This is a genomic window from Hyphomicrobiales bacterium, assembly GCA_016710435.1.
GTDB lineage: Bacteria > Pseudomonadota > Alphaproteobacteria > Rhizobiales > Aestuariivirgaceae > Aestuariivirga.
This window is the reverse complement of sequence record JADJVV010000001.1, coordinates 3,050,013-3,105,714: the sequence shown is the minus strand read 5'-3', so window position 1 is coordinate 3,105,714 and position 55,702 is coordinate 3,050,013. Positions and strand designations below refer to the sequence as shown.

Genomic DNA, 55,702 nt, shown 5'->3' with positions numbered 1-55,702 from the left:
GCTTGAGATCGGCGCAGTGGCCACGAGCAATGTCGGCGGCGCGTCCAGCGGTGCGAAGCCTGATGTCGGCCTGCGGCTCAAGCCTGGCCTCACTGTCGTGAGCGACTGGCCGCGCCATGCCTTCACCGCCACGGCAAGCGGCGAGATCGTGCGCTACCTCGGTGAGAGCGATCTGTCGACGGCATCGGCCGATGCGCAGATGGCGTTGCGGCTCGACGTGCGGCACGGCACATGGATTGACCTTGAAGACGGCTACACGCTCACTTCAACGGGAGCGGCCAACAGCGAAGTGCCCGATACCGCCATCGGCAACCGTCTGTCCCACGAGTTCCGCAGCAGCGCAGCGGTAACACACGAAGCCGGTTTCGTGGATGCGCAGGTGGAGGCGGGGCTGCGGCGCAACCTGTTCGAGGATGTCGATCTCTCCGGTGGGGGCAGCGAGGACAACAGCGACCGCAATTACGTGCAGGCCGATCTCTCCTTGCGCGGCACGTTCAATCGCGGCGCCGTGCTGCGGCCGTTCGCGGAAGTTTCCTACACGCCGCGTTTCCACGACAAGAGTGTTGACCGCAACGGCCTGCGCCGTGACTCGCAAGGCTATGGTGCGGTGCTGGGCCTGAAGATCGACGATGATCCGGTGTGGAGCGGGGAGGCGGGGCTTGCCTATCTCGTCCGCGACTATGAAGACCCGAGCCTGAAGACTGTTCAGGCGCCCGGGCTCCTGGCGAATATCCAGTGGCGCCCGACGGAACTCACGCAGGTGGACCTCACGGCCACCCTGGGTCTTGCGGAAACAGCAAGCGCCACCGATTCCGCAACGAAATCGTGGTCGGCAGGGGCACGGGTCAGGCACGCACTGCATGACAATCTCAACCTGATCGCCGGCGCCGATATCTCGGTCGCGAAGAGCACGGGTGGCAGCGACACGACCTATGGCATCGAGACTGGGCTGGAGTGGAAGCTCAATCCCTACATGGCCATGGGTGCCACGTATGACGGCACATGGTTCGACAGCGCCAGTGCGAGCGGTGACTACGACGAGCACCGCCTCATCGGCAGCCTCATCCTGAAACGTTAGCTGAAACGCCAGGCGCCCGGTTTCACGTCCACGAAATCTTGCCGCCGTGGGCTTGCAGGATCTTGTCCAATTCGTCGCGGAAGGCGGGGGCGATGTCTTCACGCTCGAGGGCGTGGGCCACGTTGGCCGCGAGGAAGCCCACCTTGTCGCCGCAGTCGTAGGTGGTGCCTTCATATTTGAGGCCGTGAAAGGGCTGGACGTCCATCAGGCGCTTCATGGCGTCGGTGATCTGGATTTCACCGCCCGCACCCGCCTCCTTGCGGTCAAGGATTTCGAAGATCTCGGGCTGGAGGATGTAGCGTCCGGAAATGATGAGGTTGGAGGGTGCGTCCTCGCGTTTCGGCTTTTCGACCATCTGGTTGATGGTGAAATGGTTGTCCTGCCAGTCCTTCGCGCCGACGACGCCGTAGCGGTGCACATGTTCCCATCGGGTTTCCTCGACGGCGATGATGTTGCCGCCGTTCCGGGCCTCGTAGACCTGCACCATCTGGGCAAGGCAGCCGGGGCTGGCCTTCATGACCATGTCGGGTAGCACCACGGCGAAGGGTTCGTTGCCGACGAGTTGGCGCGCGCACCAGACGGCATGGCCAAGTCCCAGCGGTTCCTGCTGCCGGGTGAAACTTGTCTCGCCAGCACCCGGAAGGTCAAGTTCCAGCAGATCGAGTTCCGCCGACTTGCCGCGCTTGCGAAGCGTCGACTCCAGTTCGTACTGCTTGTCGAAGTGGTCCTCGATCACGGCCTTGTTGCGGCCGGTGACGAAGATGAAGTGCTCGATGCCCGCTTCGCGCGCCTCATCGACCACAACCTGGATCAACGGGCGGTCCACAACTGTCAACATCTCCTTGGGCATGGCCTTCGTGGCGGGAAGGAAGCGCGTTCCGAGACCGGCGACGGGGAACACGGCTTTGCGGATGGGCTTTGGCATTCAGATACTCTTAACTGTGAATCGGGCTGACGCAACGCTTCTTAACTTCTGGCGTTGAAGATTGGCTTAAATTCGACGCCACATCGAAGCAATGGGGATCATCATGGCAGTACTCGTCACAGGCGGAGCAGGTTACATCGGGAGCCACATGGTGCTGGCACTCACCGATGCCGGTGAAGAAACCGTGGTGCTGGACAACCTCTCGACGGGTTTTGCCTGGGCAGTCTCGCCGCAGGCGAAGCTGGTGCGCGGCGACATCGGCGATGAAGAGCTGGTGATGACGCTGGTGAAGACGCACAAGATCGATTCCATCGTTCACTTTGCCGGTTCCATCGTGGTTCCGGAGTCGGTCAGCGATCCGCTCGGCTACTATCTCAACAACACGGTGAAATCGCGCGCGCTCATGCATGCTGCGGTGAAGTCGCACGTCAAGAATTTCATCTTCTCGTCGACTGCGGCGGTGTACGGCAACCCGAAGAGCCTCCCCGTGTTCGAAACCGATGAGCCCGCGCCCATCTCGCCCTACGGAACTTCCAAGCTCATGACGGAGATGATGCTGCGCGACAGTCACATCGCCTATGGGCTGAACTATATAGCGCTGCGCTACTTCAACGTGGCGGGGGCGGATCCCAAGGGCCGCACGGGGCAATCAACGCCGCGCGCCACGCATCTCATCAAGGTGGCCTGCCAGACGGCGCTGGGCCAGCGTGCGGGCATGGACGTCTTCGGCACGGATTATGATACCCCGGATGGAACCTGCATCCGCGACTACATTCACGTGAGCGACCTGATCGCGGCGCACATGGATGCGCTCTCGCATCTCCGCCGGGGCGGCGACTCCGGCATCTTCAACTGCGGCTACGGCAAGGGTTATTCCGTGCTGGATGTGATCGGTGCGGTTGAACGGGCCAATGGCGCGCCGGTGAAGCATACGCTTGGACCACGGCGCGCGGGCGATCCTGCGGGGATTGTGGCCGGGGCCGAAAAGGTGCGGAAGATTCTCGGCTGGCAACCGCAGTACAACGATCTTGATGTGATCGTGAAATCGGCGCTCTCCTGGGAGCGCCACCTGGAACGGCGAAACGCCAACTGACCTTCGCCTAAATCCTTGTTCTGCCGCATTTTGTGACTGAGCTTTCCTCCTGTAGGTTTTTCAGGCGGGCGAATCGCGCCCACGGGATGGATCAGCGACATGCGCAAAGTGCTAGCGACGGCAGTGACGGTTTTTCTCCTGGCGGGTACGCCAGCCCTCGCAGATGCAAAGTTCGAGGCCTTCGTGCAATCGCTGTGGCCGCGCGTGAAGGCCGCCGGGTTTTCGCGTGACCTGTTCAACCGCGCCTTTGATGGTGTGACGGAACCGGACGCAGCGGTATTGAAGCTGGCGCAGACGCAGCCTGAATTCACCTCCACCACATCAGAATACCTGGCGAAGGCGGTGACGCCAATCCGCATCGAGTCAGGTCAGACGGCGAAGGTGCAGGATGGCAAGCTGCTTTCGGCCATCGAGAAGAAGTACGGCGTCGACCGCCACATCCTGCTCGGCATCTGGGGGATGGAATCCAACTTCGGCCGGGACAAGGGCTCCATGGGCGTGATGCGCTCCCTCGCAACGCTCATGTATGCAGGGCGAAAGAAGCAATACGCGCAGGAGCAGTTGATCGCCGCCTTCCGCATCCTCAAGTCGGGCATCCGCACACCAGATGATTTTACCGGCTCCTGGGCGGCGGCGATGGGGCACACGCAGTTCATCCCCACGTCCTACATCTCCTATGCGGTGGATTGGACGGGCGACGGCAAGAGGGACATCTGGGGATCGAAGGAGGACGCGCTGGCGTCCACGGCCAACTATCTGGCCAAGTCCGGCTGGAAGAATGACCGGCCGTGGGGCTGGGAGGTGTCGCTGCCCGATGGCTTCAACCGCGTGAACATCGGCCGTACCCATTGGAAGACGGTGGCGGATTGGTCGAAGATGGGCATCAAGCGGGCGGATGGCCAGCGCTTTGGCGTGGCTGACGCGAAGGCCTTCGTGATGATCCCGCAGGGGATCGACGGCCCGGCTTTCCTGGTCACGCAGAATTTCCTCGCCATCATGAACTACAACCTCTCCCATTCCTACGCGCTTGCGGTTGGCCATCTGGGCGACCGTATCCGCGGGCAGGGGCCGTTTCTTGGAACCTGGCCCGCTGTCAACGTGGACCTCAACTTCAAGGAGCGGGTGGAGATGCAGCGGCGTTTGACGCAACTCGGCTTCGAAACGGGGGGCGACGACGGGCGCTTCGGGGCGCGGACCTATGAAGCCGTGATTGCCTTCCAGAAGCGGGTGGGCCTGCCGCTGGACGGGCGACCGAGCCGCAAGGTGCTTGAGCGCCTGCGCCAAGGGCTCTAGGCTGGCGCGATGTTCACCCGTGTCATTCTCCTTGTGCTTTTGCTGACTGGCTTTTCCGGTCTCACCCTGGCGCAGGAGCCGGGTGCCATTCCTGAACCCAACGAGGTGCTGGAACAACAGCCGGCGCCGCCCATGCCTGAAGCAGTTCTCGTGGCGCCGGCAGCGCCGCCCGCAGCCGATGCGCGATTTGGCGGCGACGATGGCGTGTTCCGTTTTGTCGTCGTGGGTGATGGCCTCGCGACGGGCCTCGGAGCGGGGCTTGAACGCCTCACCGATCTCGATCCGCGATTCGAAGTGGTCAACCGTGCCAATGAAGCCTCCGGCGTGGCGCGGCCCGAGGTTTATGACTGGGCTGCGGCCATTCCGAAAATCCTCAAGTCCAGTCCGTTTGATGCGGTTGTCGTGATGATGGGCATCAATGACTACCGGCCGATCAAGGTGGGCGAGTTGCGCTTCGAGCCTGGCACACCGGAATGGAGCAACGCCTACAAGGCCAACATGGACGCCATCCTCGCCAGTATCACGGGGAATGGTGCGCGCGTGTACTGGGTGACATTGCCGCCCATGCAAAGCGAGGAATTCGAGACGCAGATGAAGATGGTCTCCAGCCTGCAGCGCGAACGCATCGTGACGGGCGGCCATGCCTTGCTCGACGTGCGGCCAGCACTGGTGACGCCCGAGGGAGCCTTCATGCTCGGTGATCTCGATGCCAACGGCAAGGCGCGGCGCCTGCGCGCCAAGGACGGCATCAAGTTTTCACGGCAGGGCAATGACTATCTTGCGGCGCTTGTGATGGGGGCATTGCGCCGGGCCGAACGGGTGCCCGAATTGCAGTCAGCCAAGGATGAACCGTCGCCGCTCGATGTCCAGGTTGCCGTCGCGGTGCCACAAACGACGTCGCCACTGTTCGGGCAACAGGGCGTGGATGGCGCCGACGTGAGCTATGAGGCAGACGCGCTGGCCAAGGAAGTGCCGCAGAAGATCACGCCGGACCTTTCCAACGCGGGCAAGCTCGGCCTCAAGATCGCGCGCAATTCCCTGGCTCAGCGGTTCTACCGCACGGGCGAGGCATTGGGCGTGCCGTATGGCCGGTTTGACGATTTCAGCGTAAGTGGTGCGGCGCCCTGAGGGACCTGCGCGCGTTACGGCACCTTGCCTCCCAACTCGTCGTCAACATGCGCCTGGATGATCTCGTCGAAAGACGTCTCGGCTGAAAACCCGAGCTTGCGGGCGCGCGCGGCATCGAAGTTCTGCGGCCAGCCCGAGACGATGCGGCGAATGGTTTCGTCAGGTTCGCGGCGGATAAGGCGGGTCGCCCTGGGTCCGGCGATGCGTTCCAGCGCTGCAATCTGCTCGGCCACGGTGCAACTCAATCCCGGCAACGTGAGGGCACGGCGGTTGCCCAGGGCGGCGCCTCCCATTTCAGCGGCCTGAACCAGGAAACCCACGGCGGCGCGCGGGCTTGCATGCCAGTGGCGCACGCTCTCATCCACCGGCAGCACGGCCTCGATGCCATTCAGTGGTTCGCGGATGATGTTTGAGAAGAAACCCGACGCCGCCTTGTTGGGCCTGCCGGGGCGCACACAGACCGTGGGCATGCGCAGCGCCATGCCATCCACAAAGCCCTTGCGGGAGTAGTCCGAGATCAGGAGTTCGCAGATGGCCTTCTGCGTGCCGTAGGAGGTGAGTGGAGCAGTGAGGAATTCATCGCCGATGGCATCGGGGAAGGGCGATCCGAATACGGCAATGGACGAAGTGAAAATCAGGCGCGGAACGGTTGCCGGCGCGGCAAGGCGAATTGCTTCCAGCAGATGGCGCGTGCCATCGAGGTTCACGCGATAGCCTTTCTCGAAATCCGCCTCCGCTTCGCCCGAGACGATGGCTGCGAGGTGAAAGATGAGATCGGGCTTCCACGCCACAAGGGTTTGCGCCTGTCCCTCTTCCGAGAGATCGCCGAGATGCGTTTCGATGGCGAATGGTGCCGCGGGTGGCGGCGGTGCGAGCACGACATCGTGGCGCATGATGGCCGAGATGGCCTTGCCGCCGATTTTTCCGTCTCGGGCCAGCCGGTGCACCAGCTTGTGTCCCAGCATCCCCGCCGCACCGATGATCGCAATCCGCATGTCTCAATCTCCCTGTGCCACCATCAAACAGCAGCATCCGGCGCAGGGCAAGGTCAGCGACGCAGATCGTCCGTGCAGGGAAGGAGTTACACGAATCAATGACTTGCGTTAGTTGGGTTGCAGGATCCCGGCATTTTGCAGCGGGGCAACCCGGAGACGGGGCTGCAGGCCGGGAGGGGCAAGACGGGAAGGGCATATGCAACAGGCTTCAGGCGACGATCGTCCGATCGACCTCATCGGGACGGCCTTGATGCGTGCAACCGGTGTGCTTGCGGCGCTGACGGCGTGCCAGGATGCCGACCGCGGCAAGTTCGTGCTGAGCGACCCGTTCATCATGCAGGCGGTCTCAGCAGTTGAAGGATTCATTCACGAGGCACGCAATGCCTACCTCGTACTCTGCGCTGAAGCGGACATGGCGGGAGAAGTGCCTCCCGAAGCACGCGCCGAACGGATGGCCCCGTCGGTGGGAGTGGCAGAAGGGGATGCCCTCTTTGAAAGCGCCGAAACGGCCATGCCGGAGGGGAATGGACAGGCGTCTTCGATGTTACCCGGCTTTTATGAACTTCGCCGCCGTGCAGATTTTGCCGACCGTCAAGTTGAGCACGAGAATTACGAACCAGAAGAATTCGCTGTGTCCTACGATGGGCTTCTGCGCAAGCTGACGGCGGCCGAGGTGTTTGCGGCCGAACGCAGCATGACGGATGAGGAGGCCAACAGCCCCCTGCTGCCGTTGCTCAAGAGCCTGCGCCATGATCTGGAGCGCCTGCGTGCGGTAGCTTGACGGCGCGAAGATGTACGGCCCCGGAACCCTCAAGGGCGCCAGGGCCGGTTTCAGTGGCGACTACTCGTCCTTGCTCGAATACTTTTCGTAGTCACACCGGTGCTCCATGTACTGAGGAACGTGCGGGTCGAACTGGTTGCCGGCGTCGGCGACGGGGCAGGTGTCCTGCGAGCCGTTCTGCCAGTTCTGGACGGCATGGTTGCAGCCGGGCTCCAGGGCGAAGGACGCTGACGAGGACAGGGCGATAAACGAGGCGGCGAACAAGACGCGCTTCATGGTGTGTCTCCATACTCACAAGTTTGGTTGTGCCCCCAAACCATCGCGAGCAACCTGCATGCCATCCGGAGGCCTCTGGCGAGGCGCGGGTGGGCGTGCGGGAGGTATTCAAGTCACGGCCGCAGGATCGCCCCCTGTCGAAACCGTAATCCCTTCATAATGCGAGCAATCCATCATGCCGTGGCCTGTCGCAACGCATGTGAGTATGGTTACTTTTCTGTTAACGAGCAACAGAAATTTGTTGACATGACGGATTTGTTATCGCCCGGAGATCGATTCGCACCGAGAGCGACCTGGGCACCTTGTCTCTTCTTGGAACAATTGCAGGCGCTCACCCGCCAACCCGGGTGAAACTGGCACGATACTGGAAGCAGGCGGCAACTCATTTCTGGGAACCGAGGGTGAGGCCGCGCACCAGATGACGCTGGAAGATGAGGATGAAGATGAATCCTGGAATGATGGCTGACATGGATGCAGCCGCGAGCTCTCCCATGTCACCCCATGGCAGGAAACTCAGCGTGACGGGCAGGGTTCGAAAGGACACCGTGAGGAAGAGCGCCATCGTGAATTCGATGATGGAGAAGATGAAACACAATACGGCGGTAGCTGCCATGCCTCCCCGAATGACGGGTGCGACAACCAACGTTAGAACCTGAAATTCGCTCGCTCCGTCAATCCTGGCGGCATCGAAAACCTCCCGCGGCACATCATCCAGGAACGAGGTGAGCATGAGAATTGCGAGCGGCAAATTCATCGTCGCGTGCATGAGGATCACACTCGCGTGGGTGTCGAACAGGCCCACGTCCCGGAATATGAGGGAGGCTGGAACGATGATGGCGACGGGCGGGAGAAAGCGGAGGAGCAGGACTGCGGTTGTGTAGCTGCGCCTCCGGCCGGTGACGATGCGGGTCAGGCCAAAAGCCGCCAGCAGCCCTAGGCTGACAGCAAGCGCCGTTGAGCCCAGCGCAATGATCATGGAATGGACGAAGGCTGCGCGCGCACTGAATGCTTCAGGTCCATCCTGAAAGTAAGCGCTCTTGTAGTTGTCGAGGCTTGGCGAAAAATTGAAGAGCGGCAGCTGGTCCTTGTTGAAGATTGCGGAATAGGGTTGGATGGATGTGAATGCCCACCAGATGACGGGAAACATGAAAATGCCGACAACGGCGACTGCGGACACATCGCGGAGATGAAACCTGATTCGTAAACCAGTTGTCACAATCGGCTCCTGTCCCGTGCCGCGGACTGTCTCCTTCAGCTTGCGCTTCTGGAACCCGTAATGAAACTGGATTTTTGAAGGCGGCGCTGATCACGCAGCCTGGGCTCAGCAGGGCAAAGAGAGCGCCATGACTGGCGTATTGTTTCGGCGTGGCGGAGGGGGAGGGATTCGAACCCCCGGGAGGCTTTCACCCCCAACGGTTTTCAAGACCGCCGCGATCGACCACTCTGCCACCCCTCCGCGCCGATGCCTCCGCGATATGGCGGAGGCCGTGAGCGGGGTCAAGCACCTGCCGTCATTCGGCGTAGCTGGCGTCCTGGCGGTCGAGGATGCGTTTCATCTCGCTGAAGTGGGAAAGGAACTGCTCGCGGTCGGCTTCCCATTCGAGGGCTGTTTTTTCCGCCACCGCATCCGACATCACATGCAGGGGCTGGCCAGACTGGTAGGCCAGCATCAAGTTGCGGCAGGCGCGTTCCAGATAATAGGTGAGGTCGAAGGCTTCCGCGACCGTTGAGGCGCAGATGAGGACGCCGTGGTTGCCCATCATCATGATGGAGCGGTTGCCGAGGAGGGTGGCGAGGCGCTCTCCTTCCGCATCGGTATTGGCCATGCCGCCGTAACCCATGTCCACAGCCACGCGGTTGAAGAAGCGCGCCGTGTTCTGGTCGATGGGCTTGATTTCCGGATTGGCCAGCGAGGCCAGCGCCGTCGCATAAGGTGGATGGAGATGGATGATGCAGCGGGCGTGGGGCAGAAGCGCATGGAGGCGCCCATGGAGGCTCCACGCCGTCAGATCAGGTGCATCGGGGCGGTCCATGGTTGACTTGTCCTCGGCGTTGAGGAGAAGCAGGTCGGAGGCGCGGATGCGGGAAAAGTGCATCCAGCGCGGGTTCATCAGGAACTGCTTGCCATCAGGCGAGACGGCGAGGCTGAAATGATTGGCGACGGCTTCATGCCAGTCGAAGTGGGCGGAGAGGCGGAAGGCGGCCGCGAGGTCCACGCGCAGTTGCTTCTCGGCGGTGTTTGTGGTGGGTTTGCGCGTGAAGGCAGTGACATCAGCCATGGCGTTCTCCTCGGAAAAGCCGGAGGCTAACGGAGCTTCCCTTCTTTGGCAAACGTTTCACCGGGTGGTTCTGAGGACGAAGCAGATGGCTTTCAGGCAAACAGCGTTGCGGGGTCTGGCGGCCGCCGCTTTCTCTCTTCTTCTGACGGCGGGTTCAGCCTCCGCTGATTCGGTGCCACAGGGCACGTGGCGCATGTCCAACGGCAAGGTGACGGTGCGCGTTTCATCGTGTGGCGGGCAAAAGCTCTGCGCCACCATCGTCGGGCTGGCGCGGCCGACAGGCAAGGATGGCAAGCCGAAGGTCGATCACGAGAATCCGAATCCCGCGCTGCGCCATCGCCGCGTCATCGGCCTGCAAGTGGTGAGCGGAATGGCACCATCGGGACCCAATGTGTGGCGTGGATACATCTATAACGCGGATGATGGCGGCACGTACCGCTCTGAGATGCGGCTGTCGGGAAATTCGATGGTTTTGAATGGCTGCTGGGGGCCTTTCTGCAAAAAGAACCGTTTCATTCGCATCAAGTGATGCTATAGTGTCGCACACGGCGGGGCATTGAATCATTGGTGAGAAATCATGTCGTTTGGCCCGTTCGCCCGCGTTGCAACTTATGCTGTCGTGATGGTGTTGGGAGTGACCCTTGCGCTTGCGCAGGAGGTCATGCCGCTTGGCGGTTTGTCCTTTGCAAAGAAGATGAAACTCGCCAAGGCGGGTGACGACACCGCGCAGTTGGCGGTGGCCATGCACTATGAACAGGGCATCGAGGCCAAGAAGGACGCGCAGCAGGCAGCACGGTGGTATCGCGAGGCCACGCTGAAAGGCAACATCGAGGCGCAGTATCGCCTGGCGCGGCTCATCAGCCGGGGCGCCAAGGGCCTGACGCCGGACAAGATCGCAGCAGCGACGCTGTTGCAGGCCGGGGCCGAGAAGGGCCATGCGCCCTCCCAGAATGAATTCGGTCTCCGCCTGCAGAACGGCGATGGCATTGATGCCGATGCCGAGAAGGCAGCGCAGTGGTTCCAGAAGGCCTCCGACCAGGATTTCGCGCCGGCCAAAGTCAATCTCGGGCTGCTGTATGTGCGCGGGCAGGGTGTCACTCGCGACTACGCAACGGCGCTGAAACTGTTCACCCAGGCTGCGGACAAGGGCGATGCCTGGGCGCTGAACAATCTGGGTAGCCTCTATGAAATGGGCTGGGGCACCACGAAGGACGTGGTGAAGGCGCGGGAATTCTACCGGGCTGCCATCGCCAAGGGAAACCAGATGGCGCAGGCCAACCTGTCGCGGCTCGATGGACTGCAGGCGTCGGCCACGCAGGCAGGCGCCGGCGTTCCGGCACAGACCCAGGGCAACTGAGTCCGCAGGCGCGCGGCGCGGGACAGCGCCTCGTCAGCATCTTATTAACCATGTTTCTCAACCGGGAATTCAGCCTGTTGGCGGCACAGTGCGTGGCGTGGCTGGGGAGCCACACGCATTATGCCTCCAAGGGACGGGAGGCCGGTTGGGAGTTTCGCCATGCGGCGTCTTGGGTGGTATCTCGTTGTCTTGGGCATGGTGGCCCTTGGTCTTGTTGGCTGTGCGTCCGACCGCGGCAAGACGAAGCTCGATCCCTTCGCGGGGAAGGGCAGCGCCTATTACAAGGGCAAGGGGCCGTTGCCGGAAGGTGGCGGTCGCTATTTCGTGGGCAAGCCCTATCAGGTGGCGGGCCGCTGGTTCACGCCGAAGGAACAGCCGGGTTACGACAAGGAAGGCATTGCATCGTGGTATGGCGAGGCCTTCCACGCGCGGCGCACCTCCAACGGCGAATATTTCGACATGGCAGATCTTACGGCGGCCCATCCCACCTTGCCGCTGCCGAGCTATGCCAAGGTGACCAATCTCGACAATGGCCGCGCCATCGTCGTGCGCATCAATGACCGTGGTCCGTTCGTCGGAACCCGCATCATCGACCTCTCCAAGCGCAGTGCCGACGCACTGGGCTACCGCAACAAGGGCAAGACGCACGTGCGGGTGCAATGGATTGCCAATGCGCCGCTCAACGACAAGGGCTACCGCCATCTCGCCATGATGAACAGCGAGATGCAGGACGGCGCTGGCATCCGCCAGCTTGCCGCCGCCTCGCAAGGCAAGCCGCGCAATACCGCCGTTGCCGCCGCGGAACCACCGCAGCGCGAAGAACAGCCGGAGACGACCACGATTGCCTATACGCCGCCGCCAGCACCGCCAGTCCAGACTGCTGCCGCCGACAGCGACTATGTGACGGCGGGCTTCGTCGTCCACGTCGCGACGTTCGGCAATCGCGACAACGCGGATGCGGCCTATGAGGAACTTTCGCAATCGATGGACCTGCAGATGTTCCAGTTCGAGAGCGACAATGGTCCGTTGTACCGGTTGCAGACGCGGCCGGTTCCCGACGAATCGGGCGCCGCCCAGCTTCTCTACAAGTTGCAGGATGCGGGCTTCACCGGCGCCAAGATCCGCCGCGTGCGGGTGCAGCAGGTCGCCGCGCGCATTGCCGGTTGAGGCGAAAAAAGCCTCGCGCCGAATTGCATTTCCACCGCAGCGGACCTACAACACAGGGCCGATCAATGCCCTGGTGCGAAGTAGCTTTTGATGCGATTTTCCCTGCGTTTCCTTGCCAATCTGCTGGCCTGTCTCGTGCTGTGGCTTGCAGCGGCCGCCGTTTCCGGCAGTGCCCAGACCCTGGGTGATGAGCCCTATGTCTCTGCGGCCCGCAATGCCATCCTGATGGATGCCAAGTCCGGGCAGGTCTACTACGAGAAGGACCCGGACACCGCCATTCCGCCCGCCAGCATGAGCAAGCTGATGACGCAGGCGATCGTGTTCGACCTGCTGAAATCCGGCGACCTGAAGCCGGACCAGATGTTCACCGTCAGCACCAATGCCTGGAAGAAGGGCGGGGCCTCGGCCAAGGGCTCCACCATGTATGCGAAGGCGAAGTCCGAGATCAGCATCATCAACCTGTTGCGCGGCTCGATCATCCATTCCGGCAACGATGCCTGCATCACGCTGGCGGAAGGCATCGACGGCAAGGAACAGACCTTCGTCAACCGCATGAATGCAAAGGCCGACGAGATCGGCCTCAAGCACAGCACCTTCCGCAACTCCACGGGCCTGCCGGACCCGAACCACAAGATGAGTGTGCGCGACATCGCCATGCTGGCCCGCTACATCATCATCAATCATCCCGACTATTTCCCGATCTATGGCGAGAAGTCATTCACCTGGAATGAAATCACGCAGCCCAACCGCAATCCGCTTCTGGTGGATTATCCGGGTGCGGATGGCATGAAGACGGGGTTCACCAAGGAAGCAGGCTACGGCCTCGTGGGCACGGTGCAGCGCGATGGCCGCCGCCTCATCATGGTGATTGCGGGGCTACCCTCGATCGACGAGCGCAAGTCGGAAGCGGAAAAGATGTTCGACTGGGGCCTCTCCAAGTTCCGCGCCATCGAAGTGTATTCCGATGGCGACCGGGTGGGGCAGGCTCGCGTCTGGGGCGGCAAGGCGGATTGGGTCGATCTCGTCACCAAGGGATCGTTCAGCGTTGCGCTCACCAAGGAGGAACGCAAGACCGCCGAAGTGAAGCTCAGCTACAAGGGGCCGTTGCTGGCGCCGGTGCGCGCGGGCGACCAGGTCGGCACGGTGAAGGTCTTCATCGAGGGGCGCGCCATTGCCGAACTGCCTGTGATGACGTCCGAGTCCGTCGAAGCGGTGGACTCGATGTGGCAGAAGGCGCTGGACAGCGCCATGATCATGGCGTTCGGCGGTTGACGCCGGGGTTCTTCATCACGCTGGAAGGCGGGGAGGGCGGCGGCAAGTCCACCCAGGGCAAGCGGCTGGCTGCGCATTTGCAGGAGCGGGGCGCCGAGGTGTTGCTGACGCGCGAGCCCGGGGGAACGCCCCAGGGCGAGGCGCTGCGGGCGCTGCTTGTTTCGGGCGATACCGGGACATGGTCTCCGGCCTCGGAGGCGATGCTGATGTCGGCGGCGCGGGAAGTGCATGTCCGCACGGTGATCGGCCCGGCCCTGGCGCGCGGGGCGACCGTCGTCTGCGACCGCTTCATGGATTCAACGCGTGTCTACCAGGGTCATGCGGGCGGCGTGCCGCATGATGTGATTTCGGCTCTGGAGCAGGCCGCCGTCGGCACCTGCGTGCCGCACCTGACCCTGATCTTTGATCTTCCGGCGGCGGTCGGGCTGGAGCGGGCGCGGACGCGCGGCACCGGTACCGAGGACCGTTTCGAGCGCAAGGGCCTCGCCTTTCACGACAGGCTGCGCGACGGCTTCCGGGCCATCGCCGAGAGCGAGCCATGGCGCTGTGTGCTCATCGACGCGGCACCCGGACCCGATGAGGTCTTCGCGCAGGTGCTGCAGGCCGTGGACCGTCATCGCCATGGCTGAAGACAATGAAGACCCGCGTGAAGTCTCCTGGCACCCGCGTTTTGCCACGGAAGTCGTAGGCCACGTAAGCGAAGCGGCGCGTTTCCGCGAGGCTGTTGCCAGTGGCCGTCCACACCATGCCTGGCTGATCACCGGCCCGCGCGGAATCGGCAAGGCCACGCTCGCCTACAAACTGGCGGGGGAGGTGCTGGCGCTTGCCAACGCGGTCCAGACTCCCCGGTGGATCGCCGCACGCTCGCACCCGGACCTGTTTGTGCTGGAACGCGGTCTCAATGATTCCAAGCCCCGGCGACTGCGGCAGGAGATCGTGGTGGATGATGCGCGGCGCATGTCGGAATTCTTTGCCCGCACCTCAGGGGGCGGCGGCTGGCGGATTGCCATTGTCGACAGCGCTGACGAACTGAACACCGAGGCGGCCAACGCGCTTCTCAAACTGGTTGAGGAACCGCCTGACAAGGCATTGATATTGCTCCTGTCTCATCGGCCCGGGCGGCTGCTGCGGACGCTCAAGTCGCGCTGCCGGCGCCTGCCGGTTTCGCCGCTGGCGGAAGCCGATGTGCTGACCGTACTGAACCAGTTGCCGGTGCCTGTGCAGGGCGAGCCGCCGGCGCTTGCGGCTGCTGCGCGGCTCTCCGGCGGTTCGCCAGGGCGGGCGCTTGAACTGCGCGACAGTCTGGGAGCCAAGGCATTCGACGCCTTCCTGCGGGCCAAGTCCCTGACAGCGGGCGTCAAGATGGCGGTGGCCGGGCACTTCGCCCAGCGTCAGGCGGCGGTGCAGGACTTTGAGACCTTTGCCGATCTGGTGCTGGATTGGCTGGCCCGGGAGGCAGTGTCGGCGCCAGAGGCACCGCGCAGCGCCGCCCTGGCACGGGCCCACCAGGAGATCGCCGCCAGTCGCGGGGTGGTCGCGGGCTACAACCTCGACCGGCGCACTGCGGCACTGAACGCGCTGACCGCCATCGAAGATGCCTTGAAGGCAACCTGATTCCGGGGCAAGAGCCCCGTACCATGAGCGAGAAATACCTGATTTCCACGGCCATTCCCTATGCGAATGGCGCCCCCCACATCGGCCATGCCTACGAACGCATCGCCACCGATGTCATGGCGCGGTTCAAGCGCCTGGACGGCGCGGACGTGCTGTTCATCACCGGCATGGATGAGCACGGCCAGAAGATGCAGCAGACGGCGGCACGGGAAGGCCTGACGCCACAGGGTCTGGCGGACCGGACTGCCACCCAGTTCGAAGCCATGGGCGAATTGCTGAATGCCCGCGCCGACGACATCGTGCGCACCACCTCGCAGCGCCACAAGGATGCGGTCACCGAAATCTGGAAACGCATGGAAGCGGCGGGCGACATCTATCTGTCGAAATACGCTGGATGGTATTCGGTGCGCGACGAGGCTTACTACGGCGAGGACGAAATCGAAGAGCGCGAGGGCCGTCGCTTTTCGCTGAAGACCAACACGCTTGTGGAATGGGTGGAGGAGGAGAGCTACTTCTTCAAGCTCTCGGCCTATGCCAAGCCGCTGCTCGATCACTACAAGAACAACCCGGACTTCATCGTTCCCGAACAGTATCGCAACGAGATTATCTCGTTCGTGGAGCGCGGCCTCAACGACCTGTCCATGAGCCGCACGACATTCGACTGGGGTATTCCCGTTCCGGGCAATCCCAAGCATGTGATGTATGTGTGGGTGGACGCGCTCACCAATTACATCACCGCCACGGGCTTTCCCGATGCCGCCGCGGCAAAGGCCGCATTCTGGCCCGCATCGGCTCACGTGATCGGCAAGGATATCACGCGCTTCCATGCGATCTACTGGCCTGCCTTCCTCATGTCGGCGAAACTGCCGGTGCCGAAGCAGATCGTCGTGCATGGCTTTCTGTTCAACAGGGGCGAGAAGATGTCGAAGTCCACCGGCAACGTGGTGTCTCCCGCCGACCTGGTGAGCGCCTATGGCGTCGATCCGGTGCGCTACTTCTTCATGCGCGAAGTGCCCTATGGCTCCGATGGCTCCTACAGCCATGAGGCCATCGTGGGCCGCATGAACGCCGATCTCGCCAATGACCTTGGCAATCTCGCCCAGCGCTCGCTCTCGATGATCGGGAAGAACTGTGGCGCGCAGGTTCCGGTGTGTGGTGCGTTGAGCGAAGCCGATACGGTGATGCTCGATGCTGCAAAGGCACTGCTTGGCGAATGCCGCGCCCAGCACAAGGCTTACGCGATTTCCAAATCCATGGATGCGGTCTGGAAGGTGGTGGCCGATGCCAACCGCTACTTCGCAGGGCAGGAGCCATGGGCGTTGAAGAAGACGGATCCGGCGCGCATGGAGACGGTCTTGTACGTCACGGCCGAAGTGTTGCGCCGCGTGGGCTTGCTGATCCAGCCTTACGTGCCTGCATCGTCGGCCAAATTGCTGGACCTTCTGGCTGTGCCGGCAACGGCCCGGCGCTTTGCCGATTTCGATTCCGCACTGGTCTCCGGTACGGCCTTGCCCGCGCCTTCGCCGGTGTTCCCGCGCTTTGTCGATCCCGAGGCAGAAGCAGCGAAATCATGATGCGGGTTGTCGATAGCCACTGCCACCTGGATTTCCCCGGCATGCAGGAGAACCTCCCCGCCGTATTGGCTCGGGCCGAGGCGGCGGGTGTGGGCCTGATGCTGTCGATCAGTTCGCGCGTTGCGAAGTTTCCCAACCTGCTACGGATCGCGGAGGAGAACGCCAACGTGTTCTGCACGGTCGGCACGCATCCGCACAATGCCCACGAAGAACTGGACGTGCCGCTGGCCGAATATGTGCGGCTGGCGCAGCACCCGAAAGTGGTCGGCATCGGCGAGGCAGGGCTGGATTATCACTACGACCTGTCGCCCCGCGAGGCGCAGATGAGCGGCTTCCGCACCCAGATCGCGGCGGCACGTGAGACCGGCCTGCCACTCGTCATCCATACCCGCGAGGCTGAGGACGATACCGCCCGGGTGCTGGAAGAGGAGATGGCGAAGGGCACCTTCAAGGCCGTGCTGCACTGCTTCACGTCGCAGGATTGGCTGGCGAAGAAGGGCGTGGAGTTGGGGCTCATGGTGTCGTTCAGCGGCATCCTCACCTACAAGTCGGCGGAGAACCTGCGGCAGACGGCCATGGGCCTGCCAGAGGATCGCATTCTCGTCGAAACCGATGCACCTTATCTCGCGCCAGTGCCGCACCGTGGCAAGGACAACGAACCCGCTTTCGTGGTGAACACGCTGAACCATCTCGCCACGGCGCGGGGTGCTGATGCGGGCCACATGGCGCGCGTGACCAGCGACAACTTCTTCCGGCACTTCAGCAAGGTGCCGAAGCCGGAGGCCTATAGGTGAGCCTCCGCATCACGATCCTCGGATGCGGTTCCTCGGGCGGCGTGCCGCGCGTGGGCGGCGACTGGGGTCTGTGTGATCCGGCCAACGCGAAGAACCGCCGCCGCCGCTGCTCGATCATGTTGGAACAGACAGACACGAGCGGCACCACGCGGGTGCTCATCGATACATCGCCCGATCTTCGTGAGCAGATGCTGTCAGCCCATGTCTCCGAGATCGATGGTGTCTGGTACACTCACGAACATGCTGACCACACGCATGGCATTGACGAGTTGCGTGGTTTTTTCCTGCGCATGAGGCGCAAGGTGCCGATCTGGGCCGACGCACCCACGTCCTCGATGCTCATGTCGCGCTTTGCCTATTGCTTCGCCGCGCCGGAGGGCAGCGACTACCCGCCCGTGCTGCGCCATCATGCCATCGTGGCGGGAACGCCGTTTGCCACGGAGGGAGCAGGGGGCGCGCTTGCCGCACTGCCCTTCAACATGCAGCACGGCAACATCAACGCGCTTGGCTTCCGCATGGGCAACGTTGCCTATTCGCCAGACGTCAACGATCTGGACGACAGCGCCGTGGCTGCGCTGCAGGGCCTCGACCTGTGGATCGTCGACGCCCTGAAACGGACGCCGCACCCCAGTCATTTTTCCCTGCCGCAAACGCTGGCGTGGATTGACCGCCTGAAACCGCGGCGGGCCATCCTCACCAACATGCATATTGATATGGACTACGCGACCCTGTGCGCGGAATTGCCGTCCCATGTTATACCGGCCCATGACGGGCTGGTGATCGAAGCCTGAACGCCCGTCCCTTGGAGGATTTCATGAAGAGCCGCCGCCTTGCCAGCTTTATGCTGGCACTTTCGCTTACGCCGCTTGCCGCTGCCGCCCCGGCCCTGGCGCAAGCCGCCTGCACGCCGGAAAAGCTGAATGCCGCCATGGATGGTTTCGCCAAGGCTCCGTTCGGGGCCGCAAGCTGGCGGAAGCTCAACGGTCTTGGCGCACCTGACGTGGCCGCCGACAGCCCGTTCTACAGCGGATACGCCGCGACCGAAGCGTGGAAGAAGCGTGCGGCCGAACTGGCGCCCGACATGCCGGACCTGCAGAACGTTCCCTATGAGTGCCGCATGTCCTATCCGCTGGAAGTGCTGGAGGCGCGGATTGCAAAGCTGGGGCCTACAGACCCCTACATCAAGCAATGGCTGAAATCGCAGGCGCGGGTGATGAAGGCTTGCGACGGCACAGACACAGGCCAGGTGGCATTGCCTGATCCGCTCGAGGTGAAGCCTGAATTGGCCCAGATGCAACAGGATGACCGTGCCTACCAGGAGGCTTCCGTTGCTTTCTATGGTGCGGACAAGACGAAGGCCGTGCAGATGTTCAAGGCGATCGGCGCCAGTGCTTCGCCGCACAAGGCCGCGGCGCGCTACAACGTGGCAAACCTGCTGGCCAACGCCAAGAACCTCACCGAAGCCCGGGCCGAGGCAGCAGCCATTCTGGCTGATCCCTCGCTTGCCTCGGTGCATGTCATCACCAAGGACCTGCAAGGCTACATCGCCAACCTGGAGGACACGCCAGCGGGATGGAGCACGCTGATCGACAACACGGTGGCGACCTTGAGCCAGCCTGCATCCGCCATCTCGGCGGATCCCAAGGCGCAGGGAGAATATTCCTCGGCCCTCTACGACATCGACTTTGTCGGGGTGCGCGACAAGCAGGACGACTGGTGGGTGAACGGCACGTTGCCGGCCAACGCCACCGTGTCGAAGGCGCTGATGGACGCCAGCCGCAAGCACCCGATGGTGCTGTGGATGATGACAGGCCATTCTGTCGCCAAGATGCAGGACCGTGCGCCGTGGACCTTGATCGGCCCGAAGTGGAATGCCTGGAGCACCTCCTATGTGGATCGGGCCATGGGCCTGCAACCGGCTGCGGCGGGTATCACCGGTTCGGCCCGCGACATGATCGACGCCCTGAAGGCCGGCCCGGATGATGCGACCCGGGCGGCGCTATGGGCCAAGGCCAAGGATGCGGCCACCAAGGCGCAGTCGTCCTGTGGCGATGCGCCGGACACGGCGGCGGTAATCGAGCTTGCCCGCGAGGCCACGCGCCTTTCGGTCCTCGCAGGCAAATATGATGAGGCCTATGCGGGGCTGAAGGGCCTGCCCACGGGCTACACCAGCGGAATGATCGACATCATTCTGCCGCGCCTGATGAATGCAATACTGGCGAGCGGCAACGCGGAGGAGGGACGGCGCCTGCGCGATGCCCTCATCACGCCCACACTGCTGGAGGCGATCGGCAAACGCGAACAATATGAGCGCGAAGGCACCTCCGCCATCTACAGCAACTTCATGGGCTGGGTTGCCGAGGACCAGGCGAAGTTTGCTGAAGCGCTGACGCTCAGCAACGCCAAGCTGGGCAATCCGGTGCTCAACCTGCTTGCCGCCAAGACGCTGCGGGAACTTGCCGGCAACGCTGCATTTGCTCCGGAACAGAAAGCGCTGCTGCTGCGCGCGGCGTGGACGCGGGATTATGCCCGCGGCCGCATGCCCAAGGCTGCGGATACGGACGCCATGCTCACCGCCAATCCGGAGCTGAAATCAGCGTTCGAAGCGGTAAAGTCGGCTTATCCCAAACTGCGCGCCGAACGGCAGTGGCTGTTAACCATCCTGCGCAACCCGCGTTTTGGCATTCTGCTGAATTCGGCCGACTGGACAGATGCCATCGAGGCCAAGCGCGATTCCTTCGCGGCGGTGGACTCATATGACCACAATGACAAGAACTGGTGGTGTCCGCTGGAGACCGACCGGCAGCTTGGCGCCTTGCGCAAGCGCTTCGACGATGACTCCGGCGTCACCGCCGCAGCAGACTACAATGCCGACGAACTGAAGCCCGTCCTTGAAGACGGTGCCGTGGCGCAGGCCCAGGCCGCGCGCGACGGACTGCTGAAGGCGCATCCCATGGTCAAGGCCGTGGACTGGTCCGAGGTGTCACGGCTGGCCAAGGCGCCATCAGCGCCGCGGTTGCTGACGCAGGCGGCGATCCGCTGGGGCAAGGCCAGCAAGGGCAATGACGGCGCGCCGGAAGCGCTGGCGCTCGCCAACCAGGTCGTGCGCTATGGCTGCAACTGGCATGGCGGCCACAAGGCGTATTCCAAGCCGGCGCAGGAACTGCTGCAGGCGAAGTTCAAGGATACGTCGTGGGCCAAGCAGACGCCGTACTGGTTCGACTGCATGGACAATGTATGGGATGCGAACTTCAACAAGGTGCCGAACTGCAAGCCGCGGCCCTGGGCGAAGCAGGCGCCGTTGCGTTGATCTTCAACGGCAGAGCATTGCCGTAAACCATTGCCGGGGGCGGATAAAACTGCCTCCGGAAGGCTTTCTAGACCACATCTGAATATTCCATAATATATATTATGCGAATGAACGCATCCACCGATATGAGACGCCCATGACCGCTGCCAAGGCCGGTTCCCAATCCCCCCAACATACCGCTGCACCCTCTGATGTGGCGGCGATGGACCCGCGTGACATTGCGACGTTGCGCGCCCTCATGCAGGCGCTGCGTACGCCGGTGACGGGATGCCCGTGGGATCTGGAACAGGACTTCGCGTCGATTGCACCTTACACCATCGAGGAAGCCTATGAGGTGGCTGACGCTATTGAGCGCGGGTCCCGGGCGGAGCTTTGCGACGAGTTGGGCGATCTCCTGCTCCAGCCCATCTACCATGCGCAGATGGCTGCCGAGGAAGGCAGCTTCACCTTCGATGATGTGATCGAGGGCGTGGTGCGCAAGATGATCCGCCGGCACCCCCATGTGTTCGGCGATGCCGAGGCGCGTGCGGCGGGCGTGGCCAAGGGGTTCTGGGAGGCCAACAAAGCCAAGGAACGGGCCGCCACCGGCAAGGACAAGGAGCGGCTTCTCTCGACCGTGGCGCTGGCGCTGCCTGCCCTGTCGCGGGCGCTGAAGCTGCAGGCCAAGGCGGCCAAGGTGGGCTTCGACTGGCCGGCGGTGGATTTCGTCTACGACAAGATCAACGAGGAAGTGGCCGAGTTGCGCGAGGCCCCGCCCGAGAAACGCGGTGAGGAACTGGGCGACCTGTTGTTCGTCGTCGCCAATCTGGCGCGGCATTATGGGGTTGATCCGGAAGCGGCCCTGCGCGGCGCCAACGCCAAATTCGAGCGCCGCTTTGCCCACATCGAGGACGCGCTGAAGGCGCGGGGCAAGACGCCTGTCCAATCCGATCTCGCGGAAATGGATGCGCTGTGGGATGAGGCGAAGGCAAAGGGCCTGTAACAGGCCTGCCGCTCACTATTCAGGCGCTGCCAGACTCTGTGCCGTGACCTTCTTCATGGCGCGGCCGAAAAGTGCCTTGGCCTGGCCTGCCCTGTCGGCGTCCATCCGGACTTCGATGCGCATGTTGCCGTTCCTGAGATCGCGGCGCGAGATCACTTCGCAGCGGCGGTGCAGCCACGCCAGCCCCTTGCCGTCGCTTCCCTCCAGCGTGACCGAATAGAGGTCTGCAGTCCGACCGAGGCGTTTTTCCACGCGCAGCAGCAGGTCGTCCAATCCCGTGCCATCGACGGAAGAGACGAGCACGCAATCGGGCCGCCGCCCTGCTGATGCTTCCCGCTGGGCATATTCCAGCGGTTCCAGAAGGTCCGCCTTGTTCCAGACTTCGAGAAGATGCTCGCGGTTCGCTTCGCCGATGCCGAGTTCTTCCAGCACGGTGAGCACATCCTGCGCCTGGGCTTCGGTCTCCGGGTGGCTGACATCGCGCACATGCAGAATCACATCGGCGGCCAGCACCTCTTCCAGCGTCGCGCGGAAGGCGGCGATGAGGGCCGTGGGCAGATCGGAGATGAAGCCCACGGTGTCCGAGAGAATGATCTTGCGTCCATGCGGCAGTTCGATCACCCGCATGGTGGGATCAAGCGTGGCGAACAGCATATCCTTCGCCAGGACCTTCGCATTGGTGAGGCGGTTGAAGAGCGTGGACTTTCCGGCGTTGGTGTAACCGACGAGGGCGACAACGGGATAAGGCACGCGTGAGCGCCCTGCCCGGTGCAATCCCCGTGTCTTCACGACGTCGGCCAGTTGCTTTTCCAGACGTGCGATCCGTTCCTGAATGAGGCGTCGATCTGCTTCGATCTGGCTTTCGCCGGGGCCGCCCAGGAAGCCGAAGCCGCCGCGCTGCCGTTCCAGATGGGTCCAGGAGCGCACGAGGCGACTCTTCTGGTAGCGCAGATGCGCCAGTTCCACCTGCAGCGTGCCTTCGCGGGTTGAGGCACGTTCTCCGAAGATTTCGAGAATGAGGCCGGTGCGGTCCAGCACCTTGGCTTTCCATGCGCGCTCGAGGTTGCGCTGCTGGATGGGTGAAAGCTGGGCGTTGACGATAACGAGCCCCGCATCCTGCTCCGCCACGATGGCGGCGATCTCCTCGACCTTGCCGGAGCCAATGAGGGTGGCGGGTTTCGGTGCGGCGAGCGGCACGATGAGCGAATGCGCCACCATGAGGCGGATGGCCCGGGTGAGGCCCAATGCTTCATCGAGCCGCGACTGGGCGGACCGCGCATTCTCTGCGGTGCCTGATTTCGGTTCGACATGAATGACGACGGCAACTCCCGTATTGCCCGCGGGGCCGTCACCTTCCCCGATTGTTACGGCCGCTTTGCGGGCCGGTTTACGTTCACTCAAGAGCCACCGTTTTCATCATCAAAGAGGCTGATCGGTGCGCCCGGCATGATCGTCGAGATCGCGTGCTTGTAGACAAGCTGTGACACGCCGTCACGTCGCAGCAAGAGACAGAAATTGTCAAACCATGTGATGATGCCCTGGAGCTTGACGCCGTTGACGAGGAACACCGTCACCGGAACCTTCGATTTGCGCACATGATTGAGGAAGGTGTCCTGGAGATTCTGGGGCTTTTCCTGGGCCATCGTCTGCTTGCCTCTTTTGTTGTTTTGTTGCCGCCTAAGCTCACATGCTCACTAACACAAACGTTGGAATGGCAAAAGATGCTATCTCTACGTGTGTCATGAGGCTGTCTCGCTCGTCTCCTCATCGCGTGACGACAAGCCGAGCATCTTGATTTTCCGGTGCAGGGCCGAACGCTCCATGCCGATGAAACCCGATGTACGTGAAATATTCCCACCAAATCGCGACAACTGCGCGGCGATATAGTCACGCTCGAAGGCTTCGCGGGCCTCGCGAAGTGGCATGGTCAGCAGGTGCTCACCGCTGAAGGTGCCGCTCCCGGCATTGCTGGTCTCGGCCGGAAATGTGGCGGCGGTGATTTCGTCGTGCCCCTCGCCGGCGGCGAGAATCATGATGCGCTCGACGTTGTTGCGGAGTTCGCGGACGTTGCCGGGCCAGTCGCGTGTCTGCAGCAGGGCTATGGCGTCATCGGCAAAGCGGCGCGCCGGCTGCCCGGACGCATTGGAATAGGTGCGGGCAAAATGTTCGATGAGGAAGGGAATGTCCTCGCGCCGCTCGGCCAGGGCGGGCACACGCACAGGCACCACGCTAAGGCGATGATAGAGGTCTTCGCGGAAGGTCTGGGCCGCAATTGCGGATTGAAGATCGCGTGCCGTGGACGACAGGATGCGCACGTCGACCTTCACCTTCTTCAAGCCGCCGACACGCTGGAAGGTCTGGTCGAGCAGCACGCGCAGAACCTTGGCCTGGGTTTCCAGCGGCATGTCTGCCACCTCGTCGATGTAGAGCGTTCCGCCGTGGGCCTCTTCCAGCGCGCCGATGGCCTGGCCCTGTCCGTCGCCCTGCTCCAGACCGAAGAGATTTTCCTCCAGCCGTTCCGGCGCCATGGTGGCGGCGCTCAGCACAACGAATGGTCCGCTGGCGCGGGTGGACATGGCATGCAGCGTGCGCGCCACCAGTTCCTTGCCGGAGCCCATGGAGCCCATGATCATCACGCGGCTGTTGGTGGGAGCGATTTTCTTCAGCGTCTGCTTCAGCATCTTGATGGCCGCGGACTGGCCGATCAGTTCCGCATCGAACCCGCTGCGGCCCTTCAGTTGCTCGTTCTCGCGTTTCAGCCTCGTGTTTTCGAGCGCGCGGCTCACCACCAGCAGCAGGCGGTCGGCATTGAAGGGTTTTTCGATATAATCGTAGGCGCCACGCTTGATTGCCGCCACGGCCGTTTCGATGTTGCCGTGACCCGAGATGATGATGACCGGCAGGTCGGGCACGCGCTGCTTGATCTCCAGCAGCAGGTCGAGGCCGTCCAGCTTGGAGCCTTGCAGCCAGATGTCGAGGATCACCAGCGAAGGGCGGCGCGTGGCCACTTCGGCAAGTGCGGCATCGGAATTGTGCGCGAGCCTGGTCTCGAAGCCCTCATCCTGCAGGATTCCGGAAATCAGTTCGCGGATATCCGCTTCGTCGTCGATAACGAGAATGTCAGCAGCCATGGTTCAACCCAACGCGTCCTCAACAGGTGTTTGTTCCAGCACGTCGATGCGCGGGAAATGAAGTGTGACCCGGGCGCCCTGCCCGGTCGGCGCATCGGTAAGCGTCAGCGATCCGCCGTGCTCCTCCATGATGCGCTTGACGATGGCGAGACCGAGGCCGGTGCCCTTCTCGCGTGTCGTCATGTAGGGCTCGGCCAACCGATGGCGGTTTTCCTGGGGCAAGCCGATGCCGTTATCGGTGACGGAAAGATAGGGCGCGCCGCACTTCATGCCGTAGCTGACGACAATGTGGCCCTGCTCCATCTCGTGTGACGTGAGCCGCGGATCGATCGCTTCGCGGGCGTTCTTGACCAGGTTGGTCACGGCCTGGGTGACGAGGCGGCGGTCAAAGGCGAAGACGGGGACCTCCGAGTCGCGCCTGATCTCGATCTGGGTGTCGGCTGCCGAGACACGCTGGAGGACGGTGGCATCCGACACAACCTCCTGCAGGCTGTTGGGTTCGGGCACGGCCTTCGGCATGCGTGCGAAGGAGGAGAATTCATCAACGATGCGTCCGAGGTCGCCCACCTGGCGGATGATGGTGTCGGTGCACTGTTCGAACACGGCGCGGTCCGAGGTGATTTCCTTGAGGTACTTGCGCTTTAGGCGTTCGGCGGAGAGCTGGATCGGTGTCAGCGGGTTCTTGATTTCGTGGGCGATGCGGCGGGCGATGTCGGCCCAGGCGGAGTTGCGCTGTGCCGAGACGAGATCGGTCATGTCGTCGAAAGTGAGGACGTAGCCGTGTTCGGCATCGTCGGACCGTTCGGTGGTGATGCGGAGGAACAGGTTCTTGTCGCGGCCGTCCGCCGTCATCTCGACCTGACCTTCAGCCGAACCCGAAGGCCGCGACAGGGCGAGGTCAAAGAGCTTGGCGAATTCCGGCACGCTTTCGGTGAGTGACGTTCCGAACAGCTCGCCTTCGCTTTTGCCGAGCAGCGTCATGGCCGAGCGGTTGACGATGGAGATGCGGAAGTCCGGGTTGATACCGATCACGCCGGCGCTGACGCCCGAGAGCATGGCTTCGGTGAAGCGGCGCCGCGCGTCGAGCTGTTCATTGGTGTAGACCAACTGGTCGCGGTGCAGCGTGATCTGGTCCGTCATCATGTTGAAGGTGTTGGAGAGCGTCACCAGATCGCCGGGGCCATCCACCGTTGCCACCTTGGCGGCGAAGTTGCCACGCGCCACGTCGCGGGCGGCGTTGAGCAGCCGGACGATGGGGGAGACCAGATTGTCGGCAAAGCGCAGGCCCGCCCACACGGCCGCGAGCAGGAACACCATGGCGACGAGCGCATAGACCAAGGCGAATGTCACCTGCACCCCTGCTCTCTGGGCCATCAGCCGATCGTATTCGGCTTTGGCATCACGCGTCTTGGTGAGTTGGTCGATCACCACAGGCGAGATGAGCCGGTAAACGTAGAGATAGAGGTTCTCATAGCCCTGCAGCTTCACCATGGCGCGCACGACGTTGCCGCCGCGGCCCGGCTGGATGATCACGGCATCACCGCCCTTGGCCTTGTCGAGATTGTATGTTTCCGGGGCAATGAACTTGATGCGGTCGTTGGCGGTAACGCTGACGTCGATCCGCTTGGAGGCCGGCTCGAAAATATAGACTGCGGCGAGGTTGCGCAGCGCCGCATGGCGGGCGACGCGGCGGACGAAGGCCTGGCGGTCGTCGGTATAGAGTTTGGTCTGCTGGGCAAGATCGGCGGAGATCCCGGCGAGGTCGTTGCGGGTCGCCTCGCCCGCGTTGGTGAGGTAGGCCTCGGCGACCGTTGTGGCGGTGTCGACGATGTTCCGTGTGCGCTCCGAGAACCAGGCATCGAGGCCGCGGTTCAGGGTGACGGCGGCAAAAGCCGCGACCAACAAGGCGGGCGCGACGGCCACGATCGAAAAGAGCCCGACGAGGCGGAGGTGGAGGCCTGCACCTGCCGTGCCCCGGGCGCGGTCCCGCAGCAGGCGGATAATCTGCACACCCACCACCAGGGCCATGAGCAGCACCACGGTGAGGTTGGTCAGCAGGAGCAACTGCACGACCTGTTCGCTGGGCCGCACGGGGGTCAATCCGGTCAGCACGCCGAAGGTCGTCAGACCAACGAGTATGCCCAGGACAACCAGCACCAGCGCCACCCCGGTGAGGTGGTTGCTGAAGCGTGCGGGCAGGACATGATCCGAAAGACTGCGAAGCGGCATGGTCGGCACTATGCAACCGACTGTGGCGAAAATTCAACAGTCCATGTTGCAAAAATACAAATCCGGGAGATGCCCGGCACGGCCATCTGCTTCACGTGATGGGTCAGGAGGACGCCATAACACCCCGCATTGGAACGACTTTCCGCTCTCTGAGTTTGGCGCGAAGGGTGTTCCGGTTGATGCCGAGGAGATCGGCGGCGCGCAGCTGGTTGCCATGGGTCGCCGCCAGGGCGGCCCGCAACAGCGGCGGCTCGATTTCGGCAAGGATGCGTTCGTAGAGTCCAGCGGGCGGCAGGCCCTGCCCGAAGCCTGCGAAATAATCCGCGAGGTGGGCTTCCACGAATCCGGGCAAGTCCGGGTCTGCGCCTGCCCCGCCGTTGTTGGCGGCAAGCGCCTGCAGCGGTGGCATGGAGGCAAGCTCCCGTTCGACGGCGGAGAGGGGAATGACGTCGTCCACCTCCATGGCCAGGAGGCGCTTCACCAGGTTCTCCAGTTCGCGCACGTTGCCGGGCCAGCGGTGCGTCAACAGCCGGTTCATGGCGTCCGGGGCGATGTCCTTGCGCGGAAGGCCATCTTTTTCGGCCCGCACGAGAAAGTGGCGAACGAGATCGGGAATGTCCTCGGTACGCTCGCGCAACGGCGGCAGGCGCAGCGGCACGACGTTCAGGCGGTAGAACAGGTCTTCGCGGAACAGACCCTGATTGATCAGCTGGCGCAGATCGCGGTGAGTGGCGCAGATGATGCGGACGTTGGTCTTGATCGGGGTCGTGCCGCCGACGGTGGTGTATTCGCCCTGTTGCAGCACGCGCAGCAGCCGGGTCTGCGCCTCCATCGGCATGTCGCCGATTTCGTCAAGGAACAGGCTGCCGCCTTCGGCCTGTTCGAAGCGGCCCGCCATGCGCGAGGCCGCCCCCGTGAAGGCGCCCTTCTCGTGGCCGAAGAGTTCGGACTCGATCAGTTCGCGCGGGATTGCCGCCATGTTGAGGGCAACGAAGGGTCCCTTCTTGCGCTTGCTGAAATCATGCAGCGCGCGCGCCACCAGTTCCTTGCCGGTTCCGCTCTCGCCCACGATCGTGACCGTGAGATCGGTCTGGGTGAGGCGCGCGATGAGGCGGTAGATGTCCTGCATCGCAGAGGAGCGGCCGATGATGGGCAGCGGTTCACCCTGCACCGAGGGGGCGGGCCGTGCGGCCTTGGAGGATTGGTCCAGGGCGCGGGCCACGGTCTGCACCAGCGCCGTGAGGTCGAAGGGCTTGGGCAGGTAATCATAGGCACCGAGTTCCGCCGAGCGGATCGCCGTCATGATGGTGTTCTGCGCGCTCATCACGATCACGGGCAACGTGGGCCGGATCTTGCGGATACGGGGCAGCACATCGAAGGCGTTCTCGTCGGGCAACACCACATCCGTCACCACCACGTCGCCCTCGCCCTCGCTCACCCAGCGCCACATGGCGGCGGCCATGCCGGTTGCGCGCACGGTGAAGCCGGCGCGCGTGAGGGCCTGCGTGAGGACGGTGCGGATGGCGCTGTCGTCGTCGGCAATGAGAACCGTTCCGTTGGCCATGTCAGCTTCTCTCCAGGTTGAGGGGCGCGTTTTCGGTGGCAGGCGTGAGCGGCAGGAGAACGCGGAAGGTGGTGCCCTTGTGCTGGCGCGGCTTGCATTCCACCACGCCGCCATGATCGCGCACGATCTTGGCGACGAGCGCCAAACCCAGCCCGCGGCCCGAGCGCTTGCTGGAGACAAAGGGTTCGAAAATATGCGGCAGGAGTTCGTCCGGAACCCCGGGGCCGGTGTCGTGGACGCAGACTTCGAGCGGAAGCGAGATGCGCTCGCTGGACCCCGCCACGGAGAGGCGCACGCCGGGGCGGAATGCGGTCGTGAAGAGCAGTTCGCCCGTGGGCCCCTGCTGGCGCATGGCTTCGACGGCGTTTTTCGCAAGGTTGAGGAACACCTGCACAAGCTGGTCCGAGCTGCCGTGCACCGCGGGGAGCGAGGGGTCGTAGTCTTCGCGAATGACGATGGCTTCCGTGCCGCTCGCCACCATCAACTGCTTCACACGGTCGAGCACAACATGGATGTTGACGGGGCGGCGTTCCAGCGGGCGTTCGTCGGAGAAAACTTCCATCTGGTCGACGAGTTGGCGGATGCGGTCGGTTTCATCGCAGATGAGGCGGACGAGACTGCGGTCGGCATCGCCGAGCGCGGGTTCCAGCAATTGCGCGGCACCGCGAATCCCCGCCAGCGGATTCTTGATTTCATGGGCCAGCATGGCCGCCATGCCGGAAACGGAACGGGCGGCGCCCTGGTGCGACAGTTGCAGGTCGAACTTGTGCGCCATGGAACGGCGCAACAGCATCATCATCACGAAACGGCCATCGTCTCCGATCGGCGCGGTCTGGAGGTCGACAATGCGTTCACCGCCAAGGCGCGGTGTGCCCATTGCAATGGCATATTCGTTGACCACGCCGACACTCTCCCGCACCTGCCGCACGGACTGAAGCGCAGGACTGGAGAACGGCACGATCTCGGCAAGGCCAAGGCGCGTCAACACCGTGGAGCTGGCCTGGAAGAAATCCTCGGCTGCGGTGTTGACCGCGACGACGCGGTCGCCTGCATCCAGCACCACCAGCGGATTGGGCAAGGCATCAACGACAAAGCGCAGATCCATTGGAAAGGCCACGGCGTCGGCAGCGGGCGTCATGCGGCGGCCCTATCATCCAGGATGCGGGCGTAGGTGTCGCGAATGCCTGCCGTGACCTGCGCGTTGTCCTTGTTGGAGAGAAGGGTGGCGCGCAAGGCAGCCGTGCGCTCGCCATCGAGGTGGCCGCGCAGTTCGAGCCGCGCCAATGTCCAGCCGAGGTGCTTGCGGAATGTCTTGTTGCCGAGGGCCGCACCGTAGAGACGCAACGTCTCATCCTGATGCCAGAGCATGATGTCGCGTTCTTCATCGAGCGTGGGCTCTGCCCTGCCCGTTCCGGCTTCGAGGGTTTCGGCCACCACGCCCGGCCACCAGGGGCGGCCATAGCAGGAGCGCCCGAACATCACGGCGTCAGCCCCGGAAGCCTGCATCATGGCGCGGGCATCGGCGGCGGTTTCGCCGTCGCCATTGGCCACCAGGGGAATGCTGATCGCCTCGCGGACGGCGCGGATGGCTGCCCAGTCGGCCTTGCCTGTATAGAACATGCAGCGCGTGCGGCCGTGGACGGTGATCATCCGTGCGCCGGCATTTTCGGCCCGCCGCGCCAGTTCGGGAGCGTTCAGGGTGTCGTGATCCCAGCCCAGCCGCATCTTCACCGTCACGGGCACCTGTGCGGCACCGACTGTGGCCTCGATGAGGCTCACGGCGTGATCGAGGTTCCGCATGAGGGCTGAACCGGACAGGCCGCCTGTCACCTGCCGGGAGGGGCAGCCCATGTTGATGTCGATCACATCGGCGCCGAGGTCCTGTGCGAGGCGCGCGCCCTCCGCCATCCACTTCGCTTCACGGCCGGCGAGTTGCATCACGAAGGGCGAAAGTTTCGCGGCACCACGGGCGCGCCGTACCATGTCCGGCCGCTCCTGGAAGAGTGCGTCGCTGGCCACCATTTCCGAGACGACAAGCCCCGCACCATGGGCGTGCGCAACCGTGCGAAAGGCTTCATCCGTGACGCCCGACATGGGAGCAAGGAAGACGGGATTGCGCAAACGGACCGAGCCGATGGAGATGCTCATAAAATGTGCAACACTCTGGTGAGTTCAAGTTTTGGGCAGAATACGATGTTGCGATGCACCGTCAACGAAAATCTCATACCGGCAACCTTCCCATGCCGCAGGTGACTGGCTATGCGGGAAGAAGAATGTCAGTGGCAGCGGTCATCGTTGCGGGCGGCAGCGGCCTGCGCGCAGGGGGCGAAATCCCCAAACAATACCAGTTGATTGGCGGCAAGCCGGTCATTCGCTGGACGCTGGAGGCATTCCTGTCCCATCCGCTCGTGAACCACGTGCAGGCGGTGATCGGCGAAGGTCACGACGCCCTCTTCGCTGCGGCCACTCAAGGGCTGGCGATCCCGGCGCCTGTGGCTGGTGGCACCAACCGGCAGGAGTCCTGCCGTCTCGGCATCGAAGCGCTTGCGGGCCTCAAGCCGGAGCGGGTGTTGATCCACGATGCCGCCCGGCCCTTCATCAGCGCGCAGGTGATCAGCAACGTGATTGCGGAACTTGACCGGGGAGACGCGGTAATCCCCGGGCTGCCGGTGGCCGATACGATGAAATTCGCACCCGGCGGCGTGATCGAGCGCACGGTGGACCGGGGCTCAATGTGGTTCGTGCAAACACCCCAAGGGTTCAATTTCCCCAAGATCCTCGATGCCCACCGCCAGGCGGCGCGGGAGGGCCACACAAATTTCACCGATGATGCGGCCGTGGCCGAATATGCCGGCATGCCCGTGCACATCACCGCGGGCGACCAGGCCAACAAGAAGCTCACCACAGCGCATGATGTGCGCGTGGCCGACAAGGATGTCTCGGCACGCCTGTTCGTGGAGCGGCCGGATGTGCGCATGGGCCAGGGCATCGACTTCCATGTCTTCGAGCCGGGAGACGGCGTGACCCTGTGCGGCGTCAAAATTCCGTACACGGAGAAACTCAAGGGTCACTCCGACGCGGATGCGCCCATGCATGCGCTGACCGACGCTATTCTGGGGTCCATCGGCGAGGCGGATATCGGAAAGCACTTCCCGCCCAGCGATCCGCAGTGGAAGGGAGCGCCCTCTTCCATCTTCCTGCTCAAGGCCATGGAACTGCTGGTGGCGCGCAAGGGCATTGTGGCCAACGCCGATATCACCATCCTCGCTGAGGCGCCAAAGGTGGGGCCGCACATCGCGGCAATGAAAGCCGTTCTCGCACCCCTCCTGCAGGTGGCGCCGGACCGCATTGCCATCAAGGCCACGACGACGGAGGAGATGGGGGCCATCGGCCGCAAGGAAGGTATCGCCGCTTTCGCCACGGCCACCGTGCGGCTGCCCCTATGAGTTTCGCCGCCCAGGTCGTTGAGGCCTATCTCAAGCGCGGCTGGATGATCGCGACGGCGGAGAGTTGCACGGGCGGTTTGGTGGCGGCTGCGATCACCGACATTGCGGGTTCAAGCGCAGTGTTCGACCGGGGCTTCGTCACCTATTCCAACGCGGCCAAGACGGCGATGCTGGGGGTCGAACCCATCACGCTGGAAACGCAAGGGGCGGTTTCCGCAACGACGGCAAAGCACATGGCGTTGGGCGCGCTCACGCATTCCAACGCCAACGTGGCCGTGGCGGTGACGGGTGTCGCCGGACCATCCGGCGGCACGGCGGAAAAACCGGTGGGACTGGTGCATTTTGCCAGCGCCGTGAAGGGCGGGCGCATCATGCATGTGGAGCGGCGTTTCGGCCCGCACTCACGGGCGGAGATTCGCGAAGGCTCCGTGCAGCAGGCGCTTCAGATGCTGCTGGACGCGCTCCGCTGAGCGGCAAGGGCGCGGGCCTCGAATGCGGCCATCACTTTCTGGATCGCCATTTCCATGAGACCGCCCGCTGCCAACTGGATGAGCGGATTGCGGAAGGCATAGTCGATACGGATCGAAACATCGGAGCCTGTGTCCGCCGGAGAAATGCGCCACAGCGTTTCAATGGCCCTGAAAGGGGCATCGCGCGATGTGGCCTTCACCGTGCGGTTGGCTCCGTCTGTTTCCACCCTGCTCACAAAGGATTCGGACAAACCCAGTTTGGGATAGGCCACGGAGAGTTCCGCATCGAAGCTCTCGCCCGCTGCCGTGGCCTGGCGCGGGCCGCGGACAGTGGAGCGCTGCATCAGCGGCAGGAATTCGCGGTACGAACCCACATCGGCAGCGACGGCATAGGCGACATCGGCTGGAACGGTCACACGGCGCGTGGTCTGGAAGACAGGCATCAGCGTTGTGCGGCGCGGGCCGCACGGAGACGCGCGAAATCATCACCAGCGTGGTGCGACGAGCGTGTGAGCGGCGATGACGAGACCATCTGGAAGCCCTTGGCATAGGCAATCGTCTCGTAGGAGTTGAACTCCTCCGGCGTGACGAAACGGTCGATGGGCGCGTGCTTGCGCGAGGGCTGGAGATACTGGCCGATGGTGATGAAGTCGATATCGGCGGTGCGCATGTCGTCCATCACCTGCATCACCTGCTCGCGGGTTTCGCCGAGGCCAACCATGATGCCAGACTTGGTGAACATCGAGGTGTCGAGTTCCTTCACCTGTTGCAGGAGGCGGAGCGAATGGAAATAGCGCGCGCCTGGCCTGATCTTGAGATAGAGCGACGGAACGGTTTCGAGGTTGTGGTTGAAGACGTCCGGTTTCGCGGCCACGACCTTTTCGAGGGCGCCCTGCTTCTTGAGGAAATCGGGCGTGAGGATTTCAATTGTCGTCGATGGCGCGGCACTGCGAATGGCCTTGATCACCCGGACGAAATGATCGGCTCCGCCATCGGCGAGGTCATCGCGGTCAACGGAAGTGATGACGGCGTGAGTGAGGCCCATGCGCGCCACGGCATCAGCCACGCGCTCGGGTTCGCCTGTGTCCAGTGCATCGGGAATGCCGGTGCGCACATTGCAGAAGGCGCAGGCCCGGGTGCAGGTGTCGCCCATGATCATGAAGGTGGCGTGCTTCTTGGTCCAGCATTCGCCGATGTTGGGGCAGCTTGCCTCCTCGCAGACGGTGGTGAGCTTGTTGTCGCGCACCAGCTTCTGGGTCTCGTGATAGATGGCGGAGCCCGGCGCCTTCACCCGGATCCAATCCGGCTTGCGCAGGATCGGCGTGTCAGCCTTGTGGGCTTTTTCCGGATGGCGCGGGCGGGCCCCGCCGGTTGTGTCGATCAGGGTCGCCATGGGAGGCTCAGCCACGTCCCCTGACGGCGCGGTAGACGAAGATCAGCACGCAGGCGCCGAGCACCGCGACGATGAGCTGGCCAATGAGGCCGCCGAGGCCGAGGCCCAACAGGCCCAGCAACCAGTTGCCGACGATGGCACCGACGATGCCGAGCAGGATGTTCATGATGAGGCCGGTGTTGAACCCCATCACCTTTTCCGCGATCCACCCGGCGAGTCCGCCGAGGATGATCTGCATGATAATTCCGTAGCCTTCCATTCGTGGTCCCTCTCTTTGAGAATCAGCGCCGTGAGCCGCGGAACAGCTTCAGCACCACCAGCAGGATAATCGCACCGGCGGCGGATACAAGGAGATTGCCCCAGAACCAGCCGTGGAACACTTCGCCCAATTGGATGCCTGCGGCGTTGGCAACGAAGAAACCGATCCACGAGCCGACGAGGCCGATGATGAGATTCATGATGAGGCCGTGGTCGGAGCCGGTGAACTTCTCCGCCAGCCAGCCCGCGAGAATGCCGATCAGCACCGTGCCCCAGAAGCCGACGCCGCCCAATTGCATGATCTGGTCCATGTGTGTTCCCTTCAGTTGAGGATATTGGCGATGAACATGACAATCACCGCGCCGATGGTGGCCGTGGCGATGTCGCGGCCCACTTCGCTGTGAATGCCGAGATTGATGTTGGCCTTTTGCAGCACGTAGCTGCCGACAAAGGAGCCGAGCACGCCGCTGATGAGATATTGAACAAGGCCGCCGCCACCGCCGGTGAACGGCACCCAACTCGCCAGCCAGCCGGCCACCAGGCCGATCAGCAGGGCTATCAAGATGTTCTTCGAGTCCATGTCATCCCCCTCGTTGCAACCGGAACGGAGCGGCCCCCATATGGCCCCCCATCCCCGGCGCTTCAAGGTCTCGCAGGTCACATGTGGATGACGCGTCCATAGGCATCCAGCACGCTTTCATGCATCATCTCGCTGAGGGTCGGGTGCGGGAAGACGGTGTGCATCAGTTCCTCCTCCGTCGTCTCCAGCCCCATGGCGACGACGAAGCCCTGGATCAGTTCCGTCACTTCAGCACCGACCATGTGCGCGCCGATGAGTCGGCCGGTCTTGGCATCGAAGATGGTCTTGATCAGGCCCTGGTCCTCGCCCAGCGCGATGGCCTTGCCATTGGCGAGGAAGGGGAACTTGCCGATCTTGAGTTCAAAGCCCGCCGCCTTGGCCTTGGCTTCGGTAAGCCCGACGCTCGCGACCTGGGGATGGCAATAGGTGCAGCCAGGGATCTGGTCCTTCTTCATGGCGTGCGTGTGAAGGCCCTTGATGGTTTCGACGCAGATGACGCCTTCATGTTCGGCCTTGTGGGCGAGCATGGGCGGGCCTGCGACGTCGCCGATGGCGTAGATGCCCGCGACATTGGTGCGGCCGAAGCCGTCGGTCACGATGCAGCCCTTCTCCATCTTCACCCCCACGGCTTCGAGGCCGAGGTTCTCGGTGTTGGCAACGACGCCTGCAGCGGCGATGACGCGGTCCACCGTGATCTGCTCGGACTTGCCACCCGCCTCGATCGTCGCGGTGACACTGTTGGCCTTGCGGTCGAGCTTCGCCACCTTGGCCGAAAGCCTGAACTTGAGGCCCTGCTTCTCCAGCTGCTTCTGGGCGATCTTCGAAATCTCGGTGTCTTCCACCGGCATGATCTGGTCCATGATCTCGACCACGGTCACATCCACGCCCATGGCGTTGTAGAAGGAGGCGAACTCGATGCCGATGGCGCCGGAGCCGATGACGAGCATGGACTTGGGCATCTCCTTCGGCACCATGGCCTCGAAATAGGTCCAGACCAGCTTGCCGTCGGGCTCGAGTCCCGGCAGCACGCGGGGGCGCGCGCCGGTGGCGACGATGATGTGCTTGGCGGTGTAAGTGCCCGCTCCGGCCACGCCCTTGGGCGGCGGGTTCTGCGGCTGCACCACGGGCTTCTTGCTGTCGGCCACCACGACTTCACCGGGCCTGGTGATCTTCGCCTCGCCCCAGATGATCTGCACCTTGTTCTTCTTGAGCAGGCCATTCACGCCCATGTTGAGGCGGCCCGAGACGCCGCGTGAGCGCTGCACCACCTTGGCGGCATCGAAGCTGATGTCCTTGGCGGCGAGGCCGTAGTTCTCGGCGTGCTTCATGTAGTGATAGATTTCCGCCGAACGCAGCAGCGCCTTCGTCGGGATGCAGCCCCAGTTCAGGCAGATACCGCCCAGGTGTTCGCGCTCGACGATCGCCACCTTGAAGCCCAGCTGTGCGGCGCGGATGGCCGAGACGTAACCGCCGGGGCCTGCGCCGATGATGAGAACGTCAAATGCGGTGTCTGCCATGGTATCCTCTTTCAATCCTGAAAATAGTTTTCACATCTGTTGTGGCGGCTATAGCTTCCCCAAGGTGGCTTGGCTATCGCGTTTTGTGACTAGTGAGCCGTTCGGGCGGCCTGTCTCCTGACTTGCCTTGGCGGCGGGCGTCAAATCTGTAAAATTCCTTTCACGACCGGGACCAGTGCTTCGCCGATCTTGCGGGTATTGGCTGCGTCCAGATGCCCGCCATCGGTCGGGTCGGCGGTGGCCACGGACGCCGCATCAAAGAAGTGGCAGCCATTCTCCTCCGCTACACGCGTGTAGTGCCGCGCGAAAAGCTGCGACTCCTGAAGCGCGTGGCCCCAAAGGTCGTTGAACCAGTCGTCGTTGGTCTTCACCAGATGCGTTGGCGACATCAGGAGAATCTGCGGAACGGCGTAGTCGGCATTGTAGTCGTGGTTTTTCACCAAGTTGACGAGGCGCTGCATGCCAAGGGCTGCATCAAAGGCGCGGCAACGGTTGGCATATTTGATGTCGTTGGTGCCCAGCATGATGATAACCAAATCAAGCGGCTGGTGCGTGGCGAGAAGCATGGGCAGAGCCACGGCACCGTTGCGCTCCGCCTCGCAGATGGGATCGGGAAACACCGTGGTCCGCCCGTTCATCCCCTCCTCGATCACCCGGGCCTTTCCGCCAAGCCCGGCGGCGAGCACGTTGGGCCAGCGGTTCTCGAAGGCATGGCGCCTGAAGGTGCCAGCTTCAAAACCCCAGGTGAGCGAGTCACCGAATGCGAGAATGGATTTCATTACGGCCCTCTGTTCTCTTGCAACCTGTCGGTTGGGCGTGTGCGGCTCGGCGTCACGGACATGATCCTCACACCAGCATCAGCCCCGGCTCTTCGAGATACAGCTTGATCGCGTTGATGAACTCCGCGCCCAGTGCGCCGTCGATGCAGCGGTGATCTGTCGAGAGTGTCATGGTCATCTGCTGTTCGATGACGATGTCGTTGCCCCGCACCACAGGACGCCGTGTGCCGGTGCCGATCGCAAGGATCGAGGCGTGGGGCGGATTGACGATGGCGGCGAAATTCGAGACGTTCAGCATGCCCATGTTGGAGATCGCCGACGAGCCGCCGGTGTATTCCTCGGGCTTCAGCTTGCGGTCCTTGGCGCGCTTGGCGTAGTCCTTCATTTCGGTTGAAATCTGCGCGAGGCCCTTGCTCTCGGCCTTGCGCACCACCGGGGTGATGAGGCCGCCGGGGATCGACACGGCGATGCCGATGTCGGCGTGCTTGTGCTTCACCATGGCGCTGTCGGTCCAAGACACATTGGCATCCGGCACCTTGATCAACGCCATGGCCATGGCCTTGATGATGAAGTCGTTGACCGAAATCTTCCAGGCGGGCAGGCCCTCCTTGTTCTTCGGTGCCGTGCCGTTGAGGCGTTCGCGCAGGTCCAACAGGTGATCAAGCGTCACATCCACCGAGACGTAGAAGTGCGGGATCGTCTGCTTCGATTCCGTGAGGCGGCGGGCGATCACCTTGCGCATGGAGTCATGCGGCACGAGGTCGTAGGAGCCTTCGGCGAAATTGCGCAGGACTTGCGCATCGGAGGGCGGCGCGGCGAAAGCGACCGGGGCCGCGGCAGGTTTCGCGGCGGGTGCGGCACCTGGCTTGGCATTCTCCACGTCGCGCGAGACAATGCGGCCATGGGGGCCGGAGCCCTTCAGGGCCGCGAGGTCGATGCCCTTTTCCTTGGCAAGGCGGCGGGCCAGCGGCGAAGAGAAAAGGCGCGACGCCGCCGGATATGGGTCTTCGTCTCCTTGGGCCTTGGCCGCAGGCGCCGGACTCTTTCCTCCCCCGCCAACGATCACCGCTCCTCCTCCGGTGCTTTCGCCGCCAGCTTTCGCCGCAGCGGTTGAAGGCGGCTTGACGGCGGCGACGGAAACATCCCCCGCCTTCTCACCCTCAGCCAGGATCAGTGCGATCGGCGTGTTGACGAGCACGTCGTCCGTGCCCTCCGGTACCATGATCTTGCCCAGTGTGCCCTCGTCCACGGCTTCCACTTCCATGGTGGCCTTGTCGGTTTCGATTTCGGCGAGAATGTCGCCGCTCTTCACCTTGTCGCCTTCCTTCTTGAGCCACTTGGCAAGCTTGCCCTTCTCCATGGTTGGAGACAGTGCTGGCATGAGAACGGTTGCGGCCATGGAATGCTCCGTGTGCGGAAGGTTTATGACTTGTTGGCGAGGACCGAGTTCTGGGCGGCGGCCTTGGCGAGGCCTTCGTTCAGCGTCTTGCGGATTTCCTCAAGGTTGCCGGCGGTATTGCCGTGGCCCATCTCGGCCATGGCGCCCGCCACCTGCGCCGCCATCCCGGCAAGCACATGGCCCCAGATGTCGGCCTTGCCGAAGGCCATGGCATGCAGCGACAGGCTCAGGTGTCCGCCGGTGATCCAGGCGCGGGCAATTTCGCCCGCCTTCGGATCGTGGAACACCTCATGGGGAGGCTGCAGCTGGTGCGGATGGATTTCCTTGGAGTGGTCGTGGTGATGATGTTCGTGGTGATCGTGGTCGTGACCCTTGGCCATTCCTGTGTACCTTCTCTTCTATTGTCATCCCCGGGCTCGCCCCGGGGACCCACTGTTCAAAATGACGGCTGTCCCATCACGAGGTTGGATAGGCACCCCGCAATGAATGCGGGGTGACAGCCTAGTTTGCGTAGACCACACCCTTCACCGCCGCGATAACATCGTCGACGTTCGGCAGGGCGAGTTTTTCCAGGTTGGCGGCGTAGGGCATGGGAACGTCCTTGCCGGCCACGCGCGCCACGGGAGCGTCCAGATAATCGAACGCGTGTGTCATGATTTCGGCGGCGAGTTCGCTCGTCACCGAGAAGCGGGGATAGCCCTCCTCCACGCAGACGCAGCGGTTGGTCTTGCGTACCGATGTCAGCACCGTTTCAAGGTCGAGCGGACGGATGGAGCGGAGGTCGATGATTTCGCAATCAATGCCTTCCGCCGCCAACTTGTCGGCCGCCGCATGGGCATAGGTCATGCCAATGCCGAAGGAGACGATGGTACAGTCATTGCCGGGCCGCGCGATGCGTGCCTTGCCGATGGGCACCACCCAATCATCCAGCTTCGGCACGTCGAAGCTCTTGCCGTAGAGGATTTCGTTTTCGAGGAAGATCACCGGGTTGGGATCGCGGATGGCGGCCTTCATCAGGCCTTTCGCGTCCGCTGCCGTGTAGGGCATCACCACCTTGAGGCCGGGGATGTGGCCGTACCAGGCGGCGTAATCCTGGCTGTGCTGGGCGGCGACACGCGCCGCCGCGCCATTGGCGCCGCGGAACACAATGGAACAGCCCATCTGCCCACCCGACATGTAGAGTGTCTTGGCGGCGGAATTGATGATCTGGTCAATCGCCTGCATGGCGAAATTGAAGGTCATGAATTCCACGATGGGCTTGAGTCCCGCAAAGGCAGCGCCCACGGCAATGCCCGTGAAGCCGTGTTCGGTGATCGGCGTGTCGATCACGCGCTTGTCGCCGAACTCCTCCAGCATGCCTTGGGAAATCTTGTAGGCGCCCTGATACTGGCCAACTTCCTCGCCCATGAGGAACACGTCCGGGTCACGGCGCATTTCCTCGGACATGGCGGCGCGGATGGCTTCGCGCACCGTCATCTGCACCATCTCGGTGCCTGCCGGAATTTCAGGATCGGCGGGTGCGGGTTGTGACGCTTTCACGGCAGCGACGGTTGCCTGCATCTCCGCATGGGGCTTGGTGTGGCTTTCGGCACCTTCGTAGGGCAGCGTGCCGGGTGCATGGGCTGGTGGCGGCGCTGCGGCATCCGCCTCTCCGATCACGGCAATCGGCGTGTTGACTTTCACGCCTTCGGTTCCGGCAGCAATCAGGATCGCAGTCAGCGGGCCCTCGTCAACAGCCTCGACCTCCATGGTGGCCTTGTCGGTTTCAATCTCGGCAATCACGTCGCCCGGCTTCACCGCATCGCCGACGTTCTTGAGCCACTTCGCAAGTTTGCCCTCTTCCATGGTGGGGGAGAGCGCGGGCATGAGGATGGTAGGCATTCTATTTCTCGCTCCTCACGCGTTCACGTAGATGTCGGTCCACAGCTCGGATTCATCCGGCAGCGGATCGTTGGTGGCGAAGTCGGAGGCCTTGGTGACGATGTCGCGGATTTCCGCGTCGATCTTTTTCAGGTCTTCCTCAGAGGCGCGCTTGGATTTCAGGAGACGGGCCTTCACCTGCTCAATGGGGTCCTGCTCCTCGCGCATCTTCTGCACCTCTTCCTTGGTGCGGTATTTCGCGGGGTCGGACATGGAGTGTCCGCGATAACGATAGGTCATCATCTCAAGGATGTAAGGCCCTTCGCCGGAGCGGCAGTGTTCGGTGGCGCGGTCGGCGGCTTCCTTGACGGCGCGGACGTCCATGCCGTCCACCTGCTCGGCCGGAATGCCGAAGGCTTCGCCCCTTGCGCCAAGGGCTTCCGAGGCAGCGGTGGAACGGGTTGCCGCCGTGCCCATGGCATAGCGGTTGTTCTCGATCACGAAGATCACCGGCAGCTTCCAGATCGAGGCCATGTTGAAGGTTTCGTAGACCTGGCCCTGGTTGGCCGCACCGTCGCCGAAATAGGCCATGGAGACATTCGGGTTGCCGCGATACTTGTTGGCGAAGGCCAGCCCTGCTCCCAGCGGCACCTGGGCGCCGACGATTCCATGGCCGCCATAGAAATTCTTCTCGCGGCTGAACATGTGCATGGAGCCGCCCTTGCCCCGGGAGATGCCCCCCTTGCGACCGGTCAGTTCGGCCATGACGCCGCCTGCATCCATGCCACAGGCCAGCATGTGGCCGTGATCGCGGTAGGAGGTGATGACCTGGTCACCCTCGATTGCCGCCATCTGCATGCCGACGACGACCGCTTCCTGGCCAATGTAAAGGTGGCAGAAGCCGCCGATGAGGCCCATGCCGTAGAGCTGGCCGGCCTTTTCCTCGAAACGGCGGATCAGCAGCATGTCGCGGTAGGCGTTGATTTCCTCCTCCGCGGTGAAGCCGCTATTCTTGAGATCTGATGCCTTTGCGCCCTTTGGCGGCTTGTCGCCCTTGCGGGCCAAATAGGCGGATTTCACAGCCATGCACACCCTCCGTCAGTGGGTTTGTCTTAGCATTAAATGCTTGTGTGCACTTGCGAAAATGGCAATTAACCGGATTTCGGTTAATCATCGGAAAGAAAACGGGAAATCAGTCGTGCAGGCGGACGATCAGTTCGTTGCGGCGCGACAACTCAAGTTCCGTGCGGGCCAGTTCCTCCAGCATGTCGGGATCCACGCGTTCGGGACGCATCAGCGCCACCCTGGCCTCCAGGCGGTGCTGCTCGGCTTCCTCCGCAGCAAGATCGGCGATCAGTCCGGCGGATTGGGCGTGCAGCGCGTCGAGGAAGTCATAGCCGCGCGGGCCCTTCATGCCATGCCAGGCGAAGTAGCTGAGAAGCACGAGGCACCCCAGCGTTACCAGCATGTCGAATCTCTGGATGCGCCTGATCATGCCCCCAAACATGCCGCGGGCATTCTTAACAGTCCGTAAACCATTGCGCGCATTCGTCGCTTGCGACATTGCGCGTGTGCGATGGTGCTTGATTTTCCCGCCAGAAGTTACATTTATGGAACACCATGCTGTCCTCCAGCCGTTTCATCGTCGCAATTCATGCCCTCTCGGTCCTCGCCCGCAACTCGGGAAAGGGTCCGGTGTGCTCCAACATGATTGCGCAGAGTGTCCACACCAACCCGGTGGTCATCCGCCGGTTGATGTCGGAACTCGAAAAGGCATCGCTCGTGGCCTCAACGTCGGGGCGCTCCGGAGGTTTCAGCCTCGCGCGCCCTGCCCCGCAGATCACGCTGGCGGATGTCTATCGCGCGGTGGAAGACGAAGCCGTGTTCCGCATGCACAAGCTGGATCCCGAGGCGGCCTGCCCGGTTGCAGCACAATTGAGCAAGGTGCTCTCGCCGCCATTGCGCGCGGCTGAATCGGCGATGACCATGTCACTCCAGCTCACGACGCTGGACGATGTCTCCCAGGCGATCCACTAAATCGTTCTACAACCGGGTTTTGCCAGTCGTTTGTCAGCCATGATCTGGCAGAAATCGACTTACCGGCGATGCTTGATTGTCTCAAGCCTTGCCGTGTACCCTCGGAACCAGGTCTTGAGCGTTTTCACCTGAGCTGCCGTCTCGAGAGCGAGCTTGGCCTGGTTCCACCCTTTCCAATTGCCCGCCGGACATGTCCACTGAACTCACCCGCCGCTCGTTCATTACCGCCCTCGTCCTGGGGGCGAACGTGCTGGCGCCACCGGTCCGCGTCCTCGCCAGTGACAATGACAGCGGGGGTGGCGGAGGGGGATCGAATAGCAGCGGCAGCGGGTCCGGTAACAACTCATCCAACAGCCAGGGCGACGATGACGATGACAAGGATGAGGACAACGGCTCGTCCGAGGCCAACAAGGCGAAGGATGCCGTTTCCCAAGGCAAGGCCGTCCCGCTCAGCGCCCTGATGGCCTTTCTGAAGAAGTCCTATCCGGGCAAGGTGCTCGATGTGGACCTCAAGCGGTCGTCTGGAAGTTATCAGTACCGTGTCAAGATTCTCCAGTCGTCCGGCAAGGTTGTGCGCCTTCGCCTTGATGCCCTCACATTGCAAACGCGATAATTCCCCATGCGTGTCCTGATTGCCGAAGATGAAGCCACCGTCGCCAAGGCTGTTGCCGCGGCGGTCACATCAGCCGGATTTGTAGCCGATATTGCGCCCGATGGCGAAGACGCCTGGTTCAAGGGATCGACGGAGGACTACGCCGCCATCATCCTCGATCTCGGCTTGCCCGGACTTGATGGCTTGTCGGTGTTGCGGCGCTGGCGGGCGGAAGAATTGAAGACCCCTGTCATCATCCTGTCGGCGCGCGGCACCTGGGCGGAACGCGTCGATGGCATCGATACCGGCGCCGATGACTACCTGCCCAAACCGTTCGAAATGGAAGAATTGCTGGCGCGGCTCCGGGCCATCATCCGGCGCAGTGGCGGGCTTGCTTCCTCGGTGCTCGAAGTGGACAGGCTGAGGCTGGACCTCAAGGCAGGCAAGACGACGCTTGATGGGCGCAACATCGAACTCACGCCACTGGAATTCCGGCTGCTGCATCACCTTGCCCTTCATCCGGGTGAGCAGGTGAGCAAGGAGGAATTGTCCGAGAAACTTTACGCCGTGAACCATGAGCGCGACCCGAATGCGGTCGAAGCTCTGGTCAGCCGGCTGCGGCGCAAACTGGGTGCCGGCATCATCGAAAACAAGCGCGGCTTTGGCTACAGCCTCGCCCTGAAGGCGGGATGACGGGCTTGCTGCGCGGCGGGGCATTGCGCTTTCGACTGGTGCTGCTGGCGGCGGTGGCGATCAGCGTGCTGCTCATCATCGCGGGCGTGGCTTTCTCATACCTGTTTGAAAACCATGTGAACCGTTTCGTGGTGCGGGAACTCACCACGCATTTCGAACAACTCGTGACGTCCCTCTCCTACGACGCGACCGGCAAGCTGCAGAGTACGTCGGCGCTCAGCGATCCGCGCTTCTCCCAGCCGCAGGGCGGCATGTACTGGCAGGTCGATGAACAGGGCCAGCCGCCGCTCCGCTCACGCTCCATGTGGGACGAGAGCTTTGCCGTGCCGACACCGCCTTCTGAGCCGGAAGAAGATCACGCGCACATTCTCCGGGGTCCGGGCGGTGCGGATGTGCTGGGCCTCGAGAAACTGATCTTTCTGCCGGATGCCGCGGGCAAGGAGCACAAGCTTGTCATCACCGTGGCCATGGAGCGGGCGCGCGTGCAGGATACCGTGTCCGGTTTCGGCCGCCCGCTGATCGCCGGTCTTGCGTTGCTCTATGGCGCGCTGATGGCTTCGGTGCTTCTCGTGATTTTCCTGGGACTGCGGCCGCTGCACATCCTGAAGCAGGCGGTAGAGGCGCTGCGCACCGGAGAGGCACGGCGCATCATCGGCACACATCCCGAAGAGGTGACACCGCTTGTCAGCGAAGTGAATGCCCTGGTGGAGGCCCGCGAAAAGCAACTTGAACGGGCGCGGCAGCGGGCGGGAAACCTGGCCCATGGACTGAAGACGCCGCTCACGGTCTTGACAAACACGGCGGCGCAACTCTCCGGCCGCGGACAGAAGGAGGAAGCGGGCCACATCCGCCTCGCTGTCGATCAGATGCGCGATCTCGTGGACCGGGAACTGGCCCGCAGCCGCATGGCGGCCGGCGTCAGCAGCCACCGTTCGCCGCTGTTGCCGGCAGCGGAACGCGTGGTGGAAACGCTGAAACGGGCGCCGCGCGGAGATGCGATTTCGTGGACGGTCGACATTCCCTCCAGCACGCATCTCGCCATCGACAACACTGATTTGCTGGAACTGCTGGGCAATCTGCTCGACAACGCCCGCAAGCATGCCACAAGCGCGGTGAAAATCATGCACGACGGCAAGATGCTCACCGTTGAGGACGACGGCCCGGGCGTGGCAGCCGAGAAACTTTCCACCATCACCCGCCGCGGCGTGAAGCTGGACGCGCTGGCGCCGGGAACCGGCCTGGGCCTTTCCATCGTCAGCGACCTCGCAGAGGTCTACGGTTTCACGCTGGACTTCGAAGCTGCGGAGTCGGGCGGCCTGAAGGCGCGCGTGGGATTGCCCGCGTTGAACTGAGGCAATCCATTTCTCCCTGACATTTGAACGAAACGATGTCGGTCAAACAGAAAGGCCCGCCGGTTCCGGCGGGCCTTTGCGGTTCGGTGGCCTGTGCTTCAGCCCTTGAGGATCGCCCTGCCCTGGTACTGGGCGGAGGGGCCGAGTTCTTCTTCGATGCGCAGGAGCTGGTTGTACTTCGCCAGCCGGTCCGAGCGGGCGAGCGAACCTGTCTTGATCTGTCCGCAGTTGGTGGCAACGGCGAGATCGGCGATGGTCGAATCTTCCGTCTCACCCGAGCGGTGCGACATGACGGCGGTGTAGCCGGCCTTGTGTGCCATCTCGACGGCTTCCAGCGTCTCGGTGAGGGAACCGATCTGGTTCACCTTGACGAGAATGGAGTTGGCGGTCTTCTTGCTGATGCCGTCCCTCAGGCGCTTGGTGTTGGTGACAAAGAGATCGTCGCCCACCAGTTGCACCTTGGCGCCGATCAGGTCCGTCACCTGCTTCCAGCCATCCCAGTCGTCCTCGGAGAGGCCGTCCTCGATCGAGATGATGGGATAGGCCTTGGCGAGCTTCGCCAGATATTCCGCCTGTTCCTTGATGGAGCGCGTGACGCCTTCCCCCACGTAGACATACTTGCCGTCCTTGAAGAACTCGGTGGCGGCGCAATCGAGCGCAAGGCAGATGTCCTGTCCGGCCTTGTAACCCGCCTTCTCGATGGACTGCATGACGAAGTCGAGGGCCGCTTCCGCAGACGGCAGGTTGGGCGCGAAGCCGCCTTCGTCGCCGACGTTGGTGTTGTGTCCGGCCTTCTTCAGCGCGCTCTTGAGCGTGTGGAAGACTTCCGCGCCCATGCGGAGCGCTTCCTTGAAGGTGGGGGCACCCACCGGCATGATCATGAATTCCTGGAAGTCGATGGGATTGTCGGCATGAACACCGCCGTTGATGATGTTCATCATCGGAACAGGAAGGATGCGGGCCGAGGCACCGCCGACGTAGCGGTAGAGCGGCAGGGCCGCGGCATCGGCGGCGGCCTTGGCCGTGGCCAGCGAGACGCCGAGGATGGCGTTGGCGCCGAGGCGGGCCTTGTTCGGTGTTCCGTCGAGGGCGATCATGGCGCGGTCGATGCCGATCTGGTCTTCCGCATCAAGGTCGGCGAGGGCTTCATAGATTTCACCGTTCACGGCAGTGACGGCCTTGGAAACGCCCTTGCCGAGGAAACGGAACTTGTCGCCGTCGCGGAGTTCCACCGCCTCGTGTGCGCCCGTGGAAGCGCCAGACGGAACAGCGGCGCGACCGAAAGACCCGTCTTCCAGAGTCACATCCACTTCCACCGTAGGGTTGCCGCGGCTGTCGAGGATTTCGCGGGCTGTGATGTCCAGAATGGCGGTCATGAAAGGCTCCTTGGCGCTCAAATCGTTGGTCCGGCGGCGCTTATGAGCAGCTTCGACCGGGATTGCAAGAATTTTGAGGGGCGCACCTCATGGTGAGGGGCGCACATCAGGCAGACCGGGGCGTTGCTTCCAGCCTGCGCTGCGATCTGCTAAGGAATGCGGGGCGGGGCGACTGTTTGACTGGACAAACCATGCCTCACCCTGCTGGCGCTGCGCCTCCTTCGACATGGAAACAGAGACGGCGCAAGGCCGTGAAGAATACCGGCCGATGGGTGACGCGCAATCTTGCGGCGTTCCTCGGAAAGCAATCGCTGGTGGGCGATCTGCCCGTGATCGAGACCGCCCTCTTCCCGCATCTTCAGGTGTTCGTCGACAACTTTCAGACAATCCGGGGCGAGGCTGAGACGATCCTCAAACACCGCGATGCCATTCCGGCCTTCCATGATGTCTCTCCCGACCAGCACAAGATTTCGACGGGCAAGAACTGGCGTACCTTCATCCTCTACGGTTTCGGTGAGCGGTTGGAGAAGAATTGCACGCAGGCACCAGTCACCGCGAAGCTGCTCTCTGAGGTGCCCCATCTCCAGACGGCGTGGTTCTCCATCCTTTCGCCCGGCTATCACATCCGCCCTCACCGTGGGGTGAGCAAGGGGATCCTGCGCGCCCATCTCGGCCTGATCATTCCAAAGGACGCGGAGAAGTGCCGCATCCGTGTGGGGGATGTCATCAAGGTGTGGCGGCCCGGCGAAATCTTCGTGTTTGATGATACCTATGAGCATGAGGTGTGGAACGACACGGACGAGGAGCGCGTGATCCTGCTCTTCGATTTCGACCGCCCGATGCGTGCCCTCGGCCGCGCCGTGAACAACAGCTTCATCCGCTTGATGAAGCTGACGGCCTTCTACCAGGAGCCCAAGAAGAACATGGCGAATTTCGAGGCGCGCTTCGAGGCGGCGGCGAAACGTTACAACGACAATCTGGAGAAGATGTCACACGAGGACTGAAATCCCTCAGGGCGACACTTCCGTCCATGTGGCATTCCAGAATGTTTCAGGGGCGTCACGCAGGGTGCGTTGTGCGCCGAGGCGCGGACGGTCGGGCGGAGTATCAGCGGTGCGGCGCTGCAGTTCGGCCTTTGCCATTTCCACATGGGATGGATTACGCAGGATAGCCACTGCACCTGCCGCCAACGCCTGCACGGCCATGAGCGGTCCCGGAAAACTCGCGGGATGGCCGGAGAGTGCCGTCCAGGCCCAGTGGTGAATGGGCACCTGTTCCGGATAGGCCCAGTTCACGCGGCCCAGCGGCACGCGCCACGAGACTTCACCGTCATCCTGTCCATAGTAGTCCTCGCCCGTATTGAAATAGCGGGTGGTGCGGTCGAGTCGCATCGGTTCGCCCGGAGCGCAGGAGGCGGTGAGTTCTGACATGAACGCCACATCATCGGTTGACCATTGCGGCGGGCCGACGTCCTTCATGCAATCTGCGAGGACACGTCCCAGTACATCGTTGGGCAGGTAGCCGCGCGTTTCCGAGATGAACTGCTCACGCCAGCGGAGGCCCTGCTCTGCCGCGATCCGTTCCGCCGTTGCAATCATCATGCCGTAAGCGGCGCGGGCCTGGTTGATATGGGGTGCACGGGATTGATACCAGACCCGCACTTCGTCTGGCGTGATGCCAGGTGTCACGCCGGCGCGGCGGAGAACGTGGCGGAATTGCCCAGCGGCAAAATCGCGGCGGCCGGTCCGTTCCACTTCGGCGACAAATGCTTCAGCGGCGAGCAAGGCGTTGGCGGCGGTCTTGAAACCTGCGTGACCGGCGCGGCCCAGGAAGACGAACTCCCCCATCACAACGGATTGGCAGGGACGTGACAGTGCGCCCGTCTGGTAATCGCCGTGGGAGGTGAGGACCACGTCCACATCGTCGAAAGCGCCCGCATCGAGAAGCGCGATCTTGCCCCACAGGATTTCCTCGGCGGGGCAGCCGATGACGCGGATTTCGCCGCCACCCTCTCCTTCCGCCAGCGCGGCAGCTGCGATGATGGCGGCGGCGGTGTTGGCGGGTCCGATGTGGTTGTGACCGCAGGCGTGGCCTGCTGCGAGGGGAAGCGGCGCGTAGGTGTCTTTCGCTTCGGCAGCGAGGCCGGGCAGCGCGTCATATTCGGCGAGAATGGCGACGACAGGGCCGTTGCCTTTGCGCTTCCGGGCCACGAAGGCCGTGGGGATATTGCCCGGTGCATCGCCCACATCAAATCCATGATCCGACAGGAACCGGCGCAGGCGTGCAGCGGAGCGGTATTCCATGCCAGGCAGTTCGGGATCTTCCCACTGGGCGCGAAACAGATTTTCGATGTGCGGCTTCAGGCGCGCGACGTGCTTGGCCACCGCGTCATGGGTGGCGGCGTTCATGTGCTGGCCACACCGAACTGGCGCAGCGCCAGCATCATGACGGCGTGGGCTGGCGTGTCGCCGATGTTGACGATCTTGTGGGGAACGTCGGCGCGGTAGCGCAGCGCCTCGCCGGTGCGGGCAATACGGGTCTCGCCACCTGTCGTCACCTCAAGTTCGCCGGTCACGACGTAGAGATGTTCAATGGTGCCCGTGGGGTGCGGTGACGACTCGAGCACGCCCTTCGGCTTGGCGTGGAAGTCGTACCACTGGAAATAGTCGAGGAGGTTGAGCGGCCCGGCAATGGCGAGGCGGCACAGGCCGTCCTGGCTCTCCAGAATCGGCACCGCGGATTTCTGCTGGTGCTCCATAAACAGCGACTGGGTCTCGCCGCGCAGCACTTCATCCACTGTCGTGTCGAGGGCGCGGGACAGCTTCACGACAGTCGAGAGCGTCGGGTTGGTTTCGTTGCGCTCGATCTGCGAGATGATCGACTTGGCGACGCCGGACTGTTCGGAGAGTTCGCCGAGCGAGAGGTTGTAGGCCTTGCGCAGGCGCTGGATGGTCTTGCCCAGGTCAGCGGACTTGTCTTCGGCCTCGGCCGCGCCTTTCGCCGCCCGGCCGCCGTTACCGCCCTGTCCTACCCGCCTTGACATCCGCCGCATCCTTCATTAAATCCGCTGTTCGGAATAACGAACAACCCGTTCTGACTTGTTGATATTGCCGAAGTTGCCTGAAATGCAGGGCTTTTTCAACTAGAAACGATGGGAATGGTCAACCGGGCGGTTCTGTCCGGTGAACCGAACAAGGGAGCGATCAGATGCGGTATTTCCCGATTTTCGTCGACCTGCAGGGCCGCCGGGTGGTGGTTGTTGGCGGTGGCGAGGAAGCGTTGCGCAAGGTGCGCCTGCTGCTCAAGACCGATGCCGTCATCGAAGTGGTCGCCCCGCAACTGCACGCGGAACTGGCCGAGAGCTCGCGCGTCCATTGGGTCGGCACGGAATTCCGCCCGGCCCTGCTGGATGGTGCGGCGCTCGTGTGCTCGGCTGACAAGGCATTGAATGCGCAGGTGAGTGCCGAGGCGCAGGCCCGGGGCATTCCCGTCAACGCCGTCGACGAAGCTGATATTTCCACATTCATCGTTCCTTCGATCGTGGACCGCGACCCGGTTGTTGTTGCCATCGGCACGGAAGGAACAGCGCCCGTGCTCGGACAGAGCATCCGCGCCAAGATCGATGGTCTCCTGCCCCACAGCCTCGGCAAGGTTGCCGCGCGGGCACAGGGATTGCGGGAGCGCGTGGCCAATCTCGTTCCTGCGGGAAACCGCCGGCGCGCCTTCTGGCACGATTTCTTCTTCGGGGGGCCGCGGGCGGCCCTTGAACAGGACGACGACGTTGCTTTCGACCTTGCCTTCCACGATGCGGTCTATGCGCAGTCAAAGCCTGCCCAAGGTCGGGTGTCGCTGGTGGGTGCTGGCCCCGGTGATCCGGAATTGCTGACGCTGAAGGCGCACCGGAAGCTGCAGGAGGCCGATGTCATCGTCTATGACCGGCTGGTCTCGCCCGGTGTGCTGGAATTGTCGCGCCGTGACGCGGTGCGCATTCCCGTGGGCAAGACGCCTTTCGAGGCTTCACCGAAGCAAGCCGAAATCAATGCCATTCTCCTGCGCGAGGCGGGCAAGGGACTTCATGTCGTGCGCCTCAAGGGTGGTGATCCCTACATGTTCGGCCGGGGCGGCGAAGAACAGGCAGCGCTGGAAGCCGTTGGCATTACCGTCGATGTGGTGCCGGGCATCACAGCTGCCATGGGCTGTGCGGCGGCGGCCAAGCTGCCGCTCACACAGCGCGGTCAGAACCGCGCCATCACCTTCCTCACTGCCGCGAGTGACTCCGGACTTGCCGATCACGATTGGCAGGCGCTGTCCAAACCCGGCCAGGTGTTCGCGATCTACATGGGTCTCAACGCCGCTGGCGATGTATCTGCCCGCCTGCTTGCCGCCGGTATCCGCCCCTCGACGCCGGTGACACTGGTGGAGAACGGCACGCTGCCCACGGAACGTGTCGTGGAAACGACCATCGGGCAACTGTGGGAGTGCGTGCACACCCACGGCCTGAGCGGCCCCACCATCATCTACGTCGGTCTGGCCAAGGCCGGCGCGGCGACCATCGCTTCTGCCGATATCGTCCCCTTCCCCGTTCGCGAAGACATCCGCGACGCCATCCTGAGAGCTGCATCATGAATGAAATCGAAAAGGGTCAGGTGATGACCGCAAACCGCTTGCGGGACGGCGAGGTCGTGTTCCTCACCCGTGCCGGCGTGTGGAGCGAGAAGATCGATGACGCCGTTCTGGCGCTCGAACCGCAGGCCAAGGCGGCGCTGGAAACGCGCGCCCTCGACGATGTGAAGAAGACCCTCGTGACAGGCCAATATTTCTTCGATGCCGAGCGCATCAACGGGCGCATCCGCGCCAACCATTTCCGCGAGCGCGTGCGGACACTCGGCCCGAGTGTTCGTCCCGACCTCGGCAAGCAGGCCAACGGCACAGCCGGCGGCTTTCCCGTCTTCAAGGATTGAGCCATGTACCGCTACGATGAATTCGACCACCAGTTTGTCGGCGAGCGCACCGCGCAGTTCCGCGACCAGGCCAATCGCCGCCTTTCCGGCGAGATGAGCGAGGACGAGTTCCGTCCCTTGCGCCTGATGAACGGCCTCTACCTGCAACTCCATGCCTACATGCTGCGGGTCGCCATTCCCTACGGCACGCTGTCATCGCGGCAGATGCGCCAGCTCGGCATGATCGCCGACAAGTATGACAAGGGTTATGGCCATTTCACCACGCGCCAGAACATCCAGTACAACTGGATCAAGCTGGAGGACGCGGCCGACATCCTGCAGGCGCTTGCGGATGTGGAGATGCACGCCATCCAGACTTCCGGCAACTGCATCCGCAATGTGACGACAGACCATTGGGCCGGTGCTGCCGCCGACGAGATTTCAGACCCACGCCCGGTGGGCGAGTTGATCCGCCAGTGGTCGTCCTTGCATCCGGAATTTTCCTTCCTGCCGCGCAAGTTCAAGATCGCCATCACGGGGGCGCCGCACGACCGCGCCGCCGTGAAGGTGCATGACATTGGCATGCGCCTGCACCGCAATGACAAGGGCGAGGCTGGTTGGGAGGTGATGGTGGGTGGCGGCCAGGGCCGCACGCCGATGATCGCCGTCACGGTGCGCGAGTTCCTGCCGGAGAAGGAGCTAATCCCCTATCTCGAAGCGATCATGCGCGTGTACAATCTCTATGGCCGCCGCGACAACAAGTACAAGGCGCGCATCAAGATCCTTGTGCATGAGATCGGCGCGGAGAAGTTCCGCAGCGAAGTGGAGGCCGAATACGCCCGCCACCCTCAGCAACAGACGCAGGTGGAAGAGCGCGAGCTGTCGCGCATCACCGCCTATTTCGCCGATCCCAAGTTCGAGAAGCTGTCGCGCTTCAATCCGGCTTTCGAGGATGCCAGGCGCGGCAATGCGGCGTTTGCCCGTTGGGCGAAGAACAACCTCGCCACCCACAAGCGGGATGGCCACGCCATCGTCAACATCTCGCTGAAGGCGCCGGGCGAAATTCCCGGCGATGCCACGGGCGAACAGATGCGCGTGATGGCCGACCTCGCCGAACGCTACTCGCACGACGAACTGCGTGTTTCGCATGCCCAGAACATCGTGCTGCCGCATGTGAAGCTGAGCGATGTGTTTGCCGTTTGGCAGGCGCTCTCCGAGCACGGGCTTGGCGCCGCCAACTATGGTCTCGCGGGCGACATCATCGCCTGTCCGGGCCTCGACTACTGCTCCCTCGCCACGGCGCGCTCCATTCCGATTGCCCAGGCGATCAGCCGCCGCTTTGCGGATTTCGACCGCGAGCAGGACATCGGCAACATCAAGATCAACATTTCGGGCTGCATCAATGCCTGCGGCCATCACCATGTCGGCCACATCGGCATCCTCGGCCTCGATAAGGCGGGCGAGGAATATTACCAGATCACGCTGGGCGGATCGTCATCCGAGAATGCCGCCATCGGTACGATCCTCGGACCGGGTTTCGCTTTTGAAGACGTGCCCGACGTGATCGAGAAGATTCTCGCCACCTATCTCAAGACCCGCCATGCGGGCGAGGAATTCCTCGCCACCTATCGCCGCGTCGGCGCCAAGCCCTTCAAGGAGGCCCTCTATGCCGCTGCTTAAGAACAATTCCTTCGTTGCAGACGAATGGGTTCACCTGGACGATGAGACTCCCGTTGCGGACCAGCAGCGTTTGACCGTGTCGGTAGAACGGCTGGTGCGCGACTGGGATGACCTCGTGCGCTTTCCGGGCCTCCTGGGTGTGCGCCTCACCAACACATCGCGGGAACATGATCTTACGCCTTATGTGCCGCAGCTTGCGCTGATCGCGCTGCCCTTCCCGGCCTACACGGATGGACGTTCCTATTCGCTGGCGCGGCAGTTGCGTCTCGATGGCTACCAGTCGGAACTGCGCGCCACCGGCAACATCCTGCCGGACCAGTTGCAGTTCATGCTTCAGGTGGGCTTTGACACTTTCGAGGTGCCGGAGCGGTTCGGTCTCGAAGCCTGGCAGAAGGCATCGCGGCAGATGTCGCTCGCCTATCAGCGTGGCCTGTTCCGCAAGGCGGGCGAGCGCGAGGTGTGGTCGGAGCGTCACCAGGGTTTCACACCATGGGAGGAACAGCCCCATGCCGGATAACAAATCATTCAATGCCATCGTCGAACGCTATGCCGGGATCGAGGGCCGTGATCTCATCACCCATGTGGTGAAAGATTACCCGGGCCGCGTGGCGCTGCTCTCATCCTTCGGGGCGGAATCGGCGGTGTTGTTGCACATGCTCTCGGAAGTGGCTCCGGATTTGCCGGTGCTGTTCCTCGACACGGGCAAGCTCTTTGATGAAACCATCGCGTATCGCGACCGGCTGGTAAAGGAGCTTGGCCTCACGGGCCTGCGCGTCATTGCGCCCGACACCGCTGATCTGGCGCGCACCGATTCTGATGGCGCGCTGCACGGCAGCAACACGGACCTGTGCTGCCACATCCGCAAGACGGTGCCGCTGGCGCGGGCGACGGAAGAGTTCGACGTGCTGATTTCGGGCCGCAAGCGCTTCCATGGCGCCGCTCGCTCAGACCTCGGATTCGTTAGCGAGCAGGATGGCAAGCTGAAGATCGAACCCTTGGCTGCCTTCTCGGCCCTTGATCTTTCCAACTACGTACAGGCCCACCACCTGCCCAGCCATCCGCTGAAGAGCTCTGGCTATCATTCCATCGGCTGTGTTCCGTGCACGGCGGCAGGCGGGACGGAAGATGATCCGCGCGCCGGCCGCTGGCAGGGTAGCGACAAGACCGAGTGCGGCATTCACTTTGCGGCCAATGGCCAAATCATCCGGACGGTGGCACGTGCGGCGGCGGACGTGCGCTGATCCAACTCTGATCCGGGGACCGTTCGACATGCTTGAGTTCTTCATCTTTGCCGCCATCGGCTTTGCCGCGCAGGTTTGCGATGGTGCGCTCGGCATGGGCTTTGGCGTGATTTCGTCGTCGGTGCTGCTGGGGCTTGGCGTACCTCCGGCGCTGGCGTCGGCCAGCGTCAATGCCGCGAAGATCCCGACGACGGGAACGGCAGCGTTGTCGCATCTCTATCACCGCAACCTGGATTGGCCGCTGGTAACTGCACTCTGCATTTTCGGCGGGCTTGGCGGCGCCATCGGCATGCTGCTGCTGACGGGGCTCAAGGGCGCGTGGCTCACGACCACGATCACGATCTACCTCCTCTTCGTCGGAAGCCTCATCGTCATCCGTGGCGTGCGAGGTTCGGCACCACGCGTGCTACCGGCGGCGTGGCGGCGCACCATCGGCTTTGCGGGCGGGTTGATCGAGGGCATCGGCGGAAGCTGGGGGCCTGTCGTGACCACAAGCCTGCTCGGGGCCGGAACCGAGTCCCGCTACGCCATCGGCTCCACCAATTTTGCGGAATTCTTCGTGGCCGTCACGGTGTTCTCAGCTTACGCCACCGCGTTTTTCGTGGGGCACTGGGAGGGTGGTTCCGATTGGCGCAGCGTGGCACTCCCCGTGGCGGGGCTGGTGATCGGTGGCATTCCGGCGGCCTTCTTTGGCGGGCTTCTGTCCAAGATCACGCCGAAGCGCGCCCTTACGGTTGCGGTTGGTCTCCTCGCCATCAGCATCGGCGCATACCGCCTCATCTCAGCCTGAACGCTTGCGGTGCAGCAGCGGCACGGGCAATCTGCCGTCCATGCGCATTGCCACCTGGAACGTGAATTCCGTCAAGGCTCACCTCGAAGGCGTTCTCGCCTGGATGAAGGAGGAGCAGCCGGACGTTGTCTGCCTGCAGGAAATCAAGTGTGAGGACCATGCCTTTCCGGCGCTGGAGTTCGAGGCCTTGGGCTACACTTGCGCCGTGCATGGGCAAAAGACCTACAATGGCGTTGCCCTGCTGTCGCGGCACCGGATGGAAGATGTGGTCAAGGGCCTTCCGGGTGGTGACGGCGATGACCATGCTCGTTTCATCGCAGCCACGGTGTTCGGTCCGCTCGTGGTGCGGGTGGCTTCGCTTTATCTTCCAAACGGCAATCCGGCACCCGGCCCGAAGTATGATTACAAGCTCACCTGGATGAAACGGCTTCAGGATTTTGCCGCGTCGGCCATGGCG

At 63.0% G+C, this 55,702-nt stretch carries 57 protein-coding genes and 1 tRNA gene (2 of these 58 only partly in view); 30 read left to right on the top strand and 28 right to left on the bottom strand.

What is annotated here, in order from left to right; all coding sequences use genetic code 11:
- Window positions 1-1,078, top strand: the 3' portion of a protein-coding gene (locus IPM06_15135; GenBank protein ID MBK8771756.1) for an outer membrane beta-barrel protein. The gene continues 278 nt to the left of window position 1, outside the view; only the last 1,078 of its 1,356 coding nucleotides appear in the window; its start codon lies off the left edge, out of view; its stop codon occupies window positions 1,076-1,078.
- A 22-nt stretch (window positions 1,079-1,100) separates the two neighbouring features.
- Here the strand turns inward: IPM06_15135 and galU are convergent, their stop codons facing one another.
- Window positions 1,101-2,003: a UTP--glucose-1-phosphate uridylyltransferase GalU gene (gene galU, locus IPM06_15130; GenBank protein MBK8771755.1), complete on the bottom strand. Its 903-nt coding sequence runs from the start codon at window positions 2,001-2,003 to the stop codon at window positions 1,101-1,103.
- Between the two features lie 103 nt (window positions 2,004-2,106).
- Here galU and galE point away from each other — a divergent pair, with 103 nt between their 5' ends.
- The 3 genes from galE (at window position 2,107) to IPM06_15115 (ending at window position 5,517) form a co-directional block, all read left to right on the top strand.
- On the top strand, window positions 2,107-3,096 hold the full coding sequence (galE, locus tag IPM06_15125) for a UDP-glucose 4-epimerase GalE (GenBank protein ID MBK8771754.1): 990 nt from the start codon (window positions 2,107-2,109) through the stop codon (window positions 3,094-3,096).
- A gap of 99 nt (window positions 3,097-3,195) precedes the next feature.
- Window positions 3,196-4,389, top strand: coding sequence for a lytic murein transglycosylase (locus IPM06_15120; protein MBK8771753.1), 1,194 nt, complete (start codon window positions 3,196-3,198; stop codon window positions 4,387-4,389).
- Between the two features lie 9 nt (window positions 4,390-4,398).
- Window positions 4,399-5,517 carry a DUF459 domain-containing protein gene (locus IPM06_15115; protein ID MBK8771752.1) on the top strand — a complete coding sequence of 373 codons (1,119 nt, stop codon included), beginning with the start codon at window positions 4,399-4,401 and terminating at the stop codon, window positions 5,515-5,517.
- Between the two features lie 14 nt (window positions 5,518-5,531).
- Here IPM06_15115 and IPM06_15110 read toward each other — a convergent pair whose 3' ends face one another.
- On the bottom strand, window positions 5,532-6,512 hold the full coding sequence (locus IPM06_15110) for an SDR family oxidoreductase (protein MBK8771751.1): 981 nt from the start codon (window positions 6,510-6,512) through the stop codon (window positions 5,532-5,534).
- A 196-nt stretch (window positions 6,513-6,708) separates the two neighbouring features.
- Here IPM06_15110 and IPM06_15105 point away from each other — a divergent pair, with 196 nt between their 5' ends.
- The gene (locus IPM06_15105; protein ID MBK8771750.1) at window positions 6,709-7,293 is read left to right on the top strand and encodes a hypothetical protein; all 585 of its coding nucleotides are present in this window, start codon (window positions 6,709-6,711) and stop codon (window positions 7,291-7,293) included.
- 60 nt (window positions 7,294-7,353) lie between these two features.
- On the opposite strand, the gene IPM06_15100 is transcribed toward IPM06_15105, so the two are convergent.
- From IPM06_15100 to IPM06_15085, 4 genes are all read right to left on the bottom strand, one after another.
- On the bottom strand, window positions 7,354-7,569 hold the full coding sequence (locus IPM06_15100) for a hypothetical protein (GenBank protein ID MBK8771749.1): 216 nt from the start codon (window positions 7,567-7,569) through the stop codon (window positions 7,354-7,356).
- A 382-nt stretch (window positions 7,570-7,951) separates the two neighbouring features.
- Window positions 7,952-8,716, bottom strand: a complete 765-nt coding sequence (locus tag IPM06_15095) for a carbohydrate ABC transporter permease (GenBank protein ID MBK8771748.1) — start codon at window positions 8,714-8,716, stop codon at window positions 7,952-7,954.
- 219 nt (window positions 8,717-8,935) lie between these two features.
- Window positions 8,936-9,025, bottom strand: a tRNA-Ser gene (locus IPM06_15090).
- Between the two features lie 55 nt (window positions 9,026-9,080).
- Window positions 9,081-9,848, bottom strand: coding sequence for a class II aldolase/adducin family protein (locus IPM06_15085; protein MBK8771747.1), 768 nt, complete (start codon window positions 9,846-9,848; stop codon window positions 9,081-9,083).
- An 85-nt stretch (window positions 9,849-9,933) separates the two neighbouring features.
- Here IPM06_15085 and IPM06_15080 point away from each other — a divergent pair, with 85 nt between their 5' ends.
- The 11 genes from IPM06_15080 to mazG all read left to right on the top strand — a co-directional run bounded on the left by IPM06_15080 (window position 9,934) and on the right by mazG (window position 21,918).
- Window positions 9,934-10,377, top strand: a complete 444-nt coding sequence (locus tag IPM06_15080; GenBank protein MBK8771746.1) for a DUF2147 domain-containing protein — start codon at window positions 9,934-9,936, stop codon at window positions 10,375-10,377.
- A 48-nt stretch (window positions 10,378-10,425) separates the two neighbouring features.
- The gene (locus IPM06_15075; protein ID MBK8771745.1) at window positions 10,426-11,205 is read left to right on the top strand and encodes a sel1 repeat family protein; all 780 of its coding nucleotides are present in this window, start codon (window positions 10,426-10,428) and stop codon (window positions 11,203-11,205) included.
- A 120-nt stretch (window positions 11,206-11,325) separates the two neighbouring features.
- Entirely contained in the window at window positions 11,326-12,372 is a 1,047-nt protein-coding gene (locus tag IPM06_15070) for a septal ring lytic transglycosylase RlpA family protein (protein ID MBK8771744.1), read from the top strand.
- Between the two features lie 90 nt (window positions 12,373-12,462).
- Complete coding sequence (locus IPM06_15065; protein ID MBK8771743.1) at window positions 12,463-13,644, top strand: D-alanyl-D-alanine carboxypeptidase; 1,182 nt, start codon at window positions 12,463-12,465, stop codon at window positions 13,642-13,644.
- Window positions 13,641-14,273 carry a dTMP kinase gene (locus IPM06_15060; protein ID MBK8771742.1) on the top strand — a complete coding sequence of 211 codons (633 nt, stop codon included), beginning with the start codon at window positions 13,641-13,643 and terminating at the stop codon, window positions 14,271-14,273. Before IPM06_15065 ends, IPM06_15060 begins: the two co-directional genes overlap by 4 nt.
- Entirely contained in the window at window positions 14,266-15,258 is a 993-nt protein-coding gene (locus IPM06_15055; GenBank protein MBK8771741.1) for a DNA polymerase III subunit delta', read from the top strand. Before IPM06_15060 ends, IPM06_15055 begins: the two co-directional genes overlap by 8 nt.
- Window positions 15,259-15,281: 23 nt before the next feature.
- Window positions 15,282-16,832 carry a methionine--tRNA ligase gene (locus tag IPM06_15050; GenBank protein MBK8771740.1) on the top strand — a complete coding sequence of 517 codons (1,551 nt, stop codon included), beginning with the start codon at window positions 15,282-15,284 and terminating at the stop codon, window positions 16,830-16,832.
- A complete protein-coding gene (locus tag IPM06_15045; GenBank protein ID MBK8771739.1) occupies window positions 16,832-17,626 on the top strand; it encodes a TatD family hydrolase in 795 nt (264 codons plus the stop codon). Before IPM06_15050 ends, IPM06_15045 begins: the two co-directional genes overlap by 1 nt.
- Window positions 17,623-18,417 (top strand): MBL fold metallo-hydrolase, encoded by a 795-nt coding sequence (locus IPM06_15040; GenBank protein ID MBK8771738.1) that lies wholly within the window; start codon window positions 17,623-17,625, stop codon window positions 18,415-18,417. The genes IPM06_15045 and IPM06_15040 overlap by 4 nt, the downstream gene beginning before the upstream one ends.
- 23 nt (window positions 18,418-18,440) lie before the next feature.
- Complete coding sequence (locus IPM06_15035; GenBank protein ID MBK8771737.1) at window positions 18,441-20,936, top strand: hypothetical protein; 2,496 nt, start codon at window positions 18,441-18,443, stop codon at window positions 20,934-20,936.
- A 202-nt stretch (window positions 20,937-21,138) separates the two neighbouring features.
- Window positions 21,139-21,918 (top strand): nucleoside triphosphate pyrophosphohydrolase, encoded by a 780-nt coding sequence (gene mazG, locus IPM06_15030; GenBank protein MBK8771736.1) that lies wholly within the window; start codon window positions 21,139-21,141, stop codon window positions 21,916-21,918.
- 15 nt (window positions 21,919-21,933) lie between these two features.
- Here mazG and hflX read toward each other — a convergent pair whose 3' ends face one another.
- From hflX to dusB, 7 genes are all read right to left on the bottom strand, one after another.
- On the bottom strand, window positions 21,934-23,319 hold the full coding sequence (gene hflX / locus IPM06_15025) for a GTPase HflX (GenBank protein ID MBK8771735.1): 1,386 nt from the start codon (window positions 23,317-23,319) through the stop codon (window positions 21,934-21,936).
- Entirely contained in the window at window positions 23,316-23,561 is a 246-nt protein-coding gene (hfq, locus tag IPM06_15020) for an RNA chaperone Hfq (GenBank protein MBK8771734.1), read from the bottom strand. Before hfq ends, hflX begins: the two co-directional genes overlap by 4 nt.
- A gap of 96 nt (window positions 23,562-23,657) precedes the next feature.
- The gene (locus IPM06_15015) at window positions 23,658-25,049 is read right to left on the bottom strand and encodes a sigma-54-dependent Fis family transcriptional regulator (GenBank protein ID MBK8771733.1); all 1,392 of its coding nucleotides are present in this window, start codon (window positions 25,047-25,049) and stop codon (window positions 23,658-23,660) included.
- Window positions 25,050-25,052: 3 nt separating this feature from the next.
- Window positions 25,053-27,278 (bottom strand): PAS domain-containing sensor histidine kinase, encoded by a 2,226-nt coding sequence (locus tag IPM06_15010; protein ID MBK8771732.1) that lies wholly within the window; start codon window positions 27,276-27,278, stop codon window positions 25,053-25,055.
- A 103-nt stretch (window positions 27,279-27,381) separates the two neighbouring features.
- Entirely contained in the window at window positions 27,382-28,842 is a 1,461-nt protein-coding gene (ntrC, locus tag IPM06_15005; protein ID MBK8771731.1) for a nitrogen regulation protein NR(I), read from the bottom strand.
- Window position 28,843: 1 nt separating this feature from the next.
- Window positions 28,844-29,980, bottom strand: a complete 1,137-nt coding sequence (locus tag IPM06_15000; GenBank protein MBK8771730.1) for a PAS domain-containing protein — start codon at window positions 29,978-29,980, stop codon at window positions 28,844-28,846.
- On the bottom strand, window positions 29,977-30,990 hold the full coding sequence (dusB, locus tag IPM06_14995; protein MBK8771729.1) for a tRNA dihydrouridine synthase DusB: 1,014 nt from the start codon (window positions 30,988-30,990) through the stop codon (window positions 29,977-29,979). Before dusB ends, IPM06_15000 begins: the two co-directional genes overlap by 4 nt.
- A 125-nt stretch (window positions 30,991-31,115) precedes the next feature.
- Between dusB and IPM06_14990 the strand changes: the two genes are divergently transcribed.
- Together IPM06_14990 and IPM06_14985 are read left to right on the top strand one after the other, a co-directional pair.
- On the top strand, window positions 31,116-32,288 hold the full coding sequence (locus IPM06_14990; GenBank protein ID MBK8771728.1) for a bifunctional 2-C-methyl-D-erythritol 4-phosphate cytidylyltransferase/2-C-methyl-D-erythritol 2,4-cyclodiphosphate synthase: 1,173 nt from the start codon (window positions 31,116-31,118) through the stop codon (window positions 32,286-32,288).
- On the top strand, window positions 32,285-32,758 hold the full coding sequence (locus IPM06_14985; protein MBK8771727.1) for a CinA family protein: 474 nt from the start codon (window positions 32,285-32,287) through the stop codon (window positions 32,756-32,758). Before IPM06_14990 ends, IPM06_14985 begins: the two co-directional genes overlap by 4 nt.
- On the opposite strand, the gene IPM06_14980 is transcribed toward IPM06_14985, so the two are convergent.
- From IPM06_14980 to IPM06_14925, 12 genes are all read right to left on the bottom strand, one after another.
- A complete protein-coding gene (locus IPM06_14980) occupies window positions 32,731-33,201 on the bottom strand; it encodes an SRPBCC family protein (GenBank protein MBK8771726.1) in 471 nt (156 codons plus the stop codon). The genes IPM06_14985 and IPM06_14980 overlap by 28 nt on opposite strands.
- Window positions 33,201-34,151, bottom strand: a complete 951-nt coding sequence (lipA, locus tag IPM06_14975) for a lipoyl synthase (protein MBK8771725.1) — start codon at window positions 34,149-34,151, stop codon at window positions 33,201-33,203. Before lipA ends, IPM06_14980 begins: the two co-directional genes overlap by 1 nt.
- A 7-nt stretch (window positions 34,152-34,158) precedes the next feature.
- The gene (locus tag IPM06_14970) at window positions 34,159-34,410 is read right to left on the bottom strand and encodes a GlsB/YeaQ/YmgE family stress response membrane protein (GenBank protein ID MBK8771724.1); all 252 of its coding nucleotides are present in this window, start codon (window positions 34,408-34,410) and stop codon (window positions 34,159-34,161) included.
- A 22-nt stretch (window positions 34,411-34,432) separates the two neighbouring features.
- Window positions 34,433-34,702, bottom strand: coding sequence for a GlsB/YeaQ/YmgE family stress response membrane protein (locus IPM06_14965; protein MBK8771723.1), 270 nt, complete (start codon window positions 34,700-34,702; stop codon window positions 34,433-34,435).
- Between the two features lie 29 nt (window positions 34,703-34,731).
- Window positions 34,732-34,989 carry a GlsB/YeaQ/YmgE family stress response membrane protein gene (locus tag IPM06_14960; protein ID MBK8771722.1) on the bottom strand — a complete coding sequence of 86 codons (258 nt, stop codon included), beginning with the start codon at window positions 34,987-34,989 and terminating at the stop codon, window positions 34,732-34,734.
- Window positions 34,990-35,066: 77 nt separating this feature from the next.
- Window positions 35,067-36,506 carry a dihydrolipoyl dehydrogenase gene (gene lpdA, locus IPM06_14955; protein MBK8771721.1) on the bottom strand — a complete coding sequence of 480 codons (1,440 nt, stop codon included), beginning with the start codon at window positions 36,504-36,506 and terminating at the stop codon, window positions 35,067-35,069.
- Between the two features lie 140 nt (window positions 36,507-36,646).
- Window positions 36,647-37,285, bottom strand: a complete 639-nt coding sequence (locus IPM06_14950; protein ID MBK8771720.1) for an SGNH/GDSL hydrolase family protein — start codon at window positions 37,283-37,285, stop codon at window positions 36,647-36,649.
- 67 nt (window positions 37,286-37,352) lie between these two features.
- Window positions 37,353-38,684 (bottom strand): pyruvate dehydrogenase complex dihydrolipoamide acetyltransferase, encoded by a 1,332-nt coding sequence (locus IPM06_14945; protein ID MBK8771719.1) that lies wholly within the window; start codon window positions 38,682-38,684, stop codon window positions 37,353-37,355.
- 23 nt (window positions 38,685-38,707) lie between these two features.
- Window positions 38,708-39,064, bottom strand: coding sequence for a DUF5076 domain-containing protein (locus IPM06_14940; GenBank protein MBK8771718.1), 357 nt, complete (start codon window positions 39,062-39,064; stop codon window positions 38,708-38,710).
- A gap of 121 nt (window positions 39,065-39,185) precedes the next feature.
- Window positions 39,186-40,565, bottom strand: coding sequence for a pyruvate dehydrogenase complex E1 component subunit beta (locus IPM06_14935; GenBank protein MBK8771717.1), 1,380 nt, complete (start codon window positions 40,563-40,565; stop codon window positions 39,186-39,188).
- A gap of 15 nt (window positions 40,566-40,580) precedes the next feature.
- Window positions 40,581-41,630, bottom strand: a complete 1,050-nt coding sequence (gene pdhA / locus IPM06_14930) for a pyruvate dehydrogenase (acetyl-transferring) E1 component subunit alpha (GenBank protein MBK8771716.1) — start codon at window positions 41,628-41,630, stop codon at window positions 40,581-40,583.
- 106 nt (window positions 41,631-41,736) lie between these two features.
- Window positions 41,737-42,039 carry a septum formation initiator family protein gene (locus IPM06_14925; protein ID MBK8771715.1) on the bottom strand — a complete coding sequence of 101 codons (303 nt, stop codon included), beginning with the start codon at window positions 42,037-42,039 and terminating at the stop codon, window positions 41,737-41,739.
- A gap of 125 nt (window positions 42,040-42,164) precedes the next feature.
- Here IPM06_14925 and IPM06_14920 point away from each other — a divergent pair, with 125 nt between their 5' ends.
- From IPM06_14920 to IPM06_14905, 4 genes are all read left to right on the top strand, one after another.
- On the top strand, window positions 42,165-42,581 hold the full coding sequence (locus IPM06_14920) for an Rrf2 family transcriptional regulator (GenBank protein ID MBK8771714.1): 417 nt from the start codon (window positions 42,165-42,167) through the stop codon (window positions 42,579-42,581).
- A gap of 190 nt (window positions 42,582-42,771) precedes the next feature.
- The gene (locus tag IPM06_14915; protein ID MBK8771713.1) at window positions 42,772-43,194 is read left to right on the top strand and encodes a hypothetical protein; all 423 of its coding nucleotides are present in this window, start codon (window positions 42,772-42,774) and stop codon (window positions 43,192-43,194) included.
- A 6-nt stretch (window positions 43,195-43,200) separates the two neighbouring features.
- Window positions 43,201-43,866: a response regulator transcription factor gene (locus IPM06_14910; protein ID MBK8771712.1), complete on the top strand. Its 666-nt coding sequence runs from the start codon at window positions 43,201-43,203 to the stop codon at window positions 43,864-43,866.
- Window positions 43,863-45,218: a HAMP domain-containing histidine kinase gene (locus IPM06_14905; GenBank protein MBK8771711.1), complete on the top strand. Its 1,356-nt coding sequence runs from the start codon at window positions 43,863-43,865 to the stop codon at window positions 45,216-45,218. Before IPM06_14910 ends, IPM06_14905 begins: the two co-directional genes overlap by 4 nt.
- A gap of 98 nt (window positions 45,219-45,316) precedes the next feature.
- On the opposite strand, the gene eno is transcribed toward IPM06_14905, so the two are convergent.
- The gene (gene eno, locus IPM06_14900) at window positions 45,317-46,594 is read right to left on the bottom strand and encodes a phosphopyruvate hydratase (GenBank protein MBK8771710.1); all 1,278 of its coding nucleotides are present in this window, start codon (window positions 46,592-46,594) and stop codon (window positions 45,317-45,319) included.
- A 251-nt stretch (window positions 46,595-46,845) separates the two neighbouring features.
- Here eno and IPM06_14895 point away from each other — a divergent pair, with 251 nt between their 5' ends.
- Window positions 46,846-47,598, top strand: coding sequence for an aspartyl/asparaginyl beta-hydroxylase domain-containing protein (locus tag IPM06_14895; protein ID MBK8771709.1), 753 nt, complete (start codon window positions 46,846-46,848; stop codon window positions 47,596-47,598).
- 6 nt (window positions 47,599-47,604) lie between these two features.
- Here IPM06_14895 and IPM06_14890 read toward each other — a convergent pair whose 3' ends face one another.
- On the bottom strand, window positions 47,605-49,002 hold the full coding sequence (locus IPM06_14890; GenBank protein ID MBK8771708.1) for an amidohydrolase: 1,398 nt from the start codon (window positions 49,000-49,002) through the stop codon (window positions 47,605-47,607).
- Window positions 48,999-49,637, bottom strand: a complete 639-nt coding sequence (locus IPM06_14885) for a helix-turn-helix transcriptional regulator (GenBank protein ID MBK8771707.1) — start codon at window positions 49,635-49,637, stop codon at window positions 48,999-49,001. The genes IPM06_14890 and IPM06_14885 overlap by 4 nt, the downstream gene beginning before the upstream one ends.
- Window positions 49,638-49,801: 164 nt before the next feature.
- On the opposite strand from IPM06_14885, the gene cobA reads away from it, so the two are divergent.
- The 7 genes in view from cobA to xth are tightly spaced (at most 40 nt apart) and all read left to right on the top strand, a layout consistent with a single transcriptional unit that may run on beyond the window.
- Window positions 49,802-51,220: a uroporphyrinogen-III C-methyltransferase gene (gene cobA / locus IPM06_14880; protein MBK8771706.1), complete on the top strand. Its 1,419-nt coding sequence runs from the start codon at window positions 49,802-49,804 to the stop codon at window positions 51,218-51,220.
- Entirely contained in the window at window positions 51,217-51,555 is a 339-nt protein-coding gene (locus tag IPM06_14875; GenBank protein MBK8771705.1) for a DUF2849 domain-containing protein, read from the top strand. The genes cobA and IPM06_14875 overlap by 4 nt, the downstream gene beginning before the upstream one ends.
- 3 nt (window positions 51,556-51,558) lie before the next feature.
- Window positions 51,559-53,214 carry a nitrite/sulfite reductase gene (locus IPM06_14870; protein MBK8771704.1) on the top strand — a complete coding sequence of 552 codons (1,656 nt, stop codon included), beginning with the start codon at window positions 51,559-51,561 and terminating at the stop codon, window positions 53,212-53,214.
- Window positions 53,201-53,731, top strand: coding sequence for a DUF934 domain-containing protein (locus tag IPM06_14865; protein ID MBK8771703.1), 531 nt, complete (start codon window positions 53,201-53,203; stop codon window positions 53,729-53,731). Before IPM06_14870 ends, IPM06_14865 begins: the two co-directional genes overlap by 14 nt.
- Window positions 53,721-54,455: a phosphoadenylyl-sulfate reductase gene (locus IPM06_14860; protein ID MBK8771702.1), complete on the top strand. Its 735-nt coding sequence runs from the start codon at window positions 53,721-53,723 to the stop codon at window positions 54,453-54,455. The genes IPM06_14865 and IPM06_14860 overlap by 11 nt, the downstream gene beginning before the upstream one ends.
- Window positions 54,456-54,483: 28 nt before the next feature.
- A complete protein-coding gene (locus IPM06_14855) occupies window positions 54,484-55,245 on the top strand; it encodes a sulfite exporter TauE/SafE family protein (GenBank protein ID MBK8771701.1) in 762 nt (253 codons plus the stop codon).
- Between the two features lie 40 nt (window positions 55,246-55,285).
- Window positions 55,286-55,702, top strand: the 5' portion of a protein-coding gene (xth, locus tag IPM06_14850; GenBank protein MBK8771700.1) for an exodeoxyribonuclease III. Its footprint extends 363 nt past the window's final position; the window shows 417 of its 780 coding nt (coding positions 1-417); it begins with the start codon at window positions 55,286-55,288; the stop codon falls past the right edge of the window.

Coding starts and splice junctions, on each gene's coding strand:
- IPM06_14960 (MBK8771722.1), bottom strand. CDS start 34,989: ATGGACTCGAAGAACATCTTGATAGCCCTGCTGATCGGCCTGGTGGCC.
- IPM06_14875 (MBK8771705.1), top strand. CDS start 51,217: ATGAATGAAATCGAAAAGGGTCAGGTGATGACCGCAAACCGCTTGCGG.
- IPM06_14885 (MBK8771707.1), bottom strand. CDS start 49,637: ATGTCAAGGCGGGTAGGACAGGGCGGTAACGGCGGCCGGGCGGCGAAA.
- mazG (MBK8771736.1), top strand. CDS start 21,139: ATGGACCCGCGTGACATTGCGACGTTGCGCGCCCTCATGCAGGCGCTG.
- hfq (MBK8771734.1), bottom strand. CDS start 23,561: ATGGCCCAGGAAAAGCCCCAGAATCTCCAGGACACCTTCCTCAATCAT.
- IPM06_15010 (MBK8771732.1), bottom strand. CDS start 27,278: ATGCCGCTTCGCAGTCTTTCGGATCATGTCCTGCCCGCACGCTTCAGC.
- IPM06_14940 (MBK8771718.1), bottom strand. CDS start 39,064: ATGGCCAAGGGTCACGACCACGATCACCACGAACATCATCACCACGAC.
- ntrC (MBK8771731.1), bottom strand. CDS start 28,842: ATGGCCAACGGAACGGTTCTCATTGCCGACGACGACAGCGCCATCCGC.
- IPM06_15105 (MBK8771750.1), top strand. CDS start 6,709: ATGCAACAGGCTTCAGGCGACGATCGTCCGATCGACCTCATCGGGACG.
- IPM06_15100 (MBK8771749.1), bottom strand. CDS start 7,569: ATGAAGCGCGTCTTGTTCGCCGCCTCGTTTATCGCCCTGTCCTCGTCA.
- IPM06_14925 (MBK8771715.1), bottom strand. CDS start 42,039: ATGATCAGGCGCATCCAGAGATTCGACATGCTGGTAACGCTGGGGTGC.
- IPM06_14950 (MBK8771720.1), bottom strand. CDS start 37,285: ATGAAATCCATTCTCGCATTCGGTGACTCGCTCACCTGGGGTTTTGAA.
- IPM06_15085 (MBK8771747.1), bottom strand. CDS start 9,848: ATGGCTGATGTCACTGCCTTCACGCGCAAACCCACCACAAACACCGCC.
- IPM06_14935 (MBK8771717.1), bottom strand. CDS start 40,565: ATGCCTACCATCCTCATGCCCGCGCTCTCCCCCACCATGGAAGAGGGC.
- IPM06_15120 (MBK8771753.1), top strand. CDS start 3,196: ATGCGCAAAGTGCTAGCGACGGCAGTGACGGTTTTTCTCCTGGCGGGT.
- IPM06_15075 (MBK8771745.1), top strand. CDS start 10,426: ATGTCGTTTGGCCCGTTCGCCCGCGTTGCAACTTATGCTGTCGTGATG.
- IPM06_14865 (MBK8771703.1), top strand. CDS start 53,201: ATGCCGCTGCTTAAGAACAATTCCTTCGTTGCAGACGAATGGGTTCAC.
- IPM06_15015 (MBK8771733.1), bottom strand. CDS start 25,049: ATGGCTGCTGACATTCTCGTTATCGACGACGAAGCGGATATCCGCGAA.
- galE (MBK8771754.1), top strand. CDS start 2,107: ATGGCAGTACTCGTCACAGGCGGAGCAGGTTACATCGGGAGCCACATG.
- IPM06_15070 (MBK8771744.1), top strand. CDS start 11,326: ATGCCTCCAAGGGACGGGAGGCCGGTTGGGAGTTTCGCCATGCGGCGT.
- IPM06_15115 (MBK8771752.1), top strand. CDS start 4,399: ATGTTCACCCGTGTCATTCTCCTTGTGCTTTTGCTGACTGGCTTTTCC.
- pdhA (MBK8771716.1), bottom strand. CDS start 41,630: ATGGCTGTGAAATCCGCCTATTTGGCCCGCAAGGGCGACAAGCCGCCA.
- lpdA (MBK8771721.1), bottom strand. CDS start 36,506: ATGGCAGACACCGCATTTGACGTTCTCATCATCGGCGCAGGCCCCGGC.
- IPM06_15035 (MBK8771737.1), top strand. CDS start 18,441: ATGAAGAGCCGCCGCCTTGCCAGCTTTATGCTGGCACTTTCGCTTACG.
- cobA (MBK8771706.1), top strand. CDS start 49,802: ATGCGGTATTTCCCGATTTTCGTCGACCTGCAGGGCCGCCGGGTGGTG.
- IPM06_14910 (MBK8771712.1), top strand. CDS start 43,201: ATGCGTGTCCTGATTGCCGAAGATGAAGCCACCGTCGCCAAGGCTGTT.
- IPM06_14945 (MBK8771719.1), bottom strand. CDS start 38,684: ATGGCCGCAACCGTTCTCATGCCAGCACTGTCTCCAACCATGGAGAAG.
- IPM06_14980 (MBK8771726.1), bottom strand. CDS start 33,201: ATGCCTGTCTTCCAGACCACGCGCCGTGTGACCGTTCCAGCCGATGTC.
- IPM06_15000 (MBK8771730.1), bottom strand. CDS start 29,980: ATGACGCCCGCTGCCGACGCCGTGGCCTTTCCAATGGATCTGCGCTTT.
- galU (MBK8771755.1), bottom strand. CDS start 2,003: ATGCCAAAGCCCATCCGCAAAGCCGTGTTCCCCGTCGCCGGTCTCGGA.
- IPM06_15045 (MBK8771739.1), top strand. CDS start 16,832: ATGCGGGTTGTCGATAGCCACTGCCACCTGGATTTCCCCGGCATGCAG.
- IPM06_15065 (MBK8771743.1), top strand. CDS start 12,463: ATGCGATTTTCCCTGCGTTTCCTTGCCAATCTGCTGGCCTGTCTCGTG.
- IPM06_15080 (MBK8771746.1), top strand. CDS start 9,934: ATGGCTTTCAGGCAAACAGCGTTGCGGGGTCTGGCGGCCGCCGCTTTC.
- IPM06_14915 (MBK8771713.1), top strand. CDS start 42,772: ATGTCCACTGAACTCACCCGCCGCTCGTTCATTACCGCCCTCGTCCTG.
- IPM06_14855 (MBK8771701.1), top strand. CDS start 54,484: ATGCTTGAGTTCTTCATCTTTGCCGCCATCGGCTTTGCCGCGCAGGTT.
- IPM06_15050 (MBK8771740.1), top strand. CDS start 15,282: ATGAGCGAGAAATACCTGATTTCCACGGCCATTCCCTATGCGAATGGC.
- lipA (MBK8771725.1), bottom strand. CDS start 34,151: ATGGCGACCCTGATCGACACAACCGGCGGGGCCCGCCCGCGCCATCCG.
- IPM06_14890 (MBK8771708.1), bottom strand. CDS start 49,002: ATGAACGCCGCCACCCATGACGCGGTGGCCAAGCACGTCGCGCGCCTG.
- eno (MBK8771710.1), bottom strand. CDS start 46,594: ATGACCGCCATTCTGGACATCACAGCCCGCGAAATCCTCGACAGCCGC.
- IPM06_15095 (MBK8771748.1), bottom strand. CDS start 8,716: ATGTTTCCCGTCATCTGGTGGGCATTCACATCCATCCAACCCTATTCC.
- IPM06_14905 (MBK8771711.1), top strand. CDS start 43,863: ATGACGGGCTTGCTGCGCGGCGGGGCATTGCGCTTTCGACTGGTGCTG.
- IPM06_14985 (MBK8771727.1), top strand. CDS start 32,285: ATGAGTTTCGCCGCCCAGGTCGTTGAGGCCTATCTCAAGCGCGGCTGG.
- IPM06_14870 (MBK8771704.1), top strand. CDS start 51,559: ATGTACCGCTACGATGAATTCGACCACCAGTTTGTCGGCGAGCGCACC.
- IPM06_14990 (MBK8771728.1), top strand. CDS start 31,116: ATGTCAGTGGCAGCGGTCATCGTTGCGGGCGGCAGCGGCCTGCGCGCA.
- IPM06_15110 (MBK8771751.1), bottom strand. CDS start 6,512: ATGCGGATTGCGATCATCGGTGCGGCGGGGATGCTGGGACACAAGCTG.
- IPM06_14920 (MBK8771714.1), top strand. CDS start 42,165: ATGCTGTCCTCCAGCCGTTTCATCGTCGCAATTCATGCCCTCTCGGTC.
- IPM06_15055 (MBK8771741.1), top strand. CDS start 14,266: ATGGCTGAAGACAATGAAGACCCGCGTGAAGTCTCCTGGCACCCGCGT.
- dusB (MBK8771729.1), bottom strand. CDS start 30,990: ATGAGCATCTCCATCGGCTCGGTCCGTTTGCGCAATCCCGTCTTCCTT.
- IPM06_14970 (MBK8771724.1), bottom strand. CDS start 34,410: ATGGAAGGCTACGGAATTATCATGCAGATCATCCTCGGCGGACTCGCC.
- IPM06_14860 (MBK8771702.1), top strand. CDS start 53,721: ATGCCGGATAACAAATCATTCAATGCCATCGTCGAACGCTATGCCGGG.